Below are 57,671 nucleotides of genomic sequence, written 5' to 3'. Positions count from 1 at the left end.
CAAAAGTCATATAAATCAGAATTTGATTTATTATATTTAGATATTATAATTGAACAATTAGAAAGTGTTGAAAATTGTATAATAAACTTAAAAAAAAGTGGATATATGAGTCTTATGTCTAGGCAAGTTATGAGGAGAGGATTTTGTCATCATGATTATGCACATCATAATGTTTTATTAGACAGTAATAATGAAATAAGAATAATCGATTTTGACTATTGTATATTGGATACTTACCTTCATGATTTAGGAAGTCTTTGTATAAGAGTTATGAAAGATGGCAAGTGGGATATTAATAAATTTAAAAAAATAATTAATGATTACTCAATGGTTAAAAGTATTACGGATGAAGAAATTAAAATTTTAAAATATTTTATTATGTTTCCACAAGCTTATTGGCAGTTAGGGATTCAATATTATTGGGAACAACAGCCATGGAAAGAAGAGGTGTTTATAAATAAGCTATTAAAATATATAAACGATATAGAGATGAGGAAAGAATTTATTGAACAATTATAGAGTATAATTGGGGTGATTGTATGAATATGAGTAATGAATTGGTGAAATTTTTAAATGATAGTGGGATATTCATTGCTGAAAAAAGAAAAAAACAAAATAATAATAGTTTTGATAATGATATAGATAATTTAATTCAAATACAAAAAATATTATTAAATTACGATAAGCCATACAGTTTAGGTATTCCTAATGTTATATGGAAGGATATAGAAACATTTAAAGTGTGGAATAGAAGGGGAAGACGGCTTATTAAAAATTATAATTTTAATGAACTTGAAAATGTGGTGAGAAAAGCTGAAATTGCAATAGATACAATATATCAAAGTTCATATTTAAATCTTATACATAGATCAATGAGAAATAATGAAATATGTGTAGGAAAAGTATCTTCAAATAATATTTGGAAAGATGGAAACATAAATATATTTGATTTAAGTAAAATGGCATTTAATTTAATAGAGCATGATTGTTATAAGTATCTTTTTAAGTATAGAAAAAGAAAGAATTCTTTAGATTGTAACAAGATAATAAATTCTTTTATAAAGAGCCACAATTTAGATAATGATAGTAAGATATATATAGAAAATTTGTTGTCATACCCTTATGATTCAATGAAAATTATACAAAAGAAATATTTAATGCAAAGGTTAGATAAAGAAGAAATTTTTAAGAAATCAGAATTTTTGACGAATTTATATAACAATGATTTGATTTAGGGGTGGATTATTATGGGGAAGGTAAGGTATAGTGATGAAAAATATTTGTGTGAATATGATTTGTCAGTAGATTTTTTTGAAAGTTTAGGGTTGGATGTTATTGATTTGTGGCCTAATAGAAATATTTATGTTTTGGATACTAAGCAAGGGAAAAAAATTTTAAAAATGATAGAGTATCCAATTGCTAGACTTGATTTTATTTGTAGGAGTATAGATTATATAAAAAAGGATTATCCATATATATTAAATATAAATACTCTTCCAAATGGTGATAAGTATATTAATTGGAAAAATAAAACGTATATATTGATGGACTTAATAGAAGGCATGGAATGTGATGTTGCAAATCCCATAGAATTAGAAAGAACAGCAAAGGCAATAGCATTAATGCATAAAGCATCAGATGGATTTTTAACAACTTTATCGAATAAAGAGATAATGAACAATTTAGGAAATTACTATTTAGAAAAAAAATTTGATGAAGATAAAAGGGCATTACTAAAATTTAAAGAAGATGTTTTAAGTTTTAAATACAAGAATGAATTTGATGAAATATTTATAAATAACGTTGATAGAAATATTAAGAAGATAGATTTTTGTATCGATTTATTGAAAAATAGCAAATATTACTCTCTTTGGAATAACAATAATTATATAGTTGCTTCCCATAATGATTTAGCTTATCATAATATAATAATTAGGGATAATAAAGTATATTTTATAGATTTTGATTATTTAAAAATAGATATTAGAGCAAAAGATATAAGTGATTTTATAATTAAAACTATAAAAAGATTTGGATTTAGTGTAGAGATGTGTGATTCTATAATTTGTAATTATGATAAAGTAAGTAGATTAACTAAAGAAGAATTAGAAATTATGTATATATATATGATGTATCCATCTGACTTTACTATTTTATCTATAGAATATTATAAAAAACTTAAAGAATGGAGTTATGAATCATATCTTTATAAGTTTAAAAATAAGTTGAGCTATGAAAAAGAAAAAAAAGAAACTTTAGAATATTATAAAAACAATTATTTATAATAAAAAAATAAGCACATGTTTATTTGAGTTAATCATGTGCTTTTTATATTTTTTATAGTGATAATAAAGTATTTTCATAGGCATCAAGGGTATTATAAGCAGTTTTTTTCCAACTAAATTTACTAGAATGAATAAGTCCTCTATATATAAGAGAAGATGCTAAATCTTTATCATTGAAAATATTAAGTATAGCAGAGGAAATATCATCTATATTAGATGGATTTATTAAAATAGAAGCATCTCCACAAACTTCAGGAACAGATGTTAAAGATGATGAGATAACAGGAGTTGCACAGGCCATAGCTTCAAGAACTGGGAGTCCAAATCCTTCGTAAAATGATGGGTATACAAGCATTGATGAAGCATTATAAAAGTAAGGCATATCATCTGTTTTTATAAATCCTGGGAAAATAACAGAAGATTCTAATTTGAGTTCAATAGTACGTTTTTTATATGTTTCATAGGAAAATCCATGTCGTCCTACGATAACCAACTTTAAATTTTTTTTTGTTTTATTTTTTACGATATTAAAAGCTTCGATTAATCCTAAAATGTTTTTTCTAGGACTAAAACCTCCAACATATAGTATAAAATCAGTATCAATTGAATATCTTTTTTTTAGGATTTTTTTACAATAATGTTTATCTAAAGGTTTATACATTTCTTCGGCAGCTAATTGTGTAACATAAACTTTTTCTTCTGGATAATTAAAATATTCACAGATATCTTTTTTTGAAAATTCCGATACTGTTATGATGCTACTAGTTGTATTTAAAATTGTAGGTAGTTGTTCGTTAAAAACTTTTAAAAATACAGGGCTAACAGTTTCAGGCATTTTTAATGGAATTATATCGTGTAATGTTATTATTGAAGGACAGGAAATATTTTCGCACATTCCTATACCATTTTGTGGTATATGGTATATATCATATTTATTTTTTTCTAAAATATTAGGTGTTTTTATATATTCCCAAAAATTATTATTAGGATTTCCTGATGAATTTGTAAGGGAAAAATTATTTTTTAAATTTAAATCTAAATTGGAATCTTTAGGAGTTAATATTGTATACTTATTCAAAAAATCTATTTGATTAAAATTGTTTATTAATTGATAAGTATAGTTTCCAATACCAGTACCTCTATATAAAGTAGCTGCTCTGCCATCTATACTAATATTCATAAATTAATCCTTCCTTCATGGATATAATTTTATTATATTAGAATTTATTATAAAATGTTAATAAAAATATATAGCTCATCATATAAATATATAGGGGGTGAGTAATATGATGAGAGAATTTGAAATTGAAAGACAATTTAATATAAAAATAGAAACAATGAAACCTAATAAAGGGGTATATTATTTAAATACTAATAAGGGTGAGAGATGTTTAAAGAAGATAAATTTTGGTATACAAAAATTAGAATTTGTATGTGGAGCCAAAGAGCATCTAATTAATAATGGATTTAAAAGTGTTGATAGATATTTTATGAATTTAGATAATGAGCCATATGCAATGGTTAATGAAGATTTGTATACATTGTCTGAATGGATTGAGGGACGTGAATGTGACTTTACATCAACAGATGATATAAGCTTAGCATCAGCTAAATTAGCAGAACTTCATGAGTGCAGTAAGGGGTATGATCCACCAGAGAATTCAAAGCTTAAAAGCGATTTAGGAAGATGGATAAGTCTTATGGAAAAAAGAATTAAAGCCCTAGATAAAATGAGAGATATGGCTAGAAAAAAACATAATAAACAACAATATGATTTAGACTATTTAAGTAATGTTGAATTTTATAAAAAATTAGGGGAAAGGGCTTTAAATGTTTTAAAAACTTCTGATTATTTAAATTTATGTGAGGAAGCAGAAGTAAATAAAATATTTTGTCATCACGATTATACTTATCATAATATTATTATAGGCAAAGAAAATAATGTGAATATAATAGATTTTGATTATTGCAAGAGAGAAGTTAGGGTTTATGATTTGGCTAATTTTATAACCAAAGTATCTAAAAAAGTGGATTGGGATATAAAATATGCTAATAAAATAATAGAAGAATATAACAAGGTTTCAAAACTTAAAGAAAATGAATATAGGGTATTGTTTGCTTATTTATTATTTCCACAAAGATTTTGGAGATTAGCTAATAGATATTATTATAATGAGGTTACATGGGGACAAAATACTTTTACTAAAAAAATAAATAATATGATAAATGAACAAGATAAATATATTAAGTTTATAGATGAATTTAAGAAAATTTATAATCAAAATGAGTAATAAGAACGCCTAAAATAGGCGCTCTTATTACTTCAATGTAACATGTTAATAAAAAATACATAAAATAATAAGATAAAATAGATATTATTTAGGTGATTTTATGGAGATTGGAGAATATGTTGTAAGAAAATCTTATGGTAAAGATATAACGTTTAAAATAATAGATATAAAGGAAAAAAAAAATAAAAAAATTTATATATTACAAGGTATAAACTTTAGAATAATAGCAGACTCTTTAGAAGATGATTTAGAGAATGTTGAAGATGATTTTGCAGGGGATAAAGATAGGATATTTAATTCAAGAGTTAATGAGAGTATTAGACGAGCTATGGTTTTAAGAGGAAGAGGTGTAAAGCCAAGTCAAAAATCTCAGAAGATTAGTAAAAACGACCATCTTGTTTTTGGTAGACCAGGGAAAATACTTCATGTTGATGGAGATTCAAGTTATTTGGAAACTTGCCTTAAGGTGTATAAGCAATTAAAGTTAGATGCTACAGGAGTTGCTATTTCGGAATATGAACAACCAAGAAAAATTTTAGATTATGTAAAAGAATGTAAACCAGATATAGTTGTGTTAACTGGTCATGATGGGGTGATAAAAGGGACAACTAATTATTTAGACTTAAATAATTATAAAAATTCTAAATATTTCATAGAAGCTGTAAATGTTCTTAGAAATTATAATGCTAGTTATGATGAATTAGTTATATTTGCTGGTGCATGTCAATCTTGCTATGAAGCTATATTAGATGCTGGTGCTAATTTTGCAAGTTCACCAAATAGAGTATTGATTCATTGTTTAGACCCTGTTTTTGTATGTGAAAAAATAGCATATACAAGAATAAATGAAGTAGTGTCTACAATAGATGTTATAGAAAATACTATTACAGGAATTAAGGGGATTGGTGGTTTACAGACTAGAGGAAAATATAGAGAAGGGTATCCTAAATCCCCTTATATAAATTAAGTACAAATAGAATAATTTTAGGAATTTTGACTGATAATAAAACTAGATGTTTAAGTAAGCAAAAATCATTAAAAACATCATTCTCAAAAATAAAATGAAGGAAGGTGTTAAAAGATGAAGATAAATACTACATTACAGACAATAAAACAAGATTTAGAGGAACATGTAGGACAGAAAGTTTTATTAAAAGCCAATAATGGGAGAAAAAAAATATCAATACAAGAAGGAGTTTTAGAAGGCGTGTATGCGAGCATCTTTGTTGTAAGGGTAGAAAATGATTTCCCAAGAACTTTAACCTATAATTATTCAGATATTTTAACCAATACTGTGCAATTAAATTTTTCTTGAAAAGAGCGTTAGCTCTTTTTTATATGCAAAAAAAGAAAGATGGTGGGTTTCCATCTTTCAACTATGGTATAAAAGGGTATTGAGAATTTATGAGAGGTTATATGGTCAATAACCTATTTTATAATACGACATTTTTAGAGATATGTCAACAATAATAGTGAAAAAAATATAATTTTTTTTTTATTTTTTTAATGAATAGAAGTTATAGACTTTAAATAACACTATAATATCATGAAACATGTAAATAAAATTAAAAAATTATATAAATAGGAATAAAATTTTATTTGTGGATATATATTATATTAAATATAATAATGGGGGGTAGTTCATGGTTAATTTAGATATTATAAAAGAAAATATACAACTTGAAAAATTAGTTGGAGAAGAATCTGTAAGCATACCAGTTAAAGAAGAGTACTTAATTCCAGATACACATCCTGATGTATACAAAATATTATCTTTAGATGTAGATACATCTATAATAAATAAAGAGGTACAGACAGATAAGGTCATAGTTGAAACTTTATTAAAGTTTAATGTAATTTATTTAGCAAAGGAAGAAGGAGAGTTTGTAATAACTAGTCATGTTTATGAAAAAAATATATCTAATCAAATAGATATACAAGGCGCAGAACATAAAATGGTATGCTATGCTAAATGTGAATTGGAACATATTAATTCAAATATAATAAATGAGAGAAAAATAAATATTGAAGCTTATTTTACTATAAAATCTAGGATTTATGAGAGAGAAAATGTTGAGTTTATTAAAGATGTAAATTCAAATGGAGATGTACAACTTCAAAAGAAACCAGATAGAATAGAAAAAATAGTGGCTAATAAAAATTTCAATATTGAAGCTAAATCCAAAATAAAAGTTGGGATTGATAAACCACAAATAGATAAGATAATAAGCCATAGTTTTTTGATTCATAAAAAAGATATAAAGATATTAGAAGATAAGGTACAAGCATCTTGTTATATAAAAATGAATATTGTGTATAAGTCTAATGATGGGAAAGAGTTATACGTTTTAGAAGATGATATTCCTGTAACGAAAGAAGAAGAAATTATTGGTGTTGGATTAGGCATGATTTCGGATTATGATATAGAATTGCACAATTTTAATATAAATGTTGAAGAAGATGAAACTAGTGAGAAAAAGGTTGTGGATTTTGATGCAGTAGTAAACGTTGATACTAAAATTATTAAGATAGAGGATATAGAAATATTAGATGATATATACTCACCTACAAGTACAATAACTGTTAATAAAGATGCGTTTAATATATGTATGACTAGAGCAGAAGGTTCAACAGAAATCATTGTTAAGGATAATATATCATTAGAAAATGATGATAATATAGCACAAATTATAAGTAGTATAGGTAAGGTAATAAGTGTAAATAGTAAAATAGATAATAATAAAGTTATTGTAGATGGTGTTTTAAAGGTTGACAGTATATATGCTTGTTCAGACGAAAATAAGTATTTAAATACGGTGTCAGGAGATTTGCCTTTTGAGTGTTCAATAGATATACAAAATATAAATGATGGAATGGAAGAAAATATATATGTGAATTTAGAAAATATACAAAGCACAGTTGAAGCAAATACAGTTGCTGTTAAAGCAGTTATATATATATTGGCTAAAGTTAAAGAAAAAACTGTAAAGCAATATATTAAAGATATAGAACAAAAGGATGAAGTTAAAGAAAAAAATGCATCAATAAGCATATATGTAGTACAAAAAAACGATACTATTTGGAATTTAGCTAAAAAATATAATACGACTATGGAAGATATAATAAAAATAAATAACATAGAAAATCCGGATATTATTTATCCAGGAGAAAAATTAATTATTCCAGGAAGAGCAGTAATTTAAATAAGTAGCCATTTTAAAAAAATGATAGATTCAGTTTTAAAATGGCTACTTAAAATAATAATTCCTTTTATATATAAAAATGAAAATTATGGTTTATATGATATAATATTAATAATAAAATTTCCCAAACTATTTAATAATTTTCATTGAAATATTAGCTAATAAGATAATATAATCTTATTAATTACTAAAGAGAGGAAGATAAAATGAGGAAGAAAGCCTATGCAAAAATAAATATATCATTAGATGTAATAGGAAAAAGGGATGATGGATATCATTTGTTAGAAATGATTATGCAGACTATAGATTTATATGATGAGATAGAGATTATAAAAAACTATGATAAATCTATAAAAATACATTGTAATAAGCAATATGTGCCTTGTGACGAAAGAAATTTAGCATATAAAGCAGCAAAATTATTTAAAGATAAGTATAAGATAAAAGATGGAGTTATTATCAAAATAAAAAAAAATATACCAGTAGCAGCGGGACTTGCAGGAGGTAGTACAGACGCAGCAACCGTTTTATGTATAATGAATAAAATGTTTAATGTTGGTGCAACGTATAGAGAGTTAACTGATTTAGCTCTTAAAATAGGTGCTGATGTTCCTTATTGTATAAATGGTGGGACAGCTCTTTGCGAAGGTATTGGTGAAAAGATAACATATTTAGATAAATTTGAAAATAAGATATTAGTTGTTATTAAGCCTAATTTTGGGGTTCCAACTAAAGAGGTTTATGGTAGTTTGGATATAAATAAGATATATAAGCATGTAAAAACGAATCAATTGATAGAATGCATTAAAAAAGATGACATTTATGGTGTATGCAATAATATGAAGAATGTTTTGGAAAATGTTACGTTAGGGAAACATAAGATATTAAAAGAAATAAAAGAAGATTTAAATAAAAATGCTGCTATAGGGGCTATGATGAGTGGCAGTGGTCCCACTATATTTGGCTTTTTTGAAGATATGTTAACGGCACAAAATGCATATGAAAGCATTAAAAATAAGTATAAATTTAAAGATATCTTTATAACTCGCACAATAAATAAATAATAAGGTGAATAAAATGAACATCTCTTGATAATAATTAAAATATTAGGGGGTGTTTTTTTATGAAAAAGCTAATTATGTATATATCAGTATTAGGAATATTAATATGTTCTTTATGTGGACATGCTTATATAGATAATGTTAAAAATAATGACTTAATAGATTCAATAAGTAGCAAAATAATAAGGTTTCATGTTCTTGCAAATAGTAATTCTAATGAAGATCAACAACTTAAAATAAAGGTTAAGGATAAAATAATAGAATATATATTTCCAAAACTTAAAAATTCTAATAATTTAGAAGAATCAAGAGAAATATTAGCTAATAATGAAGAGGAAATTATAAAAATTGCGAATGAGTGTATAAAGGAAAATGGTTATAATTATTCTGTTAAGATAGAATTTAAAAGAGAGAATTTCCCAGAAAAAGTTTATGGAAATATAAGTCTTCCTCAGGGAGAATATGAGGCATTTAGGGTTTTAATAGGACAAGCAGCTGGAGAAAATTGGTGGTGTGTTATGTTTCCACCTATATGTTTTGTAGATGTTACGAAGGGACAAGTTAGTTATGATGAAACAGAGGAATCTATGAAAGAGGTTCTAACAGATGAAGAATTTGAAAAAATAAGAAATGATGTAATAGTTGATGAAACTAAAAATGTGAAATTTAGTTTAAAAATATTTGACTTATTTAAATAGAAATTTTAAACTACAACTAGATAAAATTTTATTTTGTTAAAAAATATAAGATAAATAAATAAAGTAAAATTGAGGTGTGATAATTATTTATGAAAAAAGAAGCTTTAATAACTATTACTAGTTATCAGATGGATGATGTGGACAACAAGGTTGAACTCATTACATTCGGTAGTTTTAGTAAAGAAAAGGATATATATAAAATTGTCTATAAAGAAACCGAGGAAACAGGACTTGGAGAAACTGAAACTGTTTTAAAGATAGAAAAGGATATATTAACTTTAAAAAGAAGTGGCTCTGTTTCAACAGTTATGGAATTTAAAAAAGATAATAATTCAATAATTTTATATGAAACTCCATATGGAATTTTAGAGTTTAAGACAGTAACGAAAGATTTAAAAGTAAATGTTGATGATTTTGGTGGAAATGTATATGTAAATTATTCATTAATAGCAGATGGACAAGCACCACTAAAAACAGAATTAAAATTAAATATAAAGATGAAAGATGATTAAATGATAAAGCCCACTATAAAAATAGTGGGTAAAAAAATTATAAAAAAATATAACAAACTACTAGACATAGTTATATAGTTTGTGCTAAAATCGTATCTATGTTGTTTAATATATTATACTCCCATTTTAAATGGAGTTAATTTTAATTATAATGTTTAAAATATAAGTTGTCAATATCTTTTATTAAATTTAGGAGGAAAAGTCACATGAAAAAAACTAAATACGTATTTGTAACTGGCGGTGTTGTATCATCACTTGGAAAAGGAATAACAGCAGCATCTTTAGGAAGATTGTTAAAGAACAGAGGATTTAAAGTAAGTATACAAAAATTTGACCCATATTTAAATGTTGACCCAGGAACTATGAGCCCATATCAACATGGAGAGGTTTTTGTAACTGATGATGGGGCAGAAACAGATTTAGATTTAGGGCATTACGAAAGATTTATTGATGAAAACTTAACTAAAAATTCAAATGTTACTGCTGGTAAAGTTTATTGGTCAGTAATATCAAAAGAAAGAAGAGGAGAATACCTAGGGGGAACAATACAAGTTATACCACATATAACTAACGCTATAAAAGAAAGAGTTTATAGAGTTGGGAAAGAGAGAGATGTAGATGTTGTTATAACAGAAATCGGTGGAACAGTTGGAGATATAGAATCTCAACCATTTTTAGAGGCTATAAGACAAATAAAATATGAAGTAGGAATAGAAAATGTTTGTTTCATTCATGTAACTTTAATTCCATTCTTAGGAAAAGCAGGAGAGTTAAAAACTAAACCTACACAACATTCAGTAAAAGAATTAAGAAGTATAGGTATACAACCAGATATAATAGTATGTAGATCTGAAAAGGAAGTTCCACAAGATGTTAAAAATAAAATAGGATTATTCTGCAATGTAGATGGAAATTCTGTAATACAAAATTTAGATGCAGAGCATTTATATGCTGTACCATTAATGCTTCATAAAGAAGGTTTAGATAGACTTGTTTGTGAAAAATTGCAACTTGCGTTTAGAGATATAGATAATAGTGAATGGATTGATATGGTACATAGAATAACTCACTTATCTCATAACACTAAAATAGCATTAGTTGGAAAATATGTAGAACTACATGATGCGTATATATCAGTAGTTGAGGCTTTAAATCATGGTGGGTTATTTAATGATACAAATGTAGAGATAAAATGGATAAATTCAGAGGATTTAAACATTGAAAATTCTGATGAACTTTTAGGAGATGTAGATGGAATTTTAGTTCCAGGTGGCTTTGGTGATAGAGGAATAGAAGGAAAAATAGAAGCTATAAGATGGGCAAGAGAAAATAAAAAACCATTTCTTGGAATATGTTTAGGAATGCAATGTGCAGTTATAGAATTTGCTAGAAATGTTTGCGGATTTGAAGATGCAAATTCATCTGAATTAAACCCTGAAACAATGCATCCAGTTATAGATTTAATGCCTGAGCAAAAAGATGTAGAAGATTTAGGTGGAACAATGAGACTTGGTCTTTATCCATGTAAAGTTAAAGAAGAAACTTTAATAAAAGATGCATATAATTCTAATTTAATTTATGAAAGACATAGACATAGATATGAGTTCAATAATGAATATAGAGCTAAATTAGAAGAATCTGGTTTAATATTATCAGGAACTTCACCTGATGAGAGATTAGTTGAATGTGTTGAAATAAAAGATCATCCATGGTTTGTAGGAGTTCAATATCATCCAGAATTGAAATCAAGACCAAATAATCCTCATCCATTATTTAAAAAATTTGTTGGAGCGGCTCTTAATAACAAATAATTAATGAAAAAGATGCGGAAATTTTTTCATTCTGCATCTTTTTTTATTTTAACATTGAATTTAAATAATTTTATATATAATATAAGATATAGGGATTATTTATATAAAGATATGAAAATAATAAAAATATCCCTGAAATTTTTAGATGCAGGAATCGAAAGCTTTTATTTAAAACTTTTCATATATCATTTCTTGAATTAAATTCCATTTTTAAATTCTATTTTACTTTATAGCATAAAAATATATATTTTGGAGGTGTGCTTATTGTTAGGTAAAACGTATGAAGATATGACATTAATACAATTAAGAGAAATTGCTAAGGAAATTGGCATTAAAAATATTACTAAAAAGAAAAAGAGTGAATTAATAGAAGATATAAAATTAAATTCACCTAAAGCGATAGAAAAAGATGGTGTTATCTTAAAAGAGAAAATAGCGCCTAAAGTTTTAGAACATGATATCGTTGATAATAATAATGAAAATGGTTCGGAAAAAACATCAGATGAAGTGAATGAAGAGAAAAAAGAAAAATTTAAGCAAATGTTAAGATCATCAGATAGTGTAAAAGGAATTTTAGAAATATTAGATACTAATAATTTTGGTTTCTTAAGATGTAGAAATTATTTAACAAGTGATGAGGATGTTTATGTATCTCCAGCACAGATAAGAAGATTTAATTTAAGGACTGGAGATGAAGTAGAAGGAAAGGTTAGATATCCTAAAGAAGGAGAAAAGTTTAAAGCACTTATTTTTGTAGAGAAAGTAAATGGAGATAGACCAGAAAAAGCTATAGGAAGAAAGAGATTTGAAACATTAGTTCCTATATATCCAAATGAGAGGTTAAGGCTTGAAACTAATAACGAAAAAGATTTAAGTTCTAGACTTATGGACATAGTATGCCCTATTGGAAAGGGGCAAAGAGGGGTAATAGTTGCACCTCCTAAAGCTGGTAAGACATCACTTCTTAAAAAAATTGCACAAAACATATCTAAAAATTATCCAGACATTAAACTTATAGTGCTTCTTATAGATGAAAGACCAGAAGAAGTTACTGATATGCAAAGAAGTATAAATGGAGAAGTAATATATTCAACATTTGATGAAGAACCACAAAATCATGCAAAAGTAGCTCAAATGGTTTTAGAAAGAGCTAAGAGAATGGTTGAACAGGGTAGAGATGTAGTTATACTTTTAGATTCGATAACTAGATTATCAAGAGCATATAATTTAACAATAACTCCAACTGGTAGAACTTTATCAGGTGGATTGGATCCAGGAGCTTTAATCATGCCTAAAAAATTCTTTGGGGCAGCTAGAAATATAGAAGAAGGTGGAAGTTTAACTATTTTATCTACTGCATTAGTTGAAACTGGAAGCAGAATGGATGATATGATTTTTGAAGAATTTAAAGGAACAGGGAATATGGAAGTTCATTTAGATAGAAAGCTTCAAGAAAGAAGAATATTTCCAGCTATTGATATCTATAAATCAGGAACTAGAAAAGAAGATTTACTACTAGATGAAAATGAAAGAGAAGTTGCGTATGCTTTAAGAAGAAGCTTGTATAAAGAAAGCAACATAGATTCTATAACAGAAAATTTAATAGGAATATTATCAAAAACAAAAAATAATAAAGAATTTATAGATATGTACTTAAAAAATATCAATGATAATAAATAAATTAAAAAAGACATTAATGTTTTATTAATGTCTTTTTTATGCATAAATAAAAAAAGGGGAAAGATAAACTTTCCCATTACCCAATTATTTATTAAGGTTAAATCTTTTGTTAAACTTGTCAACTCTTCCGCCAACATCAACAATTTTTTGTTTTCCAGTAAAGAATGGGTGGCATTTTGAGCATATTTCAACTTTAAGTTCAGATTTAACAGAACCAGTAGTAAAAGTATTTCCACATGCACACTTAACCACAGCATCGTGATGGTATTCTGGATGTATGCCTTCTCTCATCTTTATTCACCTCTTTCGGATTATAAATGTTGATAAACAACTAGTAACAAGTATAACACGATGAATTTTAATCGTCAATAGTTTAAAATAACTATAATTTAATATATAATCAAAAGGTGACAAAATAATCTTTGAGGAGTTTTTTATGAGTAAATTATATTTTAGATATGGTGCGATGAATTCAGGAAAATCAACGCATTTAATGCAAGTTGCACATAACTATGAAGAAAGAGGAATGCATATTGTAATATTAAAACCAGATGTTGATAAAAAAGGTGGAAACAAAGTAGTTTCTAGATTAGGAGTTGACAGGGAAGTTGATTTTTTAATAAATAAAGAAGATAATATCTTAGAAATAATAGAGGATTATTTAAAAAAAAGTAAAAAAATAGATTGTATAATTGTAGATGAGGTACAATTTCTTTTAAAGCATCATATAGATGAACTTTTTGAAATAGCTGTAACTAAGGATATACCTGTTATTTGTTATGGTCTTAGAACAGATTTTAAAATGAATGGTTTTGAGGGTAGTGAAAGATTACTATTATTAGCACATAGCATTGAGGAAATGAAAACTATATGTAAGTGCGGAAGAAAAGCCATTTTGAATGCTAGAATGATAAATGGAAACTTTATATTTGAGGGAGAGCAAGTAGCTATTGATATGTTAGATAATATTGAATATGAAGCATTATGTGGACAATGTTATTTTAAATATAAATCACAATCTTAAAAAGATGTGAGAGGAAGGGGTTGTTTATGAGAAAAACTGAAGTTGGTGGTCAAGCAGTATCAGATGGTGTAATGATGAGGGGAAAGTTTGGTGTAGCAACAGCGATTAGACAACCAAATGGTAGAATAAGTGTAAGATTTAAAAGAACAAAATTTACTGAGAAAAAAAGAAAAATTTTATATATACCTATAATAAGAGGAATAGTTATACTTTTTAATTCATTAACTTCAGGAATGAAAGAATTAGATACGTCGTCTAAAAATCTTGAAGAAAATGAACCATCAAAATTTGAATTGTGGTTGAATAAGAAATTAGGTAAAAAAACTAATGATATATTTTGGGGATTAGCAATTTTTATTTCATTATTGATTTCTATAGGGGTTTTTATAGTTGGACCTGTTTTAATAACAGATTTTATAGGATTTTTTGGAGCACCTAAATTTATATTAAATTTCATAGAAGCACTTGTAAGTATATCTATTATACTTGTATATATGTGTTTGATTGGTAAAACTAAAGAAATAAAAAAATTATTTGAGTATCATGGTGCAGAGCATAAAACTATTAGATGTTATGAAAGCGAAGAAGAATTAACTATTGATAATGTCAGAAAATGTTCGAGGTTTCATCCAAGATGTGGAACTAATTTTTTATTTATAGCAATTATGGTTAATGTTTTTTTATTATCATTTATTAGTTGGAATTCTTTAATAATGCCTATTGTGGTAAGATTGATTTGTTTACCATTAGTTGTTGGGGTATCTTATGAAATTGTAAAATGGATAGGGAAATCAAATAGTATATTAGCAAAAATAATATCATATCCTGGTTTGAAGTTGCAAGTGCTTACAACAAGAGAACCAAATAATGAGCAAATAGAGGTGGCGATTATGGCATTAAAAAAAGCAGAAGGAATAAAAGAGCGTGAAAAAACGATAGAAGAATTATTAAATATTTCTAAAGAAGTTTTAAAAAAAGAAGAAATTGATACTTATATTTTAGATAGTAATCTTTTGTTAGGTGAAATTTTAAAACAGGATAAACTTTATCTTTTAATGAATAAAAATGAAAAAGTACCTAAATATAAAGAAAAAAAATTCATGGAACTTTTAGAAAAAAGAAAAAGAAGAATGCCTATGCAATATATTTTAAAAAAGTGCGAGTTTATGGGACTTGATTTTTATGTAGAAGAAGGGGTTTTAGTTCCCAGGGGAGATACTGAAATATTAGTAGAAGAAGTTTTAAAAAATATAGATAAAAATAATACTTTAAAGGTATGCGATTTGTGTTGTGGAAGTGGAGCAATAGGAATTTCTTTAGCTCATTATAGGAACGAAATATTAGTTGATTTAATAGATGTTGAAAGTATTCCAGAAAGAGTTACAAAAACAAATATTAAAAACTTAGAAGTTGAGGAAAGATGCACATTTATAAAAAGCGACCTTTTAAATGAAGCTATAAATAATGAAAAGGTATATGATATAATTGTGTCTAATCCCCCATATATAAGGGAAGAAGTCATAGAAACGCTTATGGATGATGTTAAGAATTATGAACCTCATATAGCATTAAATGGTGGAGTAGATGGGCTTGATTTTTATAGAAAAATAATAAATGATAGTAAATGTGTTTTAAGAAAAAATGGAATATTAGCTTTTGAAATAGGTTTTGATCAAGGTGAAGATGTAAAATTGTTAATGCAAAATGGAGGATATAAAGATATAAGAGTTATAAACGATTTATCAGGACTTAATAGAGTTGTTATTGGTAGATTATAATAAAGAATTTTAAAGTGATAGAGTGTGTTAAGTCTTGATAAAAATTATAATATTATGTTATAATAACTGAATGTGAAAATATGAGTTGCGGAGTGATAAATAAATGATACTAGATAGATTAAACTTTATTGAAAACAAGTATGATGAACTTTCCGTTAAAATAAGTGATCCTAGCATAATGGCCAATCAAAATGAATGGAGAAAATTATGTAAAGAGCATGCTGATTTAGAGATAATAGTTAATAAGTATAAAGAATATAAAGAAACTATAGATGACTTAGAAGCTAATAAAGAAATGTTAAGTGAAGAATCAGATTCTGAAATGAGAGAAATGATAAATGTTGAAATAAAAGAATTATCAGAGAAAAAAGAAAGTTTAGAATCTGAAATTCAAATTTTGCTACTTCCTAAAGACCCTAATGATGATAAAAATGTTTTTGTTGAAATTAGAGGTGGAGCAGGTGGAGATGAAGCTGCTTTATTTGCTGCTAATCTTTTTAGAATGTATACAAAATATGCTGAAAAGAACAGATGGAAGGTTGAACTTATGAGTTCTAATGAAACTGATATTGGAGGTTTTAAAGAAGTCGTATTTATGATAAGAGGTGAAGGTGCTTATTCAAAGCTTAAGTACGAAAGTGGAGCACATAGAGTTCAAAGAGTTCCAGATACAGAAAGTTCAGGAAGAATACATACATCAACAGCCACTGTTGCAGTGCTTCCAGAAGTTGATGATGTAGAAGTTGAAATAAATGAGAAAGATTTGAGAATAGACGTGTTTAGAGCGTCAGGTAATGGAGGACAATGCGTTAATACTACAGATTCTGCGGTTAGAATAACTCACGTACCAACTGGAGAAGTTGTTTCTTGCCAAGATGAAAAATCACAACTTAAAAATAAAGAAAAAGCTATGAAAATCTTAAGAGCAAGACTTTATGAAAAAGCAGAAGCTGAAAGACTTGCTGGAATAGCAGAAGATAGAAAGAGTCAAGTAGGTACTGGGGATAGAAGTGAAAGAATTAGAACTTATAATTATCCTCAAGGAAGAGTTACAGATCATAGAATAGGATTAACTCTTTATAAGTTAGATACATTTATGGATGGAGATATAGACGAAATTATAAATGCATTAATAACTGAAGACCAAGCAAAGAAAATGGAACAAATGGGAAATACAGACTTTTAACATACTAAAGCCTTACATATATATGTAAGGCTTTAAAACTAGGCTTTTAAATTTAAATAAGGAGATTTGATAATGAAAACTAAGATTAACATTATAAAAAAATTAGAAAAAGATAAAATTTTTATAGATGAAGCAGCTAATGTTATAAAAGATGGGGGACTTGTAGTTTTTCCAACTGAAACTGTTTATGGTCTTGGTGCTAATGCTTTAGATAGTGAGGCTGTAAAAAAAATATTTATAGCTAAAGGTAGACCTCAAGATAATCCTCTTATAATACATATAGCAGATAAAGATGATTTATATAAGTATGGAAAAAATGTTTCAAAGATAGCTAAAGATTTAGCGGATAAGTTCTGGCCAGGACCAATGACTTTAATAGTTGAAAAAAATAATTTGATACCAGATGTTACATCCGCTAATTTAAGCACAATAGGGATAAGAATGCCAAGTGATGAAGTAGCTAGGGAATTTATAAAAAAATCAAATGTTGCAATTGCAGCACCATCTGCTAATATTTCAGGAAGACCTAGTCCAACAGATGTTAAGAGATGCATTGAAGATTTAGATGGAAGAGTTGATTATATATTAGGATGTAATGAAAGTGATGTTGGGGTTGAGTCCACAATAGTTGATGTGAGTGTATATCCCCCATGTGTTTTAAGACCTGGTGGAATTACTTTGGAGATGTTAAAAGAGATATGTCAAGATATATATATGGATAAAGGAATAATAGGAAAAGATGCTAATATAAAACCTAAAGCTCCAGGTATGAAGTATACACATTATTCTCCAAAAGCAAGAGTTAGGGTTGTAGATGGGAACTTAGATAAATGTGTTGAAAAAATTAATGAAATGGTGCATAATTACATAGAAAAAGGTCTAAGAGTTGGAGTTATGGCAACTGATGAAACAAGAAACGAGTATAAAGAAGGTTTGGTTTTATCTTTAGGAACAAGAAATGATGTATCCACAATTGCTAAAAGTTTATTTTCAACTTTAAGAGAATTTGATGATAAGCATGTAGATATAATAATAAGTGAAGCTTTTATGGAAGAAGGATTAGGAGTTGCTATAATGAATAGACTTAAAAAGGCTTGTGGATTTGATATTGTAAAAATAATATAAAAGAGGTGTATTAATATGAAAATAGCAGTAGGTTGTGACCATGGGGGATTAAATTTAAAAAATGAAATAATTAAGCATTTAAATTCTAAAAATATAGAAATAAAAGATTTTGGAACATATACATCAGAATCATGTGATTATCCAGATATAGCAAAAGTGGTTGGAGAAAAAGTTATAGAAAAAGAATTTGATTTTGGTATATTAGTTTGTGGTACTGGAATAGGTGTATCTATTGCTGCTAATAAAATTCCTGGGATAAGAGCAGCTTTGTGTCACGATACTTTTAGTGCACATGCAACTAGAGAACATAATAATGCAAATATATTAACCTTAGGTGAAAGAGTAGTTGGAACAGGATTAGCTTTAGATATAGTTGATACTTTCTTAAATTCAACTTTTCAAGGTGAAAGACATCAAAGAAGAATAGACAAAATAGCAGACATAGAAAAAAAGTACAATAAATAATTTGATTTTTAGGAGGGTAAAAATGGGTAAAGTTACAGAAATAAAGCATCCACTTATATCGCATAAATTATCTATGATTAGAGATAAAAATACGGGAGCTAAAAATTTTAGAGAATTGGTGGAAGAGGTTTCAATGCTTATGGCATATGAGGCTACACGAGATCTTCAAACTAAAGAAGTTGAGATAGAAACTCCTATATGCAAGACAAAATGTTGTGTATTAGCAGGGAAAAAGGTTGCTGTTGTACCTATATTAAGGGCTGGACTTGGTATGGTAAATGGAATCATAAATTTAATACCAGCAGCTAAAATAGGTCATATAGGGCTTTATAGAGATGAGGAAACTTTAAAACCGGTTGAATACTTTTGTAAATTACCTCAAGATATAGCTCAAAGAGATGTAATAGTTGTAGATCCAATGCTTGCAACAGGTGGATCAGCTGCAGATGCGATAACGCTTTTAAAGAAAAGAGGAGCTAGTAAAATAAGATTAATGTGCTTAATAGCATCTCCTGATGGAATAAATACAGTAAAAGAAATGCATCCAGATATAGATATTTATATAGCTTCAATAGATGAAAAATTAAATGAACATGGATATATTGTACCAGGGCTTGGAGATGCAGGAGATAGATTGTTTGGAACTAAGTAGTGTGGAGGACTTTTTATGAATAAAATAAAGGTATTAACTATCTTTGGAACTAGACCAGAAGCCATAAAAATGGCACCTTTAGTTAAAGAACTAGAGAGCAGAGAAGAAATAGAGTCAAAGGTCTGTGTAACGGCACAGCATAGAGAAATGTTGGATCAAGTTTTAAATCTTTTTGATATAAAGCCTGAATATGATTTAAATATAATGAAAACCCGTCAAAGTTTGACTGGAATAACTACAAAGGTTTTAGAAGGGTTAGAAGAGGTATTTGTTGAGGAAAAACCAGATATGATTTTAGTACACGGAGATACAACAACTACTTTTGCAGGGAGTTTAGCAGCATTTTATCAACAGATAAAAATAGGTCATGTTGAAGCTGGACTTAGAACTTTTGATAAATATTTTCCATTTCCTGAAGAGATGAATAGAAAGTTAACAGGAGCTTTGGCTGATTTACATTTTGCACCTACTAAAAGTTCAAAAAGAAATCTTTTAAGAGAGGGAATAGATGAAAGCATAATAAAAATAACAGGTAATACTGTAATAGATGCTATGGAGCATACTGTAGATGAAAATTATACTTTTGAAAGTGATGAATTAAATTATATAGATTTTAAAAGTAAAAAAGTGATAATGATAACCGCTCATAGAAGAGAAAACTGGGGCGAAGGAATAGATAATATATGTGAGGCATTAATAAATATTGTAGATAATAATGAAGATGTTGAACTTATATATCTTGTACACTTAAACCCTGTTGTTAGAGATATGGTTTATGGAAAGTTAGAAGGTAGGGAAAGAATACATTTATTACCTCCTTTAGATACTAAGGAAACTCATAATTTAATGAATAGATGTTTTATGATTATGAGTGATTCAGGTGGTCTTCAAGAGGAAGCACCACATCTTGGAAAGCCTGTTTTGGTTTTACGAGATGTAACTGAAAGACCAGAAGCTGTGGAAGCTGGAACAGTAAAATTAGTAGGAACAGATAAGGAAAGAATAATTAAAGAAGCAAATTTACTTATAAATAATGAAGAATATTATAATAAAATGAGTAGAGCTATAAATCCTTATGGTGATGGTATGGCTTCAAAACGAATTGTAGATTTTATATTGAATTATTTTGGAAAACAATGCAATATAAAGGAATTTGGAAGTAAATAAAGTGTTTTAAAGTTCTCAGATTATTATTTTAATATAATTAAAATAATAATCATAAGAGAACTTTTTTGTTTATTAAAAATTAACAAAAAATTATTTTTTAATAAATTATAGAGCAATAGATAGCTATAATTAATCTTAAATGTAATAAAAATACAAAAAAATGCAAGTGGAATAAATAATTAATTCTAAATATTAAATATTTAATATATGATTTTTACTTGTGCCATTAAAATATTTAATGATAAAATATATAGAAGTTTTAATAATATATTGTTAAAAAAAATAAAAAAATATAGTAAATTAATATAAAGTATATTGTTTTTTTTAGAAAATAAATAATATTATACAAGTATAAAGAAATAATAGCTAGGCATACTAATAAGGCATACTAAGATAATATGAAAAAAATCAACTTTATAATAAAAAAATGTATAATAAAAATAAAATTATTTAATTGTATTTAAAAATATAATATTAATAATTATTATTTGGTGAAAAAAGTATAAATTTAATCTAACTAATAATATTTATTTAAAAATATTAAAAAAATATTGAAATAATTATACAAACATTATTCAATTATTAAGTGACAATAGTAGGCAATATATTAATATTATCATTTGAATGAAAAAAGAATTCGGTAATGAAAATGATATCACGAATGTAAAAAATATTCTGAATAATGATTGTAATTTAATATTATAAATCAAAAAATAAGAAAATAAGAATAAACAAAAGGTATGTCGAATAAAATAGAAAATATACAACTAAAATCTTAGCAAAGGTTAAAAAAAGACAAAATACGACCAAATATGAAATTTTATTAATGGTAATATAGGATTTATAATATAAACAAGTAATTAAACAGCTTATATTCAAAAAATTTGAATATGGTTAAAAATGCTTCAATATAATTATTTTTTAAATTTTAAGGAAAGGAGGAAAATATTTATGAATGTTTTTGCGCCTAATTTTACTGTGAATATAGCAGGAATTAAAATTATAGCGCCTATTATATATGAATGGGCAACTATGATATTTCTAATAATAGCTTCAATTTTATTAACTAGAAAAATGAGTACTAGAAACCCAAGCAAGATACAAACATTAATAGAAATGCTTTATTCATTCTTAGAAGGTCTTGTTGTTGATAATGTTGGAGAAGAATATTCTAATTTTATTCCTGTTTTAGGAACAATGTTTATGATGTTATTTATATTAGATACATCAGGTATGCTTGGATTTTCAGAAGCAACTAGTAATTTAAGTGTAACAGCAGGATTTACAATAATTACTTTTTGTATAATGCATGGAAATGCTATCAAAAAAAATGGAGTAAAAGAATATTTTAAAGGATATGCTAGACCTTATGTTCCAATGATATTATTAAATTTAATGGAATTATTCATCTTACCATTGTCTTTATGCTTACGTTTATTTGGAAATATGTTAGCAGCAGCAATAGTGGTAGGATTAGTTTATTCAGGATTAAATAGTCTAAATTGGGCTTGTCAATTAGTTATACCTATACCAGTGCATTTATTCTTTGATGCTTTTGATGGTATAATCCAAACTATAATATTTGTAATGTTAACAGTTATGTATATGAAATTACAAGCTGAACATTAGAATTAATTTTTTTAGGAGGTAATTTACATGGATTTAAGTTTATTAGCAGCAGGTATTGCATGTTTAGCTTGTATTGGAGGCGGTGTTGGAACTGGTATTGCTACTAGAGCTTCAATAAAAGCAATGGCAAAACAACCAGAGATGGCAAACAAAATAAACTCTATATTTATAATGGCAACAGGTCTTTGTGGTGCTACAGCAATTTATGGGTTAGTAGTAGCTATTATAATATTATTTGTTAAATAGTTAATACATAAAACGCTTTACGAATATGTAATAGGAGGTTTTTTTATGATTTCAGGAATGGCAATATTGGGTGCTGGTATTGCGGTAGCATCTGCAATTGGCGGAGGAATAGGAACAGGAATAGCTGTTGAAGGAGCTGCAGAAGCTAGAGCAATGGCAAAAAGAAATCCTGAATTGGGTAGTAAAATTAATGCAACCTTTATAATGGCAACTGGCCTTGCAGGAGCAACCTCAATATATGGATTGGTTATAGCGATTATAATTTTATTTGTAAAATAATTAAATTTTATAAAGAGTAGTTAGGAGGATTCACTTATGACAGATATGGCGATATTAGGAGCAGGTGTTGCAATAGTATGTGCTCTTGGAGCAGGTATTGGTATTGGTATAGCAGCTGAAGGTGCGGTTGATGCTTTAGCTAGAAGACCAGAATTAGAAAGTAAAATACAAAGTATGTTTATATTAGGAGCGGGTCTTACAGAAGCAACAGCTATATATGGATTAGTTATAGCAATAATATTATTATTTGTAAAATAGTAATATTTGAAGAAAAAATAATAGGAATTAATATTAATTTACTCCGGAGGGAGGCAGAGTATATATGACAATAGATTGGTTTACAGTCTTGGCTACAATCATTAACTTCATAATTTTAGTTGCTATCTTAAAACATTTCTTCTTTAATAAAGTTAAAGACTTACTTAAGAAGAGACAAGAGGATATAACAGCTCAAATAAGAGAAGCTGATGAAAATGCTGAAAAGGCTAGAAAGCTAAGAATAGATAATGAAAATTTATTAAAGTCAGCTAAAGAAGAAGGTAAGAAAATTACTGAAGAACAAAAAAGAAAAGCTGATAAGTTATATGAAGAAATTATTGATAATGCACAAAAGGATGCTAATTCAGTAATTGAAAAAGCTAAAGCAGAAATGGTAAAAGAAAGAGATAAAGCAGAACAAGAGTTAAAACAACAAACTGTTCAATTAGCTTTAATGATGTCATCTAAAATTTTAAATGAAGTTATAGATGAAGAAAAGCATAGACAACTTATAGATGAATTTATAAGTAAGGTAGGTATCTAGTATATGTATGAATTTTTAGATAGAAGATATGCTTTGGCTATTTATGAAATTGCACAATCCAAAAATGCGGTTGATAGATATATTGAAGATTTAAAAGATATTTGTGATGTTTTATATGGGAACGAGGACTTTTATAAAATTATAGTACATCCACAAATAAGCACTTCTGATAAGAAGAAGACATTTAAAAAAGCTTTCCAAGGAAAAATTGATGACGAGTTATTAAATTTTCTTTTGTTGTTAATTGAAAAAGATAGAATAGGCTTTTTAAAAGAAAAAGTTGTTCAGTTAGAGAAAATCTACTTAGAAAAACAAAACATGATAATAGCTCAAGTAAAAAGTGTTATACCATTAAGTGAATATCAAGCTAATAAATTAACAGAAAATCTTGAGAAGAAATTTAATAAAAAAATAATATTGAAACAGGAAATTGATAAAAGTATAATTGGTGGACTTTATGTTGTGGTAGGAGATGAAGTGATAGATGGTAGTGTTAAATCACAATTACAACAAATAAAGTCACAAGTTCTTAACAATGAATAGAGGTGAAACTATGCACATTAAACCAGAAGAAATAACTTCTATAATTAAAGATGAGATAAAGAAATATGAAAATGAATTAAAAACTGTTGATTCAGGAACTATAATTCAAATAGGTGATGGAGTTGCTACAGTTTACGGTTTACAAAACTGTATGGAAGGAGAACTTCTAGAGTTCCCTAATGAAGTGTATGGTATGGCGCTTAACCTAGAAAAAGATAATGTAGGATGTGTTTTATTAGGCTCTGAAAAAGGAATCAAAGAAGGGGACATAGTAAAAAGTACGGGAAGAGTTGTGGAAGTTCCTGTAGGTGATAATCTAATAGGTAGAGTTATAAATTCTTTAGGTCAACCAGTTGATGGAAATGGTCCTATAATAACAGATGGATATAGACCAATAGAAGTACCTGCACGTACTATACTAGAAAGAAGTTCAGTTAATGAACCTCTACAAACAGGTATTAAAGCTATAGATTCAATGATACCAATTGGTAGAGGACAAAGAGAGTTAATAATTGGAGATAGACAAACAGGAAAAACTGCAATAGCAATAGATACAATAATTAACCAAAAAGGAAAAGATGTTATTTGTATATATGTTGCAATAGGACAAAAACAATCAACAGTAGCTAATATAGTTAATACGTTAACAGAAGTAGGAGCTATGGATTATTCAATAATAGTAGAGGCTACTGCATCACAATCTGCACCACTTCAATATATTGCACCGTATGCAGGGTGTACTATAGGTGAATATTTCATGAATAAAGGGAAAGATGTTCTTATAATTTATGATGATTTATCAAAACATGCTGTAGCTTATAGAACTATGTCCTTATTATTAAGAAGAGCACCAGGTAGAGAGGCGTATCCAGGAGATGTATTCTATATACATTCAAGACTTTTGGAAAGAGCAGCTAAGCTTTCAGAGGAAAATGGTGGTGGTTCATTAACTGCACTTCCAATAATAGAAACTCTAGCAGGAGACGTATCTGCTTATATACCAACAAATGTTATATCAATAACAGATGGACAAATATTCTTAGAATCTGAACTATTTTATGCAGGACAAAGACCAGCTGTTAATGCCGGTATTTCAGTTTCAAGAGTTGGTGGTAATGCTCAAATAAAAGCAATGAAACAAGTATCTGGTACATTAAGACTTGAACTTGCTCAATATAGAGAATTAGCATCTTTTGCTCAGTTTGGATCAGATCTTGATAAAGATACTCAAAGTAGACTTGAAAAAGGAAAAAGAGTAGTTGAAGTATTAAAGCAAGATCAATATGCACCTATGGATGTAGAAAAGCAAATAATGATACTTTATGCTGTGGTTAATGATTTCTTAACAGATATAGAAGTAAGTGCTATAAAATCTTTTGAGAAAGAGTTTTTAGAGTTTATGGATACTCATCATAGAGAAATCGGCAGAAATATTATGGAACAAAAGAATTTAACAGATGATATAAAATCATCTTTAGAACAAGCAATAGTTGAATTTAAGAAAACTTTTTTAGTATAGGAAATTTAGTATAGGAAATTTTAAGCATAGTCTCTTAGGAGGCTATGTAGTATTTTAGAAATGGAGGTGAAACAGATGGCAGGAGCAGGACTTTTAGATATAAAAAGAAGAATAAAAAGTGTAACAAGTACTGAAAAAATTACTAAGGCAATGGGGTTAGTTGCTACCTCTAAACTTAGAAAGGCTAAAGCAAGATTAAAGACTAATGAATATTATTTTAGTAATCTTAATCAAATTTCAAGAGAATTGGTTGGGTCTTTAGACGATATATCTGATAATATTTTTATAAAGGGAAACGGAAGCGATAAGAAATTATATATATTGATATCATCAGATTCTGGACTATGTGGAGGATTTAATTCAAATCCAGCAAGTTATCTTAATGAAAAGTATGGAGATACAAGCCAATCAGTTATAGTAGTTGGTAGAAGAGGATTATCTTATGCTAAAAAATTTAATCATACTACTATAGCAGAGTATGTTGATTTAGCAGAGGAACCTGCGACTAAAGATGCATCTATGATATGTAAAAAAGCTTTAACAGAATTTAAGAATGGTAATTTTGGAGAAGTTATAATAGTTTACACAAAATTTGTTTCATCAATAGTTCAAGAAACAGTTGAACAAAAATTATTACCAATAGAAATACCAGATAATAAAGAAAATTCAGATTTGTATAGTGTTGAATGCAAAGAAGATGAGGTATTAGAGGCTATTATGGGCTCATATATGATATCAAATATGATGTATGCTTTTTGTCAGTCAAGAACTAGTGAACAAAGTGCAAGAATGCAAGCTATGGATGGAGCAAGTAAAAATGCTCAAGATATTTTAGATAGCTTAAAGATAGAATATAACAAAATAAGACAATTTGCTATAACACAAGAAATTTCCGAAATAGTTGGAGGTTCAGAAGCACAAGGATAAGGAGGTACAGAGTATGACTAAGAATGTAGGTAAAGTAGTTCAAGTAATAGGACCAGTTGTAGATATAAAGTTTAATAACGAATCACTTCCTAATATTTATAACGCTATTCATGTAAAATTAGAAGGAGAAAAAACACTTGTTTGTGAAGTTGAGCAGCATATAGGTGATGATATAGTAAGAACTATAGCTATGGAAGCAACAGAAGGGTTAAAAAGAGGGGCTGAAGCTATAGATATGGGGGTACCTATATCAGTTCCAGTAGGTGAACCTGTTTTAGGTAGAATATTTAATGTTTTAGGAAAGCCTTTAGACTTTGAGTATGAAGGTGAAGTAAAATCAGAAACTTATTACCCTATACATAGAGCAGCTCCAAGTTTTGAAGAACAAACAGTATCACCACAAATGTTTGAAACAGGAATAAAAGTTATAGACCTTATTGCTCCATATCAAAGAGGTGGAAAAATAGGATTATTTGGTGGTGCAGGTGTAGGAAAAACAGTTCTTATACAAGAACTTATAAATAATATAGCAAAGCAACATGGAGGACTTTCGGTATTTACAGGAGTCGGAGAAAGATCAAGAGAAGGTAATGACCTATATTATGAAATGAAAGAATCAGGAGTTTTAAATAAAACAGCTTTGGTATTTGGTCAAATGAATGAACCACCTGGAGCAAGAATGAGAGTTGCTTTAACAGGACTTACTATGGCTGAATATTTTAGAGATAAAGGGCAAGATGTATTATTATTTATAGATAATATATTTAGATTTTCACAAGCTGGTTCAGAAGTTTCAGCGCTTCTTGGAAGAATACCTTCAGCTGTTGGATATCAACCAACATTAGCTACTGAAATGGGTGCACTTCAAGAGAGAATAACATCTACAACTACAGGATCAATAACATCAGTTCAAGCAGTATATGTTCCAGCAGATGACTTAACTGACCCAGCTCCAGCTACAACATTTACTCACCTTGATGCTACAACAGTTTTATCAAGAAGTATTGTTGAACTTGGAATATACCCAGCTGTTGACCCATTAGATTCTACATCAAGAATACTTGATCCTAAGGTAGTAGGTAAAGAGCATTATGATGTTGCATCAAGAGTTAAACACATTCTAGAAAGATATAAAGAACTTCAAGATATTATAGCTATTTTGGGTGTAGATGAATTAGCTGATGAAGATAAAATAATAGTTAGTAGAGCAAGAAAAATACAAAGATTTTTATCTCAACCATTTACAATTGGTGAACAATTTACAGGTATGAAAGGAAGATATGTACCTGTAAAAGAAACTATAAGAGGATTTAAGGAAATATTAGAAGGTAAACACGACGACTTACCAGAAGCTGCATTTTTATTTGTAGGTAATATAGATGAAGCAGTTGAAAAAGCTAAAAGTTTAGCAAAATAGTATAGGAGTGATTATTAATGAGTGCGACTTTTAAATTAACAATTATTACTCCTGAAAAAGAAGTATTTAATCAAGATGTAATGAGATTTTCATGCGAAAGTCAAAAGGGACAGTTTGAAATTTTACCAGAATATGAGTCATCATTGATTGTAATAGTTCCAAGCACAGCAATAATCAAAGATGATAAAGGTAAGATAAGTAAATTATTTGTTTCCAGTGGATTGTTAAAGGTTAATAAAAATCAAGCAATGCTTTGTGTGGACGCAGCTGAATGGCCAAAGGATATAGATGTGAGCAGAGCTAAGGAAGCAAAAGAAAGAGCTGAAAGTAGGCTTTCAAATAGGGATAAAGATATTGATGTTAAAAGAGCAGAAATAGCTTTAGTAAGAGCTTTTGCTAGAATAGAAACTGTGGAAGCTAAAATAGAAGAAGAATAAGAGAAGTCTGTAGAATATATTATTCTACAGACTTTTTGTTGTAAAAAATATTATTTTAGAACAATTTGTATTGAAACTGTATATATTGATAATATAAAAATATTTATAAAATATAAGTAAAACTAGTAGAATATTATATTGCTCTCCTGACCATAATTATAACGAAAGTGGGGGAGTTTATGAAAAAATTATGTTTTACTTTAATAATTTTTATGTTTTCTTTATGTATAAAAGGAAGTTATGTATATGATGAAGATGATATATATATAAAGGTACACAATGTGGTAGACTTTTGTGAAAGTGGGATAAAAATTAGCTATAAAACTAAAAGTGATATAAGAGAAATTTTACAACAAATAAGTGATTTGAACATATCTTATTTTAATAATACTTTGAAAATAGATGAAAACATGGGTGATAACTTTAGTTTTGAAGAAGAAACGGATAAAGCATCTACAAAGATTTTAATAGCAAAAGATGTGAATGAATATACTGTAGAAATGGAAATTATAGATAAACAAAAATTAATTAATATAAGTGAAATAAAATTGAAATGTAGAAAGTTAAATAATATATCAAATCTAAATTATTACACATTTATGAAAGGAAAGGTAAAAAAACAATATGAATATGAATTAGAGGATAGATTATTTAATATATTAGATTGTTATAATATTAAAAATAAGAGTAATGTTTCATTAGAAAATGGGTTGACAGGAATATTTACAGTTCAAAAAACATTAAAGATTAATTACTCCATTATGAACTATGATGATGGCACATATTTGATTGTGGGGTCTCCTATTATATTTATAACATATTAAATATTAATTAATGGAGGATAACATGGATAATTTAATAATAAATGGACAAAGAAAATTAAAAGGAGAAGTAAATATAAGTGCTGCTAAAAATTCAGTATTGCCAATAATAGCTGCATCATTATTAGCAACAGAAGAGGTTACAATAATAAATGCACCAATGCTTGATGATGTATTTACATTATGCAATGTGATAGAGGAGTTAGGATTTAATATAAGTATAAATAAATTGTGTAATACTATAAAAATAAAAGAAGGTAGTTCTTTAAAGATAAGTCCAAATGAAGATTTGGTTAGAAAAATGAGAGCTTCATTTCTTATAATTGGACCTATGTTATCTAAGTATGGAGAATTTAGACTTACTAGACCAGGTGGGTGTAATATAGGGAATAGACCAATAGATTTACATTTAAAAGGATTAAAAACTTTAGGTGCAGAAATAACAATAGATAAAAATGGAGGAATAATAGCTAAAGCAAAAAGATTAATTGGAGAAAGAATATATTTAGATTTTCCTTCAGTAGGAGCAACAGAAAATTTAATGATGGCCGCAGTTTTGGCAAAGGGAACAACAATAATAGAAAACGCTGCACAAGAGCCTGAAATAGTTGATTTAGGTAATTTTTTAAATGCTTTAGGAGGAAAGGTTTATGGACAAGGAACAAGAAAAATAACTATAGATGGAGTGGAAAGTTTAAAAGGTGGAAAATATTCGCCTATATATGACAGGATAGAGGCTGGAACATTTATGATAGCAGCAGCAATAACTGGTTCAACTATAAGGATAAATGGAGTTAACGAAGATTATTGTAGACCGCTTATAGAAAAATTAAAGGAATGTGGTGTAGAGTTCGTATTTTTGAATAATGGATATAGTGCGATTGTAAATGGAAAAAGTAGGCTTAGAGCTGTTGATATAAAAACAATGCCATACCCAGGATTTCCAACTGATATGCAATCACAAATGATGAGCCTTTTGTGTTTGGTGAATGGAAGTAGCATAATAACAGAGACAGTTTTTGAAAATAGATTTATGAATGTGGACGAGCTTATAAGAATGGGAGCTCATATAAAAGTTGTAGGACGAACTGCTTTTGTTGAAGGAGTAGATAAATTATTAGGGTGTAAAGTACAAGCTACAGATTTGAGAGCAGGGGCAGCTTTAGTATTAGCAAGTCTTGCTGCTGAAGGGACAAGTATAGTAACTGATGTATTTCATATAGATAGAGGATATGTTAACATTGAAAATAAATTAAAAGGTATAGGAGCCGATATACGTAGAATAGCTGTATAATATAAAAAACTATGGAATTTAATATTTCATAGTTTTTTATATTATAAAATATGTAATATAGAAGAGGAATAGGAATATAAATATATATGTAAACTATATTTGAGATGGGGGAGGTAAGTGAAGAGAAAAAATATAGCGATTTGTATAGATATAGGGATAATTGTATTAGTTTTTTTTATTGTTTTTACAATACCTGTTTTATTTGGTAGTTTATCAAAAAAGGATGAGGAAAATAAAAAGAAAATGGATGTAGATTCAGTTTTTCAAGATATAACAACTAATGACACCATTAAAGATAATCAGAATAAAAGAAAATTAGTTGATGCTGGTATAGATTTAACAATGGTAAAGGTTTATATCACCAATACTGGAAAAATAAAAAGCATACCTTTAGAAGAGTATGTATTAGGTGTAGTTTTAAGTGAAATGCCAGCAGCATTTGATGAAGAAGCTTTAATGGCACAAAGCATTCTTGCAAGGACATATGTAATTAGTAAAAAGTTAAAATCTTGTTCTAAAAGTGAAGAAGCAGATATTTGTGATAGTACTCATTGTCAAGTATATACAGATCCAGAAGAGAAAAAAAAGCAATGGGGAAGTAAGGCCGATGAATATTATGAAAAAATAAAAAGTGCAGTAGAAAAAACAGCAAATCTTATTGTTTCTTATGAGGGAGTTATTATAGAATATCCGCAATACTTTGCAATAAGTTCTGGAAAAACGGAAGAAGCTGAAAGTGTTTTTTCCATAGACATACCATATTTACAAAGTGTTGAAAGTCCGGGGGAAGAAGAGGCTCCTAAATATGAAAGTAAAAAAACTTATACAAAAACTAATTTCATAAATATAATAAAAAATAATATAAGTGGAAGTGATTTGAGTGTAAATAATTTAGAAAGTGCAATAAATATATTATCTAGAAATGTTGGAGATACTGTAAAGGAAATAAAAATTGGAAATAATGTATTAACAGGAATTGAATTTAGGCAGATATTTGCATTGAATTCAGCTAATTTTACTATAAACTTTGAAGGAGATAATGTAGTTATAGATTGCAAAGGGTATGGTCATGGAGTAGGTATGAGTCAATGGGGAGCTAATGCTATGGCTAAAAACGGAAATAATTATAAAGAAATAATAAAACATTATTTTCAAGGAAGTGATGTAATTAATATAAATGATGTGTATTTAGAATAAAAATTAAAATACATGTTGATTAAAATGTTTCTTATTGGAAAAGATATTAGATAAATTTATTATCTAATATCTTTTTATTTTTTTTGTTAGATTAAAATATGTATTATTTTTTAAAAAATGGTAAATAATAAAATTGGAGGTGTTATTAATGACAAAAAAATCAAATATAAAGTCTTTTTTAAAAGGAAAGGCATTTTACGTAATATTGTTTATATGCTTATGTATTGTTGGAACTACTGCAGTAATAACAACAAGAAGCAGTATGAAAGGTAGCAATAAACAGGCAAGTAATTTAGAGAATAAAGAAAATAAGGAGATAGCACAAAACAAAAATAATCTAGAAACACAATATAAGGATGTTGAGTTGGTTGAAGAGAAAACTGCCGAAGATAAACAAGAATTTGCTGTTGTAGATGGGACAGAAGATGATGATACTGTTCAAACATCATCAAATCCTAGTGAATTATTTATAAGTCCTATAACTAATGGTGTGGTAACAAGAAATTACGATATTACTCCAAGATTAAATGATGAAAAAACATCAGCGGTGGTATATAAAGGAGTGGATATTGAATCTAAAGTTGGCACTGATGTTAAATCAATAGCAAATGGAAAAGTTATAGATGCTGGAAAAGGTGATTCAAAAGAAGGGTTTTATGTAGTAGTACAACACAATGATGGCTTTATATCAAGTTATGGTAATTTAGCAGAAGATTTAGCAGTGGCTGTAGGGGATGAAGTAACTCAAGGAAGTATTTTAGGAAAAATAGGAAATACAATTCAAAATAATCCTAGTGATAGGGTATCTGAAGAATATTTATTATTTCATATGGAAAAATCTAAAGAGCCAATTAATCCGATAGAGTATATAAATGAGCTAAAAGTAGAATAATAAATAAATGAATATAGTCAGTCATTTTATGACTGACTATTAAATAATTAATATTTATTAAGGAGGTTTTTATGAAGGATTATATTGAAGAAAGAGTATTAGAAGTTGCTCAATATATAATAGATTCTAGAGCAACAATAAGGAAAACAGCTAGAGTATTTGGAGTAAGTAAAAGTACTATACATAAAGATATGACTGAAAGATTGCCTAAGATAAATCCATGTATAGCAGAAGAAGCTAAAAGCATATTAGATTTAAATAAAGCTGAGAGGCATATAAGAGGTGGTAAAGCAACAAAGCTGAAATATAAAGTGATAGAAGCTTAATACATTGATATAATTTTATATTTAACATATTGAATTTTAATTATATTATAAGCACAAGATTAAATACATGGTATTAATAAATTCTTTATGATAAGTAAAGTTTATATTTTTAATTACAAAGAATTTTTAAGGTGGTATGCATGGATAATTCCATTTCGAATAACCTTAGCCATTTCCATAATTAAATTTAATCTTATAGGTCTATTAGTAAACAATTCCAAACTATCTGAGGAGTCAACAATTCCTATTATAGAAGCATTGCCAACGCTTTGGAGGGTTTTACCTACACCTTTTCCTGGATGGATAGGCTCATCTCTAGTGTGAATTTCGCCTATGGCATTTGCATCACCTAAGCATGCATCAATTGCTATTATAGAAGCGGTGGGATAGTTATTAGATATTTCTTTTAACCTAGTATCTAAATTTAGAGCATGTATTGGAGAAGCAAGAGTGCCAAGTATAGGTAGAGGGAATAAAGCTTCTTCTAATAATGTTCCAACTAATGGTCCAAGTGCATCTCCGATACATTTATCTGTACCTATACAAACTATGATAGTGTCATTAGTAATGTAATCTTTTAAAAAATTAGCTATATTGTAATAACATAATGGCGAACTATAATTAACTTTTATTTTGCTCAAAGTGTCACCTCCCTCATAAATTTATATGAAATAAATAAAAAAAATATTAAATAAAAACAAGAGGTATTAAAAAGAATTATAAATAATTATATTTTTAAAGGAGACATTAGATGTGAAAAATAATAAAAAGGAAATATATTTAATAATTATTACTACTTTTTTTAGTGTAATAATTATGGTGTTTAGTTTTAGTATTAAGCAACCTAAAAGTTACATTGATGAGAAAATAGAAGAAAGCGAAGAAAATTATTTAGATAAAGATATAGCATTTAATAAAAATAAGGAGGAGTCTTTATTAAGTGAAAAAGATAATCAGATTTCTAAAAATAATGCTGATCAAGGGATAAATATAACTAATAAAAAAGAAGATATTTTAGAGGAAGATGAATTTTCAAGCATTTCTAATGAACATGTAGAGGTTATAGACGAAGAAAATTCACAGAAAATTATGCTTGTGGATAAAGATAAAGAAGAGAGGGTAGAAGAGGAAGTTGTACAAAGTGTATTTAAAACTGATAAAAACAGTATAATAAATAAAATATCAAGTATTGATAAATTAAAAATAATGAAAATGGCAAATAGTTTATCAGTAAATGATTATAGGAATCTTATAAATAATATCAAAAGGAATGATGAAGTGTTAGCTGCAACTGAAATATTTGAGCTATTAAAAAATAAATTATCAAAAAAACAGTATGATGAATTAGTTTTAATTTTGGATCCATATATAGATATAAAAATGATAGAAAATAAAATAAATGAAAAATAAAGAAAAACATATTAAATGAAAAAAATAAAGAGAAAAATGATAATAATTTAAAATAAAAAGAAAAAATGGCCTAAAAATAAGGTTGAAATAAACATAAATAACATATATACTAAGTCTTGTCGATTGGAGATGTTTCAAGAGAAAAAACAAAAAAGTTACGCTGGCATGGCTCAACGGTAGAGCAGCTGACTTGTAATCAGCAGGTTGTAGGTTCGATTCCTATTGCCAGCTCCAAAAATGTGGAGGAATTCCCGAGTGGCCAAAGGGGGCAGACTGTAAATCTGTTGTCAGTGACTTCGATGGTTCGAATCCATCTTCCTCCACCAATAAAAACAATAAGGTCGCATAGCTCAGCTGGGAGAGCATCTGCCTTACAAGCAGAGGGTCACAGGTTCGATCCCTGTTGTGACCACCATTAACTTAATATATGCTGGCATGGCTCAACGGTAGAGCAGCTGACTTGTAATCAGCAGGTTGTAGGTTCGATTCCTATTGCCAGCTCCAAATGTGGAGGAATTCCCGAGTGGCCAAAGGGGGCAGACTGTAAATCTGTTGTCAGTGACTTCGATGGTTCGAATCCATCTTCCTCCACCAATAAAAACAATAAGGTCGCATAGCTCAGCTGGGAGAGCATCTGCCTTACAAGCAGAGGGTCACAGGTTCGATCCCTGTTGTGACCACCATTAACTTAATATATGCTGGCATGGCTCAACGGTAGAGCAGCTGACTTGTAATCAGCAGGTTGTAGGTTCGATTCCTATTGCCAGCTCCAAATGTGGAGGAATTCCCGAGTGGCCAAAGGGGGCAGACTGTAAATCTGTTGTCAGTGACTTCGATGGTTCGAATCCATCTTCCTCCACCAAATAATAGGCACTATATTTTATGAAGATAGTGTCTATTTACATAGTTAAATGCATATACATATTAGAGTATATATAACTCTTATCAAGAGAGGTGGAGGGAAAAGGCCCTATGAAGCCCGGCAACCAGTGATTTACCAAGGTGCCAATTCCTGCAGTGTTTTATTGCAAGATAAGAGGAGCTTAGTGAATTCAAGTCTCTTCTTAAATTAAGTTGAGGCTTTTATTTTTAAATTTTTTAAGAAATTTAAAAAGGCTATTTAAGAAAGGAGTGAAAAAGAGGTTATTTTATATAACCCATAATTATGAGAAGATTATTTACATCAGAATCAGTAACAGAAGGGCATCCAGATAAAATTTGTGACCAAATATCAGATGCAGTTTTAGATGCTATAATAGCACAAGATCCAACAGCAAGAGTTGCTTGTGAAACAACAGTAACTACAGGGATGGTTATGATAATGGGAGAAATATCAACTAACTGTTATGTTGATATTCCTAAAGTAGCAAGAGAAACTATAAGAGAAATAGGATATGATAGAGCTAAATATGGTTTTGATTGCGATACTTGTTCAGTAATGACAACAATAGACGAACAATCAAATGATATAGCAATGGGTGTTGATGAAGCGTTAGAATCAAGAGAAGGTCAAAAAGATGATATTGAAGCTGTAGGGGCTGGAGATCAAGGTATGATGTTTGGTTTTGCGACTAATGAAACTGAAGAATTTATGCCTGCACCAATAGCTATGGCTCACAGATTATCAAGAAGATTAACTGAAGTTAGAAAAAATGGTACTTTACCTTATTTAAGACCAGATGGAAAAACTCAAGTTACAGTTGAATATGAAGATAATAAACCAGTAAGAATAGATGCTATAGTTATATCAACACAACATGGACCAGAAGTTTCTCAAGAACAAATAAGAGAAGATTTAATGGAACATGTAATAAAAGCTGTTATACCAGCAGAATTATTAGACGGTGAAACAAAATATTACATAAATCCAACTGGAAGATTTGTAATAGGTGGACCACAAGGGGATAGTGGATTAACAGGAAGAAAAATAATCGTTGATACTTATGGTGGATATGGAAGACACGGTGGTGGAGCTTTCTCAGGAAAAGATCCAACAAAGGTTGACAGATCAGCTGCATACGCTGCAAGATGGGTTGCTAAAAACTTAGTAGCTGCAGGAATTGCTGATAAATTAGAAATTCAATTAGCTTATGCAATTGGTGTTGCAAAGCCAGTATCAATAGTTGTAGATACTTTTGGAACAGGTAGAATATCAGACGATAAGATAGTTGAAATAGTTGAAAAAATATTTGACTTAAGACCAGGTGCTATAATAAAAGATTTAGAATTAAGAAGACCTATATACAGACAAACAGCAGCTTATGGACATTTCGGTAGAACTGATATAGATGCTCCATGGGAAAAATTAAACAAAGTAGAAGAGATAAAAAAATATCTTTAAGATATAAATGTTAAATAAGCATTCTTGTAATTTAATTACAAGAATGCTTATTTTCATATAAAGGAAAGTAGATTTTTTATTTTTTCAATTAATTTTTAACTTCATTTATTTATTAAAATAGTATATGAAAAATATTTTGATAAAATCATTGCAATTTAAACAAATTAAAATATGATATACTAATTATAGATTAAAGATAATAAATATTTGTAGGAGAACTGTTATGGAAGTATTAAGTGGTACAGTGGATAGTATTGTTTATAGAAGTGAGGAAAATGGATATACTATTGCTAAAATTAAAGATGATAATATTATTTATACGATAGTGGGAGAGATTCCTCATATAAGAGAAAGGCAATTATTAAAACTTTCAGGCACTTGGATTAATCATCCTAGTTTTGGGAAAGAGTTCAAAGTTGAAATTTGTGAGGAAATCATTCCAAGTTCTTCAAAAGATATAGAAAAATATTTATCATCAGGGGTAATACATGGTATTGGACCAATTACTGCTAAGAAAATAGTAAATAAATTTGGAGATAAAACATTAGAAATCTTAGATAACGATATAGATAAATTAAAAAATATAGATGGTATAGGAAATAAAAAATTTAAGATTATAAAAGAATCTTATGTAGAACAAAAAGAACTTAAGGATATATACATATTTTTTCAAAGTCATGGATTAACAATAAAGCAATGTATGAAAATTTACAAAAAATATGGGGTTATAGCCATTGATGTAATTAAAGAAAATCCATATAAACTTTGTGAAGATATTTTAGGAATTGGTTTTAAGATATCGGATAAAATAGCTAAATCAATAGGAATTGATATAGAATCACCTTTTAGAATACAAACTGGTATACAGTATATAATAAATGAATTTTGTATGGCTGGAAATACATATATGCCAAAGGATATACTTATAGAAAAATCAATTAAGATTTTGCAGGTTTCTAAAGAAATTATAGAAAAAAATATTTTAGATAGTGCTTTAGATAATAAAATAAAGGTTGAAAAAATATATGGAATTGAAGGTGTTTTTACTATACCGTATTATTACTGTGAACTTGGAATAACTAATAAAATATTAAGTTTAGCGATAAGTGATTTTGAACAGATAGATGAAAATGTAGAAAATTTAATTAAAAAGTTTGAAAAGAAAAATAATATTAATTTTGGAAAGGTTCAAAAAGAGGCTATTGAAGGTGCTTTTGAAAATGGTATAGAAATAATAACAGGAGGTCCAGGTACTGGTAAAACAACTATAATAAAATGTATAATAGATATATTTGAGAAATGTGGTTTTAGTGTAGCTTTAGGAGCGCCAACTGGAAGAGCTGCTAAAAGAATGAGTGAATCTACTGGTAGGGAAGCTAAAACGATACATAGAATGCTTGAAATGGGAATTAGAGATGATAAGGATTTTGCATTATTTTTAGAAGATGAAACTACATTAAAGGCAGATGTAATTATTATAGATGAAGCTTCAATGATAGATGTAATTGTTATGAATTCTCTTTTGAAAGCTATAAAAAGTGGAACAAGATTTATAATTGTAGGGGATATAGATCAATTACCATCAGTTGGCCCTGGAAATGTTTTGAGGGATTTAATAGAAAGTGATTTTACAAAGGTTGTGAGATTAGATGAAATTTATAGACAAGGCAAAGAAAGCATGATAGTTATAAATGCTCATAAAATTAATAAAGGAGAGATGCCAATTTTAAATGATAAAAATAGTGATTTTTATTTCCTTAAAGAAAATGTTCAAGAAAATATTTTAGAAACTATGAAACAACTTGTAAATTATAGGCTACCTAAATTTAATAGAAAATGGGATAAGTTAAGGGATATTCAAATATTAACACCTATGAGGAGGGGAGTGCTTGGAGTTAATAATTTAAATTCACAACTTCAAGATGTCTTAAATCCTAAGAGTAAAAGTAAGAATGAGAAGGTTTTTAGGGATTTTATTTTTAGAGAAGGCGATAAAGTAATGCAGATAAAAAATAATTATCAGCTTAAATGGGAAAGAGTTTCTGGAAATGGAGAACTTAGAGGGACAGGTGTTTTTAATGGTGATATGGGCTTTATAGAAAAAATAGACTTAGAAGGAAAGCAAATATTTGTAATATATGATGATGAGAGATTGGTTGTATATGATTTTATATATTTGGATGAATTAGAGTTAGCTTATGCAATAACAATACATAAAAGTCAAGGTAGTGAATTTAAAGTTGTTGTAATGCCAAGTTATATGGGAGCTCCACTTCTTATGAATAGAAATTTACTGTATACAGGAATAACAAGAGCAAAAGAAATGGTGGTTATAAATGGTGATATAAAATCATTGAATTATATGGTAAATAATAATAAAAGTATGGAGAGGTATTCATCATTAAAATTTAGGATTGAAGAAATAATAGCGGATAACGCTTTTAAATAATATAAGATAATGGAGGCGACATGAGGTCACTATATGATGATAATATTAAAAAATTAAATCTTTGGTGTAGAGATAACACCTCTAAGGTAATAAATATTGTTTTTAGACCTTATGATAACTTGGTTATATTGAATGATTTAATAGATGATTATCTATTAAAAAATAAAAAAATATTATATATAAAAAAATTTTTTGATGTTTTTAAATTTAAATATAATGAGGGTATCGAGTATATAACATTTGATACATTATATAGCATAAATAAATTTTATGACTTAATAATTTTAGATGATGTAAGTTTTTATTCTGAAAAAAGGGATATAGAAATTATAGAATATATATCTTTTTTAATGAAAAGATGTAGTAAGATTATTTTGTGTTCTTTTGAATATATATTAAAAAAAGAGGCAAGTATTAATTTAGCAGGGATAAATAATAAGAAATATTTTTTAGAACCTAGGATTATAAAAAGTAGATTAAATTTTTTAAATTCAATGCCAAAGATTCTTTATGATTATTTTCAGTGGTTTATAAAAGAAAGAAGAAACGTAATAATTTATACGCCAAATGAAATATACACATCAAGTATATTTAATTATTATATTTATGTCTTTGGAGCTAGTAAAAATATAAATATAATTAAGGATAGTGGATTTATATTAAATAATATTATAAATAAAGAAAAAATAAACATAATAATAACTCATAATAGTATGTCGAATATTGATAATATAAAAGAGTTTGATTTAATATTTTATGTTTGTGATGAGAAAATTTTTGATAGCAAAAAAATAATATTTTCTTGTGCTAAATTAAATAGCGATAAATTAGTAAGAGAGGTATTACTTTTATGTCAAAAAGAAACCTACAATGTAAGTCAAGCTAAAAAAATAGCTAGGAGTTATAACCGAATAATATGTCAAGAGGAGATTTAATTAGAAAAAAAATTAATTATTTAAAAAATAGCTTTTTATCAGTGGTTTATCCAGTATGCTATAATTGTTTAGATTGCAATGTTGAGATTGATAATACAGGTCTTTGTTTAAAGTGCTTAGAAAAAATAGAATTTTGCACTAGTGTAAACAAAATAATAGATATTAATGTTTATAGTGTAGCTTATTATGGATATTCAATAAAAAAACTCATCTTAGATTTTAAATATAAAAGCAATTTTGATTCAGGAAATTATTTAGGAAAATTGCTTTTAAATAAATTACAAGATATAGATGTAAATTTTGATTATATAACATATGTTCCCTGTAGTAATAGAAAACTTAAAGACAGAGGATTTAATCAATGTGAGGTTTTAGGTAAATATTTATATAAGAATACAGGTATATCATGTATAGAGTTATTAAAAAAAGCAGATAAAATAAAAGAACAAAAATTTTTAACAGCTAAAGAAAGAAAAGAAAACATAAAAAATGCTTTTTTACTTATAAAAAGAGATAAATTAGAAGGAAAGAAAATTTTGCTTATAGATGATGTTATTACAACAGGAGCTACTTTAGAGGCATGTGTTAAAGAATTAAAAAAAATTAAAGATATAAAATTAACAATATTAGTTGTTGCGAAAAATTTAAATTAAAATTTCTAAAATCTAGACAGTAAATAAGAAATTTGATATAATAAAGCATAAACTAGGTTTGTGGTTGAAAGTCGATGCCAGTCGCAGGCAAAACGATCCACGTAAGTTAAACAAAGATTTTAATGAGCATGGTGCGGCTTAGAAGTAAGTCCTACCAGTATTTAAACTGAGAGGGTTAGTAGTGAGAGGTTAAGTCCGAGTAGCAAAAGCTCCAGTAGGCGAGTGTGGGGTCAAAGACCAGGTCAACTAGTTTAAAAAGAAGATTGTATTCCAATCTTCTTTTTTTATAAAAAACTTGAATAACCGTTTTCAATGAAGTATAATATAAGTGTAGTTAATAAATATTTATTAACTAGGTCTTAGAAGGGGGCTGATAACATGAAAGTAACAGTATACGCTAAAAATATTGAATTAACAGATGCATTAAAAAGCACAGTTGAGAAAAAAATTTCAAAGTTAAGTAAGTATTTTGATGGTGATGTTGAGGCAAAAGCTACATTAAGTGTAGTTAGAAATAATCAAATTGTAGAAGTTATGATTCCCTTTAATGGAATATATTTAAGAGGTGAAGAGTCTACTGATGATATGTATAAATCTATAGACTTAGTTGAAGATAAATTAGAAGGACAAATTAGAAAACAGAAAACAAAACTTTTAAAGAAAAATAAATTTAATTCATTAAAGTTTTCAATTCCTAGTGAAATTAAAATTGAAGATGAAAAAGATGATGCAAAGATAGTTAAGAGTAAAAAATTTGATATGAAGCCTATGCTAAAAGATGAAGCAGTACTTCAAATGGAATTAATAAGTCATGATTTTTTTGTATTTAAAAATGCTGAAACTGATGAATTAAATGTTGTATATAAGAGAAAAGATGGAAATTATGGTTTGATAGAACCTGATAATATAAAATAAAAGAGGATATGTATTGCATATCCTCTTTTATTTATTTAAGTAACTATTGATTAAACTGGTGAACATTTTTTAATCTAATATAAAAATATTTTATGCAAAGTGTTATTAATAGATTATTTTAGATTTCTTGAAAAAATATAATATTAAATGATATAATTAATGTATTCAGTAAGATAATTATGTTAATAAATTGATATTATGAATATAATTACAAAAAATGTATAAAGAATGAGGTATGAACTATGGGAATGCTTGATAAAATGTTTGGCAGTTATAGCGATAGAGAAGTAAAAAGAATAATACCTATAATTAATGAGATAGATAAATTAGGTGCAGAGATGGAAAAGCTTTCTGACCAACAGTTAAAAGATAAAACATTTGAATTTAGAAATAGATATAATAATGGAGAAGATTTAGATGATATTTTGCCAGAAGCTTTTGCAGTTTGTAGAGAAGCATCAACAAGGGTTTTAGGTAAAAAACATTATAGGGAGCAGTTAATTGGAGGAGTTGTTCTTCATCAAGGAAGAATTGCAGAGATGAAAACAGGAGAAGGTAAAACATTAGTTGCGACACTTCCAGCATATTTAAATGGTATATCAGGAAAGGGTGTCCATATTGTAACTGTTAATGATTACCTTGCTAAAAGAGATAAAGAAGAAATGGGAAAACTTTATGAGTTTTTAGGACTTAAAACTGGGGTTATAGTTCATGAACTTAATAACGACCAAAGAAGAGAATCATATGCAGCAGATATTACCTATGGAACCAATAATGAGTTTGGTTTTGATTATTTAAGAGATAATATGGTTATTTATAAAGAGGAAAGGGTTCAAAGACCTCTTAATTTTTGTATTGTAGATGAAGTTGATTCTATTCTTATAGATGAGGCTAGAACTCCTCTTATAATATCAGGAGCTGGTGATAAATCAACTGAACTTTATAAGATAGCAGATTTTTTTGTTAAAAAATTAAAAGAGGAAGAAGATTACACAATAGATGAAAAGGCTCATGCTGTTATGCTTACAGATATGGGAGTTGAAAAGGCTGAAAAAGCTTTCAAGATAGATAACTATGCAGATTTAGCTCATATAGAACTTCAACACCATGTAACTCAAGCTTTAAAAGCTAATTTTATGATGAAAAGAGATAAAGATTACATGGTAAAAGATAATCAAATAGTTATAGTTGATGAATTTACAGGAAGGCTTATGGAAGGAAGAAGATATTCAGATGGACTTCATCAAGCTATTGAGGCTAAAGAAGGAGTTAAAGTTCAAAGAGAGTCGAAAACTCTAGCAACAATAACATTTCAAAATTACTTTAGAATGTATGAAACGTTAGCAGGAATGACAGGTACTGCGTTAACTGAAGAAACAGAGTTTAGAGAAATTTATGGATTAGATGTTATAGTTGTTCAAACTCATAGACCAATACAAAGAATGGATAAACCAGATTTAGTTTATAAAAGTGCTAAGGGTAAATATCAAGCTATAGTTGATGAGATAATAGAAACTCACAAAAGTGGTCAACCAGTTTTGGTTGGTACAACGAGTATTGAAAAGTCTGAATATATATCACATCTTTTAAAAAGAAAAGGTGTACCACATAAAGTATTAAATGCTAAGTATCATGAACAGGAAGCTGAAATAGTATCTCGTGCAGGAGAACTTGGAAATATAACAATTGCAACAAATATGGCTGGTAGAGGTACTGATATAAAATTAGCAGATGGTGTTCGTGAAGTTGGTGGTCTTAAAATAATAGGAACTGAAAGACATGAGTCTAGAAGAATAGATAATCAGCTTAGAGGACGTTCAGGACGTCAAGGAGATCCAGGAGAATCAAGGTTTTATATATCTTTAGAAGATGATTTGATGAGAATATTTGGTTCTGATAAATTGCAAGGCGTTGTAGAGAGATTAGGTCTTAAAGATACAGAAGCTATAGAGAGTAAAATGGTAAGTAAATCTATAGAAAATGCTCAAAAAAAGGTTGAGGGAAATAATTTTGATGTAAGAAAAACTCTTTTAGGTTATGATGATGTTATGAATAAGCAAAGAGAGATTATTTATAAGCAAAGATCAGAAGTTTTAGAAGGCATGAATTTAAAAGAGCAAATTAGAGATATGATAGAATATGTGATAGATAGTGCTGTCGATTCACATCTTAATAATGTAACTCAAGGTGATTATGATAAGGAAATAGATGCATTAATATTATACCTTCAGGATATATATCTTCCTCAAGGTAGTATATCTGCAAAAGATATTAAAGGCTTAGAGAGTGATGATATAAAAGAAAAGTTATATGATATAGCTATAAAGTTATACGAGGAAAAGGAAATCAATATAGGTGATGAAAAAATAAGAGAGATTGAAAGGGTAATTCTTTTAAGAGTAGTTGATACAAAATGGATGGATCATATAGATAGCATGGATCATTTAAAACAAGGTATAGGTCTTAGAGCTTATAGGCAACAAGATCCAACTCAAGCATATCAAATAGAAGGAAGTAATATGTTTGAAGATATGATCCATAGTATAAAAGTTGATACGGTAAGAATACTTTTCCATACTAAGATAGAAGTTGAAACACCACAAAGAGAGTCTGTTATAGGAAGTACAAAGACAGCTGCTGTTCATGGGCAAAATAATAAAGAAGAACAAAAACAACAGCCAGTTAGAAATGATATAAAAATTGGAAGAAATGATCCATGTCCTTGTGGAAGTGGTAAAAAATATAAATCTTGTTGTGGAAAAGAATAAATAGGATAAGATATGTGACTGCCTTAGGTATATCTAGGGCAGTTTAAGTTTTATCTTAAAAGTGTTAGTTTTATATTTGTAGAAATAAAAGTAAAAGTGATATACTATAAAATATATTATTTTGTTAGGAGTGAGTTTTGGTGATTATAGAATTAGAAAACCAATTAGGAAAGATTGTGGGTTTAAGAAAAGAAGTTAGAGAAATGGGGAATTCACTTTGACTTAGAAGGATTAAAAAAGCAAAGTGATGAATTAGAACTTAAAATGCAAGAGTCAAACTTTTGGAATGATATAGATAAAGCACAAGAAATAACTCAAAAATCTAAGAGATTAAAGGATAAAATAAGTAAAATAGAAGGCTTAGAAAAATCTTTAGAAGATGTTGAAGTTTTAAAAGATATGATAGAGCAAGATGATATGGATAGTATTAAAGAAATCATATCAGAGATAAAGTCTATTGAAAAGCAAGTAGAAGAATTTAAAATAGAGATTTTGTTATCAGGTGAGTATGATAGAAATGATGCTATACTAACACTTCATACAGGCGTTGGTGGAAGTGATGCAAATGATTGGACATATATGCTTTTAAGGATGTATACAAGATGGTGTGAAAAGAAGGGATACGCTGTAAAAACTTTAGAATATCTTCCAGGAGATGAAGCAGGAGTTAAAAGTGTAACTTTATCTATAAAGGGAGAATTTGCTTATGGATATTTAAAAGCTGAGAAGGGTATTCATAGACTAGTTAGAATATCTCCTTTTAATGCAAATGGAAAAAGGCAGACTTCATTTGCATCTGTAGAGATTTTACCAGAGCTTACAAAAAATCAAGATATAGAGATAAATCCATCAGACTTAAAGATAGATACGTTTAGGGCAGGTGGTGCTGGTGGACAGCATGTAAATAAGACTGAATCAGCAGTTAGAATAACACATCTACCTACTGGAATAGTTGTTCAATGTCAAAATGAAAGAAGTCAGTTTTCAAATAGAGATACTGCTATGGCTATGTTAAAGTCTAAGCTTATAGAATTAAAAGAAAGAGCTCATAAGGATAAAATAGAAGATTTAACAGGAGAGCTCAAAGATATGGGGTGGGGAAGTCAGATAAGAAGTTATGTGTTTCATCCTTATTCTTTAGTTAAAGATCATAGGACAGGTGTTGAAACATCAAATGTTAATGGAGTTATGGATGGAGATATAGACCAATTTATAATAAGTTTTTTGACTAAATAATTAGAGAAAATTATAAATTTAACTTTTTAGTATTAAAAATATGTTGATTTTAGATAAATATTAAAAAATATTTTTATTAGTATTATTAAATGCAATGAAATAGCTTTTAAAATTAACTAAAATCAACTTTGTTTATATATTAATTTGTAGATTATTTAACTTTTTTTGCATTTTTATCGTCTATCATAAGTAAAAGGATAAATAAAAGAAATAAAATTAAACCTAATATAATTAATGAAGTATTTTCTAAAAGTAAGAGAGTTAGAGGATTGTATGCATAATTATATATTTGTGATATAGCAACTAAAAATGCTCTGTTTATAGCACTTTCACTTATATATTCTAAAGTATCATATTCTGTGTGAATTTTAGATACATCTCCATCATTTATTGTAACTGAATCAATTCCATTATTTAAAAAGCTTGCATGGTCAGACGAATCTTTATTTTCAATTAAATAAGCTATTTTGTTATTTTTACAGTAATTTATTAAACTATCTAAAAGTCCACTTTTAAATTCTTCATTTTCTCCAGTCATAAGGGTAATTGGAATTCCATCATCACTACCTATCATATCAAAATTTATAACTTTAGCATCTTGTAATGTATTTTTATTTTCATTAGCAAAACTACTTGAACCTAAAAGTCCAAATTCTTCAGCGTTTAAAGCAACAAAAATTATGTCTCTATCTGGTGTTGGAAGTGAACTTAAAAAAGATGCAAGTTCTAATAAAAAAGAAATTCCTGATGCATTATCTAATGCACCTCTATAAATATTTCCATCTAAATCTACTCCTAAATGATCAAAGTGAGCTGTTAAAACAAGAGGTGATAATGATGAATTAGAACCCTTTATAACGCCAACGACATTATTTACAGTAGTTTCTTCAGCTATATATGGAAAGAAACAATTTATGTTATATTCATTTTCATAAGCAACTTTAATTTCTTCAAAGGTTTTAGGTGATACATTTACATATAAATCAAATGTAGAATTATAGTCGAAAGAGCTTCTAAAATCAAAGTTATCCATAGAAGTTGATATAAAAACTACTTTTTCACCTGTGGATGTTTTTGCAGCTAAAGCGGAAGAGTTAAATGATACTGTATCTTCTTTGGAAAATGATATATTATTAGCTCTAAAATTTAAAAAAGTATCTTTAAAATCTCTATTATATTCAAAGCTTTTTATTATATTGTTAGACTTATTTGTAATTGTTAAATAAGGTTGACCTTCAATTTTTTTAGGGTAAAAAACATTAAAATCTTGAAGATATTTTAAATTATATGGAAGTAGTGAGTTTTCTTTAAATTCATTTAAAATATATTTTTGAGCTAGGATATTTCCTTCTTCTCCACATAATCTCCCTTCAAGTTCATCAGATGTTAAATATTTTATGCTACTAATTACATTAGATATATTAAATTCGTTTATGTTAAATCTAGAAAGTAGGGATACATGAAACACAAAGAATGTAAGAATAAATAAAAATTTAGTTAAGTTAAATTTTATATTTTTCATAATATGACTCCTATAAGTTGATAATTATAATTATGATTTGCATGATATAATTATTCTGTTTTTGTTAATATTTGTTTTTGATAAAATACGTAATATAATATTATTGTTACAAAATGGGAAGGAGAAAAAGTTATGCAAAGTATAAATGAAATTTTGGCTAAAGAGCTTAATATATCTGAAAAACAAGTTAAAAGTGTTGTAGAATTATTGGATGATGGAAATACTGTGCCTTTTATAGCTAGATATAGAAAAGAAAAAACAGGAGGATTAAGTGATGAGGTATTAAGAATATTTTTTGAGAGACTTACTTATTTAAGAGGATTAGAAAATAAAAAAGAAGATGTTATTAGGCTTATAAAAGAGCAAGGAAATTTAACGCAAGATTTAGAAAATAAAATTATACAATGTAAAAATTTGACAGAGGTTGAGGATATATATAGACCTTTTAAGCCTAAAAAGAGAACAAGGGCTATAATTGCTACTGAAAAGGGATTAAAGCCCCTAGCACAAGTTATATTGGAAGGTACTTTTTCAGGTGACTTAAATAGTGAAGCTTCTAAATATATAAGTAAGGAAAAAGAGGTTTTGTCAGAAGAGGATGCTTTAAAGGGGGCTATGGATATAATAAGTGAAATAATATCTGATGATGCAAACTTTAGGAAATGGATAAGGGAGTTTATAAAAGAAAAAGGAAGCATAGAAACTATTGGAAAAAGTGATGATAGAAATAATTATGAGATGTATTATGAATATAAAGAGCCTATAAAATCTATTCCGTCTCATAGGATTTTAGCTATAAACAGAGGAGAAAAAGAACAGGTACTTCAAGTTAAATTAAATTTTAATGATGAAAGAGTAATTAATTATTTAGAAGAAAATATTTTAAAAAATAATGAAGTAACTGATGAATATTTAAAAAAATCGGTGAGGGATTCTTTTAAAAGGCTTATTTATCCTTCGATAGAAAGAGAAATTAGATCTGAATTGACATCTAGAGGGGAAGAAAGTGCAATTGGTATATTTAAGGCGAATTTAAAGTCACTTTTAATGCAAGCACCTATAAAAGGCAAAGTTGTAATTGGTTTTGATCCAGGGTTTAGAACAGGATGCAAGATTGCAGTTTTAGATGATACAGGAAAATTTATTGAAAATGCAACGGTGTATCCAACAATGCCTAAAAATGATATAGATGGAAGTATAAGAATTTTAAAAGAGTTAATTTATAAACATGATGTAGATGTTATATCTTTAGGAAATGGAACGGCTTCAAGAGAGTCAGAAGATGTTATTGAAAGGCTTATTAAAGAGGTTAAAGAGGAAAAAGGAAAGGATTTATATTATGTAATTGTATCAGAAGCTGGGGCATCTGTTTATTCAGCATCAGAACTTGCAAATAAGGAATATCCTAATTTAGATGTTACAGTTAGAGGTGCAATATCTATAGGTAGAAGACTTCAAGATCCATTAGCTGAACTTGTTAAAATAGATCCAAAAGCTATAGGAGTTGGACAATATCAGCATGATGTAGGTTCCAAAAAATTAGATGAATCCCTAAAAGGTGTAGTTGAGGATTGTGTTAATAACGTGGGAGTAGATTTAAATATAGCCACTCCATCTCTTTTGAGTTATATAGCTGGAATAAATGGAACAATAGCTAAAAATATAGTGGATTTTAGAGAAGAAAATGGAAAGTTTACAAATAGAAAAGAACTTTTAAAAGTAAAAAGATTAGGAAAAAAAGTGTATGAGCAATGCGCTGGATTTTTAAGAGTTTCAGAAAGCGATGAAGTTTTGGACAATACATCTGTTCATCCAGAATCTTATGAGGTTGCTAAAAAATTAATAGAAATTTTAGGATATGATAAAAGAGATTTGAAACTTGGAAAATTAAAAGATATTGATGAAAAGATAAAGATTATTGGTATTAATAAATTGGCTGATGAGTTGAGTGTGGGAATTCTTACGTTAAAAGATATAATAAAAGAATTAAAAAAAGCAGGAAGAGATCCAAGGGAAGAACTTCCAAAACCTATTTTAAAATCAGGGGTTATAAATATAAAAGATTTAAAGAAAGATATGCTTCTTATGGGAACTGTAAGAAATGTTTCGGATTTTGGAGCTTTTATAGATATAGGAGTTCATCAAGATGGCTTAGTTCATAAAAGTCAAATGGCAAATAAATTTGTAAAACATCCATTAGATATAGTAAAGGTTGGAGATATTGTAAGGGTCAAAATATTGGAAATAGATGAAAAAAGAAAGAGAATATCACTTTCTATGAAAGATGTTTAAAAAAACATTACGATAAAATATTGACATTAAACTGCAATATTGATAAGATTAATAGTGTAAATAAATAGAATCTTCGGGGCGAGGCGTAAATCCTCACCGGCGGTTATAGCCCGCAAGCTTTTAGTAGCAGATTTGGTGAAATTCCAAAGCCGACAGTTAAAGTCTGGATGAGAGAAGATGTGTCATAAATATATTCTTGTTGTAATGATATCAGTAACCCCGATGATTTATTCATCGGGGATTTTAAATTTTAAAAATAATTTAAGTGCAAATAGAATAATTGTGATAAAGCTCCGAAAAAAATAATATTATAAGGGGAAAAATTATGGGGCAAAAAAAAGATTTGAACAAATTTATGAAAATAGCACTATTGTGTGCGATAGCATTAGTTTTAATGTATATTGAATTTCCTATAACTCCGTTTCCATGGTTAAAAATTGATTTAAGTGATGTACCAGCTCTTATGGGGGCATTTGCGTTTGGACCAATGGCAGGAATAATTATAGAAATAGTAAAAAATATTTTAATAGTATTAGTTAAAGGAACACAATCAGCTTTTGTTGGAGAAATTGCAAATATTCTAATAGGAATATCTTTAGTAGTTCCATCAGCTGTTATATATAGAAAGTGGAATAGTGCAAAAAGTGCAGTAATAGGTATGATAATTGGTGCTATATGTATGCAAGTTGTAGGAATATTAGCCAATATATATCTTTTGTTACCTCTTTATGGTATGCATTTAGTTGGTGCTGAGCTTGTTGATTATATATTAATTGGGCTTGTTCCGTTTAATGGAATAAAAGCGATTATAGCGTCTGTTGTAACATTTTTACTATATAGAAGATTAGTAGGAAAAGTTTTTAAAAGAGAAAGTATATAAAAAAATAAAAGCTGTATCAGATTTTGATACAGCTTTTTTAAAATTAAAGATTATGTATCCACATAAGGATGGCGTCTTCTTTATTATCTTCGTAGTATTTTTTTCTAATTCCTTCTTCAATAAAGCCAAACTTTTTATAAAGGTTTTGAGCCTTTATATTTGAAGCTCGAACTTCTAAATTGATGTCTATTACATTGTTTTTTTTGCATAGATTTAGTGCGGTATCCATTAATAAATTTGCAATACCGTGCCCTCTAAAATCTTTAGATACTGCAATATTGGTTATGTTAGCTTCTCCAATTACTATCCAAACACCAATAAATCCTACAATCTTGTTATTAAAAATAGCTACTAAATAATGTGCTAATGGATTTTTAACTTCATTTATATAAGATTCTTTGCTCCAAGAAACAGGAAAACTTTCCTTGCTTATTTTAACAACAGAATCAATATGGCAAAGTTCCATAGGAACTATATCTACATCCATAGGTTTAAATCTCCATTCTTTTTTCATATTCTCTTTCAGCTTGAGATTTTCTAAGGTAAATAGGATTAATAGAATCAATATTTTCTATAATCCCATCATTAATTTTTTTAATTCCAAGTTCTCCAACAGAAGAAGCTTTAGGAAAATTACTATGATTTGGTGCAAAGAAGCTGTTTGGAATGTTTTCTTGTAAGAATTCTTTATGTTTAGCTACTCCATCTCCAACAAAAATTATAGGTAAAGTTTGCTCTTTTAAAATAGTTATTAACTCATTTATGTTTAAGCATTGTTCTTTAATTAAAGGTGTTAAGTTATTATTTTCATTTTTATAAAGACAAGTATATATATTATCTCTAAGAGCATCCATTATAGGACAAATTATTCCTTGGAATGATATAGAATTATAAGCTAAAGCATCTAATGTAGATACAGAAATTAAAGGCTTTTTAGATGCAAAAGCTAAACCCTTTAAAGTAGCCATACCAATTCTAAGACCGGTAAATGAACCAGGACCTCTACTGATTATAAAAGCATCAATATCATTAATATCTATTTCATATTCTTTTAAAATAGAATCTATTAAACGCATAAGTATAACAGAATGTTGCTTTTTATCATTTAAATTTATTTCAGCTAAAATTTTATCATCTTTAATTAAAGCACAAGTTGCAGTACTATAAGATGAATCTACACTTAAAACTAACATTTTTTAATCTCCTTTATGTAATTATATCTATCCCCGAAACTAGTAATAATTATTTTTCTAAAATTTTCTCCTTTTTCAGGAATCTTTTTTATATTTATATAAAGATACTCTGATGGAATCAAATCTTCTATATAATTTGCCCATTCAATAAGACTTACTCTATCACTAAATATATACTCATCAAAACCAATTGCGAATATTTCATCTGGATCATTTATCCTATATACATCAAAGTGATTTAAACCAAGTCTTCCGCTTGAATATTCATTAACTATATTAAAAGTTGGGCTTGTTATATGTTCTTTTATTCCAAGACCAAGAGCAATTCCTTTACTTATATGAGTTTTGCCAGTTCCTAAATCTCCAGTTAAACATATTATATCACCGGGATTTACAAGATTACCAATCTGTTTTCCTATATTAAATGTTTCTTCAACACTAGTTACTATAAATTCCATAAAAATTCTCCTTTTAAAAATAAGGTCTTATTTAATATTTTATCCAAGTTTTAAAGAAAAGAAAAGATGTGTATAGAGTTAAATGCAAAATGTATTAAGTATAATCAAAAATAATTTTAAAATAATATTTATTAAAAAGTATTGTAAAAAATCTAACTTTATTATATAATACATAATGTGCTTAGGGGTATGGCTCAACGGTAGAGTAGTGGTCTCCAAAACCATTGGTTGTGGGTTCAAATCCTACTGCCCCTGCCATTTAAAATTAAATATAAAAAACTATTATAGGGGTATGGCTCAACGGTAGAGTAGTGGTCTCCAAAACCATTGGTTGTGGGTTCAAATCCTACTGCCCCTGCCAATAAACTAGAAAATTTATTTTTCTAGTTTATTTTTTTGTAAAATTATATTTTATTTAATGATTTAGTATTAAAAAATTTATAATTGATATTTAATTGATAATTATAATAGAAAAAATTACCTGTAATATAAAAAAAAATAATGGGTAATATAATAGTGTAGCAAAGATAAGATATTAATTAAATAAAAAGACAATAATCTTAAATTTATTTAATAAAATATTTTTGTTATAAGATAAAAATACCAAGGCCAAAGGAGGAATTTGTTATGTCAAAAGCATTAGTTCCCGAAGCAAAAAATGGATTAAAGACATTTAAAACAGAGGTAGCTAGAGAGTTAGGAGTACCATTTTCAGATTATAATGGTGATTTAACCGCTAGACAATGCGGTTCCGTGGGTGGCGAAATGGTTAAAAGAATGGTAGAAGAATACGAAAGCCACTTAAAATAACCTAAAAAGTGTTATACAGATGAAAAATTCTGTGAAAGAGGATGAAATGACCGTAGGGGTGATTAATACCTCCCATGTTTGTAAAGAGCATGGAACGATGAAATTTTAATTTCATCTAAACTCTTTGAATTGCTGGAAGTTCCTAAAGCTAACTAAACTACAACATGACCATGAAATAAGGGTGAGTGTGAAAGTTACGAAAGTAGAAAAAATTAGTTAGATAATATATGGTTAAATCCTAAGTATTATTATAATGGATAATCAGCAACTAAGCTCCGAATAGGAGAAAGCTCAACGACTATCCTTAAAAAGGAGTACATCACAAGTATGGGTGATGGAAGTGGAGAGTACCTAAAACATTAATAATTAATGAAAGGTAATGATATAGTCTGCGCTCTTGTCCGAAAGGCAGAGGTTGTTTAAACAACATTTACAAAATTGCGATTGTAAATAAACAAAAGTTTTTATAATAAAATAAAAAATTATTTATAATATATAATTTTTGCTGATTATAAAAACATAAACGGATATACCACCAAATATTTTATAATATCATAATTATAGATATTGGTGAAAATTAAGGTTATAAATTCAAATACCATTCAAAAAGGAGACTATTAAAGAAATTTTTCTTTAATAGTCTTTCTTTGTTTGAATTTAAAATTAAATTTATTTTATGTTAATTTAATTAAAAAAAGGTGATTATTTCAATATAAATAGTATAATAATTTTATATAAACATTAAATTATTTAAGGAGGAAAAATGTTAAAAAAAATAATGATGGCTACTGTTTTAATCATTCCTACTTTTTTTATTGGTTGCAATAAAGTAGAAACTGCTTTTGATACTGATTTAGAAAAAATACAAGTAGTTACATCTATAGAACCTATAAGAGAAGTAACCCAAATTATAGGGGGAGATAGGATAATCACTAAGAATATTATTAAAAATGGTATTGATCCCCATGATTATGAACCAACAAGTAAAGATTTAATTACTTTAAATAATTCTCAAATATTTCTATATAATGGTTTGGGGATGGAGGAATGGGTAAATAAAGTAGTAGATAGTATAAAAGATATGGAGGTCGTTGTAATTAATACATCTGAAAATGTAGATGTTATAGATGAAAATGGAAATAGTATAGATAATTATAATGAAAGCATGACAAAGAAAAAGGTAGATCCTCACATATGGCTTAGTTTAACTCAATGTAAAGTGCAAAGTTTGAATATTAAAAATGCGCTTAAAAGCATAGATTTAGAAAATAGCAATTATTACGAGGATAATTATAATGAGTTTGTTTCTAAAATAGATTCTCTTTATACGGAATATAAGGAAAAATTTGATAGTTTAGAAAATAAAAATTTTGTAACAAGTCATACAGCTTTTGGATATCTTTGTAAGGACTTTGGGCTAAATCAAGTAAGTATTGAGGAGTTATTTGGGGAAGGAGAAATTACTCCAAGTATGTTGAAGGATTTGGTTAATTTTTGTAAAGAAAATAATGTAACGACTGTATTTATGCCTGAGGTTGCAAGTAGAAGATTATCGGAAACTTTAGCAAATGAAGCGAATGTAAAAGTTGTTAAAATTCATAGCTTAGAGAGTATACCTCAAAATTTAACTTATCTAGAAGCTATGAGAGAGAATTTAAATATTATTTATGAAAGTCTAAGCAGATAAAGATAATGTATTTAATAAGAGAGATGATTATTAAAAATCTTTCTATTTATACAAGTTAAAAATAAGGGGTAATAAGCTTTATTTAAGATTTGAAGATTAAAAAGAATTGTTAATTTAAGAGGTGTTTATGCAGGATAGGGTAGCTTTTTATAATAAGAGAATTGATTCAAAGAAATTAGAAATAGAAAAACTAAACAGAAACTATAACAGTATAAGTCTTTTAAGAATTTTAACTGTAATAAGTGCAATATTTTTTGAAGTTTTTTGTTACACAAGAAGAGATTTATTTTTTGGAATAGTATTATTTGTGCTTCACATAATATTATTTTTATTTTTAGTTAAAATTCATGAGAAAATATATATAAATAAAGAGAGGGTTAAAGGATTTATAGAATTAAATAAGAAAGAAATAGAGAGAATAAATGGAAAATGGAAGAGCTTTGATGATAAAGGAGAGGAATATTTAGACTTAAAGCATCCGTTTATTAATGATTTAGATATTTTTGGTAAGAATTCTTTGTTTCAATGGGTTAATAATACTAAAACAACTTACGGTAGAGAATCTTTAAAAAATTTAATGATGTTTAATAATCTTCCAAGGAGAGAAGAAATTTTAGAAAGGCAAAGTTCTTTAAAGGAACTTGCTGATAAAATTGATTTTAGACAAGAGTTAACATCAACTTTAAAAAGTGACAAAAATAAAAATGATGAAACTTTTATAGGAGATTGGGTAAAAGAGAATGATAAAAAACATATAAAATTTTTTGATTTAATTAGAATAGGAATGCCAATAATAAATGTATTAGTAATAATTCTAATTATATTTGGCATAGGTGAGTGGATAGATATTTTAGTCACTTTAGGGATATCGTATTATCTTTTAAAGTTTATTGATAGTGATGTAAAAAAAGGGTTGATTATTTTTGAGGATTTAAAATATAAGATTAAAACTTATGTAAAGGCTATTAAAATAATAGAAAATGAGGAATTTAAATCTAGTGAGTTGAATAAATTAAAAAGTATTTTTAAAGATAGTAATTCTTTAGCTAGTGAAGATTTGCTAGAGCTTGAGAAGATAACTTCATGGCTTTATGATAGGCATAATGCATTTTATATAATATTAAATTGTTTATTTTTATGGGATTATCAAATGATAAAAAAATTAGAAAAATGGAAATACAAAAACAAGGATAAGTTTAATGCTTATATGGAGTGTTTAGGACAGTTTGAAGCTATGAGCTCTTTAAGCACATTGGTGTTTAATAATCCATTATGGGAAGTACCAAACATTACTGACAGTGTTTTATCTGGGAAGGATTTGACTCATCCATTATTAGGAGATGAAGCTGTTGGAAATGATTTTTATATGGATAAAAATACTAGGGTATTATTAATTACAGGTTCAAATATGTCAGGTAAAAGTACATTTTTAAGAACAGTTGGCTTCAATATGATATTAAGCTATTTAGGGTTAAATGTTCCTGCAAAAGAGTTTAATGTGCCTATTTTTAATATTTATACTTGTATGAGAACTGGTGATGACTTAGAAAATAATATATCATCTTTTTATTCTGAAATCTTAAGAGTAAAAGGTATAGTAGATGGTACAAAGAGAAATGAGAGAATATTTTTCTTGCTAGATGAGATATTTAAGGGAACTAATTCAATAGATAGGCATGAAGGGGCTGTGGTTTTGATAAATCAACTTTTAAAGGGCGATACATTAGGTCTTGTATCAACTCATGATTTAGAACTTTGTGATATGGAAAAAAATAATGACTTTGTATCAAACTATTATTTTAAGGAATATTATAAAAGCAATAAAATAATGTTTGATTACAAAATAAGGCAAGGTGTTTCTAAAACTAGAAATGCTAAATATTTAATGAAAATGGCTGGTATTGATATAGAATAACCTAGCTTAGTGTATTGATAATATAACTTTAGACAAACATATCAAAATTTGTTATAATAAAAAAGCCTTTTAAAGGCTTTTTTATTTATGTGAATGTATTTTAGAGAAGGATAAGTTTTAAATGGACTTGTTTTAAACTATGTGTTTATTTAAAATAAAACCTTATTAAATAAATTAATAAATATTTTTATAGGGAGATGACATTTTGTTTACAGATAAAGTTAAAGCTAAAGAGCATTATATAAAAGATTTGCTAAATGATAAATTTTTATTTGATATTCCAGACTATCAAAGGGCGTATTCATGGAATAAAGATAATTTAAAGCAATTAATAGATGATATAATGGATTCTATAGGACTAAATAAAGAAAATAATAACGGTTTTGAAGAGTATGAACCATATTTTATAGGAAGTATTGTTTTATGTTCTAAAGAGTATAAGGATGATGGCTCAGGATTATATGATGTTATAGATGGACAACAAAGACTTACATCTATAATAATACTTATTGCAACTATTAGAGATTTAACTAAAAATGAAGCATATAAAAACATATTATCATCTTTAATATATCAAAAACCTAATGAGCTTATGGGAATTAAGGAAAGCATAAGAGTTAGGGTTAGAGGAAAAGAAGCTGAATTCTTTAAAAAATATGTTTTAACAGATGGTGGAACTGATTTAGTTAATGAGATTGATGAAAAGGAAATCTCAGAAGCAAAGCAAAATATGTTAAATGCTATAAAGACATTTAAAGAAGTATTTATAGATGAAAATGGAGAGGTTTTAGAATCTAAACTAGATGAATTTACAAAATATTTTTTACAAAAGGTAGTAGTGGTTGTTATAACAACAGATTCATTTACTTCAGCATTTAGATTGTTTAATGTAATAAATGCAAGGGGATTACCTTTAACTAATGCTGATCTTTTAAAAAGT

The 57,671-nt window shown here is 27.7% G+C and carries 55 protein-coding genes, 10 tRNA genes and 2 riboswitches (2 of these 67 only partly in view); of the genes, 58 read left to right on the top strand and 7 right to left on the bottom strand.

What is annotated here, in order from left to right; genetic code table 11:
- The 3 genes in view from HH195_RS09005 to HH195_RS08995 are tightly spaced (at most 20 nt apart) and all read left to right on the top strand, a layout consistent with a single transcriptional unit that may run on beyond the window.
- Positions 1-519, top strand: partial view of a CotS family spore coat protein gene (locus tag HH195_RS09005; protein WP_196370898.1) — the 3' portion only. It extends 474 nt beyond the left edge of the window; only the last 519 of its 993 coding nucleotides appear in the window; the start codon falls outside the window, past its left edge; the stop codon is at positions 517-519.
- Positions 520-539: 20 nt separating this feature from the next.
- Entirely contained in the window at positions 540-1,235 is a 696-nt protein-coding gene (locus HH195_RS09000; protein ID WP_055259593.1) for a hypothetical protein, read from the top strand.
- Positions 1,236-1,247: 12 nt separating this feature from the next.
- Positions 1,248-2,285, top strand: a complete 1,038-nt coding sequence (locus tag HH195_RS08995) for a CotS family spore coat protein (protein ID WP_195926654.1) — start codon at positions 1,248-1,250, stop codon at positions 2,283-2,285.
- 52 nt (positions 2,286-2,337) lie between these two features.
- Here the strand turns inward: HH195_RS08995 and HH195_RS08990 are convergent, their stop codons facing one another.
- The gene (locus tag HH195_RS08990; protein ID WP_112365703.1) at positions 2,338-3,465 is read right to left on the bottom strand and encodes a glycosyltransferase family 4 protein; all 1,128 of its coding nucleotides are present in this window, start codon (positions 3,463-3,465) and stop codon (positions 2,338-2,340) included.
- A 106-nt stretch (positions 3,466-3,571) separates the two neighbouring features.
- Between HH195_RS08990 and HH195_RS08985 the strand changes: the two genes are divergently transcribed.
- The 9 genes from HH195_RS08985 to rho all read left to right on the top strand — a co-directional run bounded on the left by HH195_RS08985 (position 3,572) and on the right by rho (position 13,541).
- Complete coding sequence (locus HH195_RS08985) at positions 3,572-4,576, top strand: CotS family spore coat protein (RefSeq protein ID WP_196370897.1); 1,005 nt, start codon at positions 3,572-3,574, stop codon at positions 4,574-4,576.
- 100 nt (positions 4,577-4,676) lie between these two features.
- Positions 4,677-5,543 (top strand): sporulation peptidase YabG, encoded by an 867-nt coding sequence (gene yabG, locus HH195_RS08980; RefSeq protein WP_196370896.1) that lies wholly within the window; start codon positions 4,677-4,679, stop codon positions 5,541-5,543.
- Positions 5,544-5,657: 114 nt separating this feature from the next.
- On the top strand, positions 5,658-5,891 hold the full coding sequence (locus HH195_RS08975; protein ID WP_055259582.1) for a Veg family protein: 234 nt from the start codon (positions 5,658-5,660) through the stop codon (positions 5,889-5,891).
- A 328-nt stretch (positions 5,892-6,219) separates the two neighbouring features.
- Positions 6,220-7,779, top strand: a complete 1,560-nt coding sequence (locus HH195_RS08970; protein ID WP_196370895.1) for a DUF3794 and LysM peptidoglycan-binding domain-containing protein — start codon at positions 6,220-6,222, stop codon at positions 7,777-7,779.
- A 206-nt stretch (positions 7,780-7,985) separates the two neighbouring features.
- The gene (ispE, locus tag HH195_RS08965) at positions 7,986-8,843 is read left to right on the top strand and encodes a 4-(cytidine 5'-diphospho)-2-C-methyl-D-erythritol kinase (protein ID WP_196370894.1); all 858 of its coding nucleotides are present in this window, start codon (positions 7,986-7,988) and stop codon (positions 8,841-8,843) included.
- 59 nt (positions 8,844-8,902) lie between these two features.
- The gene (gene spoIIR / locus HH195_RS08960; protein WP_196370893.1) at positions 8,903-9,538 is read left to right on the top strand and encodes a stage II sporulation protein R; all 636 of its coding nucleotides are present in this window, start codon (positions 8,903-8,905) and stop codon (positions 9,536-9,538) included.
- An 89-nt stretch (positions 9,539-9,627) separates the two neighbouring features.
- The gene (locus tag HH195_RS08955; protein WP_196370892.1) at positions 9,628-10,050 is read left to right on the top strand and encodes a YwiB family protein; all 423 of its coding nucleotides are present in this window, start codon (positions 9,628-9,630) and stop codon (positions 10,048-10,050) included.
- Positions 10,051-10,256: 206 nt separating this feature from the next.
- Positions 10,257-11,861 (top strand): CTP synthase, encoded by a 1,605-nt coding sequence (gene pyrG, locus HH195_RS08950; RefSeq protein WP_196370891.1) that lies wholly within the window; start codon positions 10,257-10,259, stop codon positions 11,859-11,861.
- Positions 11,862-12,149: 288 nt separating this feature from the next.
- Entirely contained in the window at positions 12,150-13,541 is a 1,392-nt protein-coding gene (gene rho, locus HH195_RS08945; protein ID WP_055259631.1) for a transcription termination factor Rho, read from the top strand.
- Positions 13,542-13,625: 84 nt separating this feature from the next.
- Here the strand turns inward: rho and rpmE are convergent, their stop codons facing one another.
- The gene (rpmE, locus tag HH195_RS08940) at positions 13,626-13,832 is read right to left on the bottom strand and encodes a 50S ribosomal protein L31 (protein WP_055259571.1); all 207 of its coding nucleotides are present in this window, start codon (positions 13,830-13,832) and stop codon (positions 13,626-13,628) included.
- Positions 13,833-13,977: 145 nt separating this feature from the next.
- On the opposite strand from rpmE, the gene HH195_RS08935 reads away from it, so the two are divergent.
- From HH195_RS08935 to spoIIID, 22 genes are all read left to right on the top strand, one after another.
- Positions 13,978-14,565 (top strand): thymidine kinase, encoded by a 588-nt coding sequence (locus HH195_RS08935; protein ID WP_055259570.1) that lies wholly within the window; start codon positions 13,978-13,980, stop codon positions 14,563-14,565.
- Positions 14,566-14,591: 26 nt separating this feature from the next.
- Positions 14,592-16,343 (top strand): peptide chain release factor N(5)-glutamine methyltransferase, encoded by a 1,752-nt coding sequence (gene prmC / locus HH195_RS08930; protein ID WP_196370890.1) that lies wholly within the window; start codon positions 14,592-14,594, stop codon positions 16,341-16,343.
- Between the two features lie 103 nt (positions 16,344-16,446).
- Positions 16,447-17,529, top strand: a complete 1,083-nt coding sequence (prfA, locus tag HH195_RS08925; protein ID WP_196370889.1) for a peptide chain release factor 1 — start codon at positions 16,447-16,449, stop codon at positions 17,527-17,529.
- A 72-nt stretch (positions 17,530-17,601) separates the two neighbouring features.
- Positions 17,602-18,654 carry an L-threonylcarbamoyladenylate synthase gene (locus HH195_RS08920; RefSeq protein ID WP_196370888.1) on the top strand — a complete coding sequence of 351 codons (1,053 nt, stop codon included), beginning with the start codon at positions 17,602-17,604 and terminating at the stop codon, positions 18,652-18,654.
- A gap of 15 nt (positions 18,655-18,669) precedes the next feature.
- The gene (gene rpiB / locus HH195_RS08915; protein WP_196370887.1) at positions 18,670-19,119 is read left to right on the top strand and encodes a ribose 5-phosphate isomerase B; all 450 of its coding nucleotides are present in this window, start codon (positions 18,670-18,672) and stop codon (positions 19,117-19,119) included.
- Between the two features lie 22 nt (positions 19,120-19,141).
- Complete coding sequence (upp, locus tag HH195_RS08910) at positions 19,142-19,771, top strand: uracil phosphoribosyltransferase (RefSeq protein ID WP_196370886.1); 630 nt, start codon at positions 19,142-19,144, stop codon at positions 19,769-19,771.
- A 15-nt stretch (positions 19,772-19,786) separates the two neighbouring features.
- The gene (wecB, locus tag HH195_RS08905) at positions 19,787-20,938 is read left to right on the top strand and encodes a non-hydrolyzing UDP-N-acetylglucosamine 2-epimerase (RefSeq protein WP_055259559.1); all 1,152 of its coding nucleotides are present in this window, start codon (positions 19,787-19,789) and stop codon (positions 20,936-20,938) included.
- Between the two features lie 951 nt (positions 20,939-21,889).
- Positions 21,890-22,567, top strand: a complete 678-nt coding sequence (locus HH195_RS08900) for a F0F1 ATP synthase subunit A (protein WP_055259558.1) — start codon at positions 21,890-21,892, stop codon at positions 22,565-22,567.
- 27 nt (positions 22,568-22,594) lie between these two features.
- Entirely contained in the window at positions 22,595-22,813 is a 219-nt protein-coding gene (gene atpE / locus HH195_RS08895) for an ATP synthase F0 subunit C (protein WP_055259556.1), read from the top strand.
- Between the two features lie 45 nt (positions 22,814-22,858).
- Complete coding sequence (locus HH195_RS08890; RefSeq protein WP_055259555.1) at positions 22,859-23,092, top strand: ATP synthase subunit c family protein; 234 nt, start codon at positions 22,859-22,861, stop codon at positions 23,090-23,092.
- Between the two features lie 36 nt (positions 23,093-23,128).
- A complete protein-coding gene (gene atpE / locus HH195_RS08885) occupies positions 23,129-23,350 on the top strand; it encodes an ATP synthase F0 subunit C (RefSeq protein ID WP_055259553.1) in 222 nt (73 codons plus the stop codon).
- A 64-nt stretch (positions 23,351-23,414) separates the two neighbouring features.
- The gene (locus HH195_RS08880; protein WP_055259551.1) at positions 23,415-23,894 is read left to right on the top strand and encodes a F0F1 ATP synthase subunit B; all 480 of its coding nucleotides are present in this window, start codon (positions 23,415-23,417) and stop codon (positions 23,892-23,894) included.
- A gap of 3 nt (positions 23,895-23,897) precedes the next feature.
- The gene (locus HH195_RS08875) at positions 23,898-24,437 is read left to right on the top strand and encodes a F0F1 ATP synthase subunit delta (protein WP_055259549.1); all 540 of its coding nucleotides are present in this window, start codon (positions 23,898-23,900) and stop codon (positions 24,435-24,437) included.
- 10 nt (positions 24,438-24,447) lie between these two features.
- Positions 24,448-25,956 (top strand): F0F1 ATP synthase subunit alpha, encoded by a 1,509-nt coding sequence (gene atpA, locus HH195_RS08870; protein ID WP_055259547.1) that lies wholly within the window; start codon positions 24,448-24,450, stop codon positions 25,954-25,956.
- Between the two features lie 75 nt (positions 25,957-26,031).
- On the top strand, positions 26,032-26,883 hold the full coding sequence (atpG, locus tag HH195_RS08865; RefSeq protein WP_196370885.1) for an ATP synthase F1 subunit gamma: 852 nt from the start codon (positions 26,032-26,034) through the stop codon (positions 26,881-26,883).
- Positions 26,884-26,896: 13 nt separating this feature from the next.
- Complete coding sequence (atpD, locus tag HH195_RS08860; protein ID WP_055259544.1) at positions 26,897-28,300, top strand: F0F1 ATP synthase subunit beta; 1,404 nt, start codon at positions 26,897-26,899, stop codon at positions 28,298-28,300.
- 17 nt (positions 28,301-28,317) lie between these two features.
- Positions 28,318-28,737, top strand: a complete 420-nt coding sequence (gene atpC / locus HH195_RS08855) for an ATP synthase F1 subunit epsilon (RefSeq protein WP_196370884.1) — start codon at positions 28,318-28,320, stop codon at positions 28,735-28,737.
- A gap of 179 nt (positions 28,738-28,916) precedes the next feature.
- Positions 28,917-29,561: a hypothetical protein gene (locus HH195_RS08850; protein WP_196370883.1), complete on the top strand. Its 645-nt coding sequence runs from the start codon at positions 28,917-28,919 to the stop codon at positions 29,559-29,561.
- 22 nt (positions 29,562-29,583) lie between these two features.
- Positions 29,584-30,852, top strand: coding sequence for a UDP-N-acetylglucosamine 1-carboxyvinyltransferase (murA, locus tag HH195_RS08845; RefSeq protein WP_196370882.1), 1,269 nt, complete (start codon positions 29,584-29,586; stop codon positions 30,850-30,852).
- 117 nt (positions 30,853-30,969) lie between these two features.
- Positions 30,970-32,049: a stage II sporulation protein D gene (gene spoIID, locus HH195_RS08840; protein ID WP_243278497.1), complete on the top strand. Its 1,080-nt coding sequence runs from the start codon at positions 30,970-30,972 to the stop codon at positions 32,047-32,049.
- Between the two features lie 148 nt (positions 32,050-32,197).
- Positions 32,198-32,941: a M23 family metallopeptidase gene (locus HH195_RS08835; protein WP_196370881.1), complete on the top strand. Its 744-nt coding sequence runs from the start codon at positions 32,198-32,200 to the stop codon at positions 32,939-32,941.
- A gap of 71 nt (positions 32,942-33,012) precedes the next feature.
- Positions 33,013-33,267: a sporulation transcriptional regulator SpoIIID gene (gene spoIIID, locus HH195_RS08830; RefSeq protein WP_055259537.1), complete on the top strand. Its 255-nt coding sequence runs from the start codon at positions 33,013-33,015 to the stop codon at positions 33,265-33,267.
- 113 nt (positions 33,268-33,380) lie between these two features.
- Here spoIIID and yyaC read toward each other — a convergent pair whose 3' ends face one another.
- Complete coding sequence (yyaC, locus tag HH195_RS08825) at positions 33,381-33,908, bottom strand: spore protease YyaC (RefSeq protein ID WP_055259535.1); 528 nt, start codon at positions 33,906-33,908, stop codon at positions 33,381-33,383.
- Between the two features lie 112 nt (positions 33,909-34,020).
- On the opposite strand from yyaC, the gene HH195_RS08820 reads away from it, so the two are divergent.
- From HH195_RS08820 to prfB, 16 genes are all read left to right on the top strand, one after another.
- The gene (locus tag HH195_RS08820) at positions 34,021-34,677 is read left to right on the top strand and encodes a hypothetical protein (protein WP_196370880.1); all 657 of its coding nucleotides are present in this window, start codon (positions 34,021-34,023) and stop codon (positions 34,675-34,677) included.
- A gap of 159 nt (positions 34,678-34,836) precedes the next feature.
- Positions 34,837-34,911, top strand: a tRNA-Thr gene (locus tag HH195_RS08815).
- A 7-nt stretch (positions 34,912-34,918) separates the two neighbouring features.
- Positions 34,919-35,003: transfer RNA gene (locus HH195_RS08810), tRNA-Tyr, on the top strand.
- 13 nt (positions 35,004-35,016) lie between these two features.
- A tRNA-Val gene (locus HH195_RS08805) sits at positions 35,017-35,092 on the top strand.
- A gap of 14 nt (positions 35,093-35,106) precedes the next feature.
- Positions 35,107-35,181 (top strand) — tRNA-Thr (locus HH195_RS08800).
- Positions 35,182-35,186: 5 nt separating this feature from the next.
- A tRNA-Tyr gene (locus tag HH195_RS08795) sits at positions 35,187-35,271 on the top strand.
- Between the two features lie 13 nt (positions 35,272-35,284).
- Positions 35,285-35,360: transfer RNA gene (locus HH195_RS08790), tRNA-Val, on the top strand.
- Between the two features lie 14 nt (positions 35,361-35,374).
- Positions 35,375-35,449, top strand: a tRNA-Thr gene (locus tag HH195_RS08785).
- Between the two features lie 5 nt (positions 35,450-35,454).
- Positions 35,455-35,539: transfer RNA gene (locus HH195_RS08780), tRNA-Tyr, on the top strand.
- Positions 35,540-35,616: 77 nt separating this feature from the next.
- A riboswitch (SAM riboswitch) is annotated at positions 35,617-35,716 on the top strand.
- A gap of 126 nt (positions 35,717-35,842) precedes the next feature.
- On the top strand, positions 35,843-37,018 hold the full coding sequence (gene metK / locus HH195_RS08775) for a methionine adenosyltransferase (protein ID WP_055259531.1): 1,176 nt from the start codon (positions 35,843-35,845) through the stop codon (positions 37,016-37,018).
- Positions 37,019-37,241: 223 nt separating this feature from the next.
- Entirely contained in the window at positions 37,242-39,467 is a 2,226-nt protein-coding gene (gene recD2, locus HH195_RS08770) for an SF1B family DNA helicase RecD2 (protein ID WP_196370879.1), read from the top strand.
- 20 nt (positions 39,468-39,487) lie between these two features.
- Positions 39,488-40,402 (top strand): hypothetical protein, encoded by a 915-nt coding sequence (locus HH195_RS08765; protein ID WP_196370878.1) that lies wholly within the window; start codon positions 39,488-39,490, stop codon positions 40,400-40,402.
- Positions 40,384-41,055, top strand: a complete 672-nt coding sequence (locus tag HH195_RS08760) for a ComF family protein (RefSeq protein ID WP_196370877.1) — start codon at positions 40,384-40,386, stop codon at positions 41,053-41,055. Before HH195_RS08765 ends, HH195_RS08760 begins: the two co-directional genes overlap by 19 nt.
- Positions 41,056-41,433: 378 nt before the next feature.
- Positions 41,434-41,970, top strand: a complete 537-nt coding sequence (gene hpf / locus HH195_RS08755; RefSeq protein ID WP_055259524.1) for a ribosome hibernation-promoting factor, HPF/YfiA family — start codon at positions 41,434-41,436, stop codon at positions 41,968-41,970.
- A 242-nt stretch (positions 41,971-42,212) separates the two neighbouring features.
- Positions 42,213-44,738, top strand: a complete 2,526-nt coding sequence (gene secA / locus HH195_RS08750) for a preprotein translocase subunit SecA (protein ID WP_112365714.1) — start codon at positions 42,213-42,215, stop codon at positions 44,736-44,738.
- A gap of 140 nt (positions 44,739-44,878) precedes the next feature.
- Positions 44,879-45,974 (top strand): peptide chain release factor 2 gene (prfB, locus tag HH195_RS08745; RefSeq protein ID WP_187358165.1). Its coding sequence is split into 2 segments (ribosomal slippage): positions 44,879-44,956 and positions 44,958-45,974, totalling 1,095 coding nucleotides; the frame shifts between segments, so codons are not numbered across the junction.
- Between the two features lie 151 nt (positions 45,975-46,125).
- Here prfB and HH195_RS08740 read toward each other — a convergent pair.
- On the bottom strand, positions 46,126-47,496 hold the full coding sequence (locus HH195_RS08740) for a M28 family metallopeptidase (protein WP_196370876.1): 1,371 nt from the start codon (positions 47,494-47,496) through the stop codon (positions 46,126-46,128).
- A 132-nt stretch (positions 47,497-47,628) separates the two neighbouring features.
- On the opposite strand from HH195_RS08740, the gene HH195_RS08735 reads away from it, so the two are divergent.
- A complete protein-coding gene (locus HH195_RS08735) occupies positions 47,629-49,788 on the top strand; it encodes a Tex family protein (protein WP_196370875.1) in 2,160 nt (719 codons plus the stop codon).
- 65 nt (positions 49,789-49,853) lie between these two features.
- A riboswitch (FMN riboswitch) is annotated at positions 49,854-49,971 on the top strand.
- 142 nt (positions 49,972-50,113) lie between these two features.
- The gene (locus tag HH195_RS08730; protein ID WP_055259514.1) at positions 50,114-50,668 is read left to right on the top strand and encodes an ECF transporter S component; all 555 of its coding nucleotides are present in this window, start codon (positions 50,114-50,116) and stop codon (positions 50,666-50,668) included.
- Positions 50,669-50,711: 43 nt separating this feature from the next.
- Here HH195_RS08730 and rimI read toward each other — a convergent pair whose 3' ends face one another.
- From rimI to tsaE, 3 genes are read right to left on the bottom strand one after another with little or no spacing between them, the layout of a single operon-like run.
- Complete coding sequence (rimI, locus tag HH195_RS08725; protein WP_371811642.1) at positions 50,712-51,182, bottom strand: ribosomal protein S18-alanine N-acetyltransferase; 471 nt, start codon at positions 51,180-51,182, stop codon at positions 50,712-50,714.
- Positions 51,160-51,861, bottom strand: coding sequence for a tRNA (adenosine(37)-N6)-threonylcarbamoyltransferase complex dimerization subunit type 1 TsaB (gene tsaB / locus HH195_RS08720; RefSeq protein ID WP_196370874.1), 702 nt, complete (start codon positions 51,859-51,861; stop codon positions 51,160-51,162). The genes rimI and tsaB overlap by 23 nt, the downstream gene beginning before the upstream one ends.
- A complete protein-coding gene (tsaE, locus tag HH195_RS08715) occupies positions 51,855-52,319 on the bottom strand; it encodes a tRNA (adenosine(37)-N6)-threonylcarbamoyltransferase complex ATPase subunit type 1 TsaE (protein ID WP_195925623.1) in 465 nt (154 codons plus the stop codon). Before tsaE ends, tsaB begins: the two co-directional genes overlap by 7 nt.
- Positions 52,320-52,502: 183 nt before the next feature.
- On the opposite strand from tsaE, the gene HH195_RS08710 reads away from it, so the two are divergent.
- From HH195_RS08710 to HH195_RS08685, 6 genes are all read left to right on the top strand, one after another.
- Positions 52,503-52,577: transfer RNA gene (locus HH195_RS08710), tRNA-Trp, on the top strand.
- A 28-nt stretch (positions 52,578-52,605) separates the two neighbouring features.
- Positions 52,606-52,680, top strand: a tRNA-Trp gene (locus tag HH195_RS08705).
- 266 nt (positions 52,681-52,946) lie between these two features.
- Positions 52,947-53,129: an alpha/beta-type small acid-soluble spore protein gene (locus HH195_RS08700; protein ID WP_055259508.1), complete on the top strand. Its 183-nt coding sequence runs from the start codon at positions 52,947-52,949 to the stop codon at positions 53,127-53,129.
- A 763-nt stretch (positions 53,130-53,892) separates the two neighbouring features.
- Complete coding sequence (locus tag HH195_RS08695; protein ID WP_196370873.1) at positions 53,893-54,816, top strand: metal ABC transporter solute-binding protein, Zn/Mn family; 924 nt, start codon at positions 53,893-53,895, stop codon at positions 54,814-54,816.
- A gap of 127 nt (positions 54,817-54,943) precedes the next feature.
- On the top strand, positions 54,944-56,731 hold the full coding sequence (locus HH195_RS08690; protein ID WP_196370872.1) for a MutS family DNA mismatch repair protein: 1,788 nt from the start codon (positions 54,944-54,946) through the stop codon (positions 56,729-56,731).
- A gap of 205 nt (positions 56,732-56,936) precedes the next feature.
- Positions 56,937-57,671 carry the start of a DUF262 domain-containing protein gene (locus tag HH195_RS08685; protein ID WP_196370871.1) on the top strand. Its footprint extends 1,008 nt past the window's final position, so 735 of the gene's 1,743 nt are visible here — the first part of the coding sequence; its start codon is at positions 56,937-56,939; its stop codon lies off the right edge, out of view.

Origin of the sequence: Candidatus Sarcina troglodytae (assembly GCF_015708635.1) — a bacterium.
GTDB lineage: Bacteria > Bacillota > Clostridia > Clostridiales > Clostridiaceae > Sarcina > Sarcina ventriculi.
The sequence above is the reverse complement of the archived record's forward strand: the minus strand, read 5'-3'. Positions and strand labels throughout refer to the sequence as shown.

Excerpts from the sequence above, each read along its gene's own strand:
- HH195_RS09000 (WP_055259593.1), top strand. The coding sequence starts at position 540 with ATGAATATGAGTAATGAATTGGTGAAATTTTTAAATGATAGTGGGATA.
- HH195_RS08995 (WP_195926654.1), top strand. The coding sequence starts at position 1,248 with ATGGGGAAGGTAAGGTATAGTGATGAAAAATATTTGTGTGAATATGAT.
- HH195_RS08990 (WP_112365703.1), bottom strand. The coding sequence starts at position 3,465 with ATGAATATTAGTATAGATGGCAGAGCAGCTACTTTATATAGAGGTACT.
- HH195_RS08985 (WP_196370897.1), top strand. The coding sequence starts at position 3,572 with ATGATGAGAGAATTTGAAATTGAAAGACAATTTAATATAAAAATAGAA.
- yabG (WP_196370896.1), top strand. The coding sequence starts at position 4,677 with ATGGAGATTGGAGAATATGTTGTAAGAAAATCTTATGGTAAAGATATA.
- HH195_RS08975 (WP_055259582.1), top strand. The coding sequence starts at position 5,658 with ATGAAGATAAATACTACATTACAGACAATAAAACAAGATTTAGAGGAA.
- HH195_RS08970 (WP_196370895.1), top strand. The coding sequence starts at position 6,220 with ATGGTTAATTTAGATATTATAAAAGAAAATATACAACTTGAAAAATTA.
- ispE (WP_196370894.1), top strand. The coding sequence starts at position 7,986 with ATGAGGAAGAAAGCCTATGCAAAAATAAATATATCATTAGATGTAATA.
- spoIIR (WP_196370893.1), top strand. The coding sequence starts at position 8,903 with ATGAAAAAGCTAATTATGTATATATCAGTATTAGGAATATTAATATGT.
- HH195_RS08955 (WP_196370892.1), top strand. The coding sequence starts at position 9,628 with ATGAAAAAAGAAGCTTTAATAACTATTACTAGTTATCAGATGGATGAT.
- pyrG (WP_196370891.1), top strand. The coding sequence starts at position 10,257 with ATGAAAAAAACTAAATACGTATTTGTAACTGGCGGTGTTGTATCATCA.
- rho (WP_055259631.1), top strand. The coding sequence starts at position 12,150 with ATGACATTAATACAATTAAGAGAAATTGCTAAGGAAATTGGCATTAAA.
- rpmE (WP_055259571.1), bottom strand. The coding sequence starts at position 13,832 with ATGAGAGAAGGCATACATCCAGAATACCATCACGATGCTGTGGTTAAG.
- HH195_RS08935 (WP_055259570.1), top strand. The coding sequence starts at position 13,978 with ATGAGTAAATTATATTTTAGATATGGTGCGATGAATTCAGGAAAATCA.
- prmC (WP_196370890.1), top strand. The coding sequence starts at position 14,592 with ATGAGAAAAACTGAAGTTGGTGGTCAAGCAGTATCAGATGGTGTAATG.
- prfA (WP_196370889.1), top strand. The coding sequence starts at position 16,447 with ATGATACTAGATAGATTAAACTTTATTGAAAACAAGTATGATGAACTT.
- HH195_RS08920 (WP_196370888.1), top strand. The coding sequence starts at position 17,602 with ATGAAAACTAAGATTAACATTATAAAAAAATTAGAAAAAGATAAAATT.
- rpiB (WP_196370887.1), top strand. The coding sequence starts at position 18,670 with ATGAAAATAGCAGTAGGTTGTGACCATGGGGGATTAAATTTAAAAAAT.
- upp (WP_196370886.1), top strand. The coding sequence starts at position 19,142 with ATGGGTAAAGTTACAGAAATAAAGCATCCACTTATATCGCATAAATTA.
- wecB (WP_055259559.1), top strand. The coding sequence starts at position 19,787 with ATGAATAAAATAAAGGTATTAACTATCTTTGGAACTAGACCAGAAGCC.
- HH195_RS08900 (WP_055259558.1), top strand. The coding sequence starts at position 21,890 with ATGAATGTTTTTGCGCCTAATTTTACTGTGAATATAGCAGGAATTAAA.
- atpE (WP_055259556.1), top strand. The coding sequence starts at position 22,595 with ATGGATTTAAGTTTATTAGCAGCAGGTATTGCATGTTTAGCTTGTATT.
- HH195_RS08890 (WP_055259555.1), top strand. The coding sequence starts at position 22,859 with ATGATTTCAGGAATGGCAATATTGGGTGCTGGTATTGCGGTAGCATCT.
- atpE (WP_055259553.1), top strand. The coding sequence starts at position 23,129 with ATGACAGATATGGCGATATTAGGAGCAGGTGTTGCAATAGTATGTGCT.
- HH195_RS08880 (WP_055259551.1), top strand. The coding sequence starts at position 23,415 with ATGACAATAGATTGGTTTACAGTCTTGGCTACAATCATTAACTTCATA.
- HH195_RS08875 (WP_055259549.1), top strand. The coding sequence starts at position 23,898 with ATGTATGAATTTTTAGATAGAAGATATGCTTTGGCTATTTATGAAATT.
- atpA (WP_055259547.1), top strand. The coding sequence starts at position 24,448 with ATGCACATTAAACCAGAAGAAATAACTTCTATAATTAAAGATGAGATA.
- atpG (WP_196370885.1), top strand. The coding sequence starts at position 26,032 with ATGGCAGGAGCAGGACTTTTAGATATAAAAAGAAGAATAAAAAGTGTA.
- atpD (WP_055259544.1), top strand. The coding sequence starts at position 26,897 with ATGACTAAGAATGTAGGTAAAGTAGTTCAAGTAATAGGACCAGTTGTA.
- atpC (WP_196370884.1), top strand. The coding sequence starts at position 28,318 with ATGAGTGCGACTTTTAAATTAACAATTATTACTCCTGAAAAAGAAGTA.
- HH195_RS08850 (WP_196370883.1), top strand. The coding sequence starts at position 28,917 with ATGAAAAAATTATGTTTTACTTTAATAATTTTTATGTTTTCTTTATGT.
- murA (WP_196370882.1), top strand. The coding sequence starts at position 29,584 with ATGGATAATTTAATAATAAATGGACAAAGAAAATTAAAAGGAGAAGTA.
- HH195_RS08835 (WP_196370881.1), top strand. The coding sequence starts at position 32,198 with ATGACAAAAAAATCAAATATAAAGTCTTTTTTAAAAGGAAAGGCATTT.
- spoIIID (WP_055259537.1), top strand. The coding sequence starts at position 33,013 with ATGAAGGATTATATTGAAGAAAGAGTATTAGAAGTTGCTCAATATATA.
- metK (WP_055259531.1), top strand. The coding sequence starts at position 35,843 with ATGAGAAGATTATTTACATCAGAATCAGTAACAGAAGGGCATCCAGAT.
- recD2 (WP_196370879.1), top strand. The coding sequence starts at position 37,242 with ATGGAAGTATTAAGTGGTACAGTGGATAGTATTGTTTATAGAAGTGAG.
- HH195_RS08765 (WP_196370878.1), top strand. The coding sequence starts at position 39,488 with ATGAGGTCACTATATGATGATAATATTAAAAAATTAAATCTTTGGTGT.
- HH195_RS08760 (WP_196370877.1), top strand. The coding sequence starts at position 40,384 with ATGTCAAGAGGAGATTTAATTAGAAAAAAAATTAATTATTTAAAAAAT.
- hpf (WP_055259524.1), top strand. The coding sequence starts at position 41,434 with ATGAAAGTAACAGTATACGCTAAAAATATTGAATTAACAGATGCATTA.
- secA (WP_112365714.1), top strand. The coding sequence starts at position 42,213 with ATGGGAATGCTTGATAAAATGTTTGGCAGTTATAGCGATAGAGAAGTA.
- HH195_RS08740 (WP_196370876.1), bottom strand. The coding sequence starts at position 47,496 with ATGAAAAATATAAAATTTAACTTAACTAAATTTTTATTTATTCTTACA.
- HH195_RS08735 (WP_196370875.1), top strand. The coding sequence starts at position 47,629 with ATGCAAAGTATAAATGAAATTTTGGCTAAAGAGCTTAATATATCTGAA.
- HH195_RS08730 (WP_055259514.1), top strand. The coding sequence starts at position 50,114 with ATGGGGCAAAAAAAAGATTTGAACAAATTTATGAAAATAGCACTATTG.
- rimI (WP_371811642.1), bottom strand. The coding sequence starts at position 51,182 with ATGAAAAAAGAATGGAGATTTAAACCTATGGATGTAGATATAGTTCCT.
- tsaB (WP_196370874.1), bottom strand. The coding sequence starts at position 51,861 with ATGTTAGTTTTAAGTGTAGATTCATCTTATAGTACTGCAACTTGTGCT.
- tsaE (WP_195925623.1), bottom strand. The coding sequence starts at position 52,319 with ATGGAATTTATAGTAACTAGTGTTGAAGAAACATTTAATATAGGAAAA.
- HH195_RS08700 (WP_055259508.1), top strand. The coding sequence starts at position 52,947 with ATGTCAAAAGCATTAGTTCCCGAAGCAAAAAATGGATTAAAGACATTT.
- HH195_RS08695 (WP_196370873.1), top strand. The coding sequence starts at position 53,893 with ATGTTAAAAAAAATAATGATGGCTACTGTTTTAATCATTCCTACTTTT.
- HH195_RS08690 (WP_196370872.1), top strand. The coding sequence starts at position 54,944 with ATGCAGGATAGGGTAGCTTTTTATAATAAGAGAATTGATTCAAAGAAA.